Here is a 56785-nt window from a genome sequence, read left to right on the forward strand (position 1 = left end):
CCGAAGCGGTGGCTGCCAAGCCACCCGATTTACAGCAGTTTACGGACTTGATCCGCCCGCGCGGGCCTGGAGCACGCCGACCCGAAGGACCTGATCGCGTCGATGCGCAGCCACGGGGCCGAGGTGTTGCGGCTGCTTGGGGAGATCGAGGCGCTGGTCGGTGCGGTTGACGGCGAATGAAGGCGTGGCCAAAAGTCGACCTCGGCGCCCTCTTCCATGTAGAGAAGGGCAAGGTCGGCATCATGGCGGCTACACCCGGCAGCTTTCCACTTGTCACGACCGGCGAAGCGTTCGGCACTCACATTGAGCCGCATTTCTCGGGCGATGCCGTGTGCATTCCCTTGATCTCTGCGACTGGGCACGGTCATGCAAGTCTCAAGCGCTTGCACCACATTACGGGTGACTTCGCCGTTGGTTCGATCCTCTGCGCCTGCGTGAATCGAGAGCCCGAACGGGTCATGGGGCGCTTCGTCTACTACTACCTGAGCGCATGCAAAGACTCCGTGCTCATCCCGCTAATGCAGGGCACGGCCAACATGTCCATGAAGGTGGGCGATATTGCTGGTGTCGGGCTGCCGCTGCCACACCTTGATGAGCAGCGAGTCATCGTCGCCCGCCTCGACGCGCTCATCGAAAAGACGCGGGAGGTCGAAGCGCATCTGGATGCCGTCGAGCGCGACGTCGAGCACCTGCTGGCATTGCGCTTCCGCGACGTCATTGCCGATGCGCCGTTGCGGCCGATGGCAGACGTGGCCCCGCTGGTGCGACGGGAACAGACCATCGACCTGGATGGGATCTTTCCGCAACTCGGCATCCGCTCGTTCGGCAAGGGGACCTTCCACAAGCCGCCAATTTCGGGCAGTGAGGTCGGCACCAAGCGGCTGTATCGGATCGAGCCGGGCGACTTGTTGTTCTCCAACGTGTTCGCCTGGGAAGGTGCCATCGCAATCGCGCAGCCGACGGATGCCGGCCGCTTCGGGTCTCATCGTTTCATCACCTGCCGCGCGGTTCCTGGCCTGGTCACCGCCGAGTTCCTGCGCTACTACTTCCTAACGGACGACGGGATGCTGAAGATCGGCGAGGCATCGCCGGGCGGGGCTGGCCGTAACCGTACGTTGGGACTTGAGAAGCTGATGGCGATCCAAGTGCCCATGCCACCCTTGGCGGCGCAACAGACCTTCGACCGCCTGCAAGCCGACGTCGCCGCTTTGAAGGCCAAGCACGCTGCCATTCGTCAGGCCAATGCTGCGCTGTTGCCCGCAACGCTGGAGCGGCTCTTCGCCGGGAGTGCGTAGTGCAGTTCATCACCAACGGCCCGGACATTCCCAATGCGCTTTTGCAGGCGCACGAGGACGGCCGCGTGGTGTTCTTCTGCGATGCCGGTATCTCCTACCCCGCCGGTCTGCCGGGCTTCAAAGGCTTGGTGGACGAGATCTACCGGCGCAACGGCACCGCGCCGAGCGACATCGAGCGCGCGGCCCTGGCCCGGGGTCAGTACAACGCCACGCTCGAGCTGCTGGAGCGGCGCCTGCCGGGCCGGCGCCTTGCCGTGCGCGGTGCGCTGGCAGAGGCGCTGAAGCGCAGGCTGCGCCGCAAGGGCGCCACCGACACGCAGGCCGCGTTTCTGCGGATGGCGCGCGATCGTGATGGGGCGCTGCGGCTGGTCACCACCAACTTCGACCGGGTCTTTCACGTCGCGGCCAAACGCTCTGGACTGGCGTTCCACGCCCATGCCGCACCGATGTTGCCGATCCCGAAGAACAGCCGCTGGAACGGGCTGGTCCATCTGCACGGCCCGCTGCCACGGCGGAGGAGTGGCGCGCTGCGCTCGCGGGGCTTCCGCAGGAGGGCTTGCACGAGTCAGCGCTGGCGCAGGCACTCGAAGGGGCCGCTGATCAGCGAGAGGAGCACTGGAAGAACCGCATCCAGCCGTTCTGGCAGAACGTCTGGCCCAAGTCGCGCGATCTCGCCACGCCTGGCATCTCCGAATCTCTCGCGCGGCTGTGCATCGCGGCCGGCGCCGAGTTCCCGGCTGCCCTGAGCGCGGTCCTGGACTGGTTGCGACCCATTGAGCATCCGTACTACGTCATCCATCGGCTGCACGAGTCAGGGCTATGTGGCCGTTTTCCGATCCACGCCTCGCGAGTGTTGGCGGCGATCGTCAGCGATCAGCCTTGGGTCGCGCCCGAACTGGGGCAATGCCTGGATCTCATAGTGCAGGCGGACGCGAGCCTCGCCCAAGACCCGAGCTACCAGCGCCTCCGCGAGTGCGCCAGAAGGCGGGGAGGATGAGGACGAGTACCCGAGTCTGCGCCAACGCGCCTGCCGGGCGATGGGGTACCGGATCGAGCCCGACACCGTGCCGAATGAAAGCCTGCTTTGATGTCTCGATCCGGTCCTCACTTGGGCTTAAACGTGCGGAACACGCATACACCATCCGGGTTGAACTGCCCGCCCAGCTGTCGAGGCGCGCCGCGTCGGACCAGGGGCGGAAGCAGTCGCTCGGCTCCGGGATAAGCGTTTCAACGCCTGGCAACCCTGATCATGATCCCGACCGCGGGCATGATTGCCGATTCCCACGGCAACGACCCACCAGCCCGCACCGGCCCGACCCATTGCCAGGCATCGCAGTAAGACCGGGGGCGCGAAGTCGACCAGACACCAGCACCTTCTCAGGCCAGCGCAGCAGTCCGTCCTGGTCATTCGACGGCCTTGGCAGGCGCCTTGGCAGGCACGGTGGCGCTCGACGGCATACCCCGTGGGGAAAGAGCGAAAACTCGCCGCCTGGAGATGCCATGCGCCTTCCGCTTCCCCCTCGCCCGACGAAGGCATAAACTCGTCGTGACGCTGGCCAGGAGCGTGAGGCCGCGACAGCGGACGAGGGAGGTGCCCATGCAGAGGCTGCTGATCATTGCCGGATTGCTGCTGCTGATCGCCGGAGCGGCCTGGCCGTGGCTTTCGAGACTGCCGTTCGGGCGACTCCCCGGAGACCTGACGATCGAGCGCGAGAATTTCAGCTTCCACTTCCCGCTGACCACCTGCCTGATCGTCTCGCTGGTCCTGACCCTCGCGCTCTGGCTGATCAGGAAATAGCGCGGCCGAACGTGCACCCGCGCCAGGCGACGCAGCTCCCGTCCCGGAGATCAGTCCGAGAGCAGCACGTCCTCGCCGGCCTGGCTCGACAGCAACCGCGACAGCGCTCCGATCAGTTCGTCGCCACCGCGGGTATCACGCCACGCCTGGCCATCCCAGCGGTAATGGAATCCTCCCGATCGCGCAGCGACCCAGATTTCGCGCACCGCCTCGTTGCGCGTGACGATGATCTTGCTGCGGTCGGGCAGTTCGATTTCGAGCACGCGGTCGTCGATCAGTTCGAAGTCGAGATCGACGGCAGAGCGTTCGAGCCCTGCTTCGATCCGTCTCAGCACTGCCTCGGAAAGCTCGTTGAACTCGTGTTCGTTCATCCTGTGCTACCATCCCGTCATTTTGGAGGACCCCGACCTTGAGGCCGACCCTTGCCTGCGCCCTGCTGATCCTGTTGGTTCTTGGCGGCTGCGGCACCAAGGGCGCGCTGAGGCTCCCGCCGACACCGGCGCCCGTACCGCCCCCGCCAGCTGCGGAGAAACAGCCAGCCGCGGTTTCAGGGACTACCGCCGGCGATTCTAGCACCGCACGGGAGCCGGGCCGATGAGTGCGGTGTCGCTTCGCGATGGCGTGCTCCACGCCGAGCAGGTCTCCCTCGTCGAGATCGCCGCGCGCTTCGGCACCCCTTGCTGGGTTTACTCGCGCCAGGCGATCGAGTCGGCGCTCGACGAATTCCTGCGCGAGCTCGAGGGCTTCGATTCGCTCGTCTGTTACGCGGTCAAGGCCAACTCGAACCTCGCCGTGCTCAACGTCCTCGCGCGCCGCGGTGCCGGTTTCGACATCGTCTCGGCCGGAGAGCTCAGCCGGGCGCTGGCTGCCGGGGCCGATGCACAGCGCATCGTCTTTTCGGGTGTCGGCAAGACCGACGAGGAGATGGAACTCGCACTCGCCGCCGGGATCCTCTGCTTCAACGTCGAATCGGCCGCCGAACTGGAACGCCTGAACGCGGTCGCCGGCCGGATCGGCAAGACGGCGGCGATCAGCCTGCGCGTCAATCCCGACGTCGACGCGCGGACCCATCCCTACGTCTCGACGGGGCTGAAGGAGAACAAGTTCGGCGTCGCCTTCGACGAGGCCCGAGCCCTCTATCGACGGGCGAAGCAACTGGCACACCTCGAGATCAGCGGCATCGACTGCCACATCGGCTCACAGCTGCTCGACCCGGCCCCCTTCTCCGAAGCGCTCGACAAGGTCCTGCTGCTCGTCGACCAGCTCGGCGAGGACGGGATCGTCCTGCATCACATCGACCTCGGCGGCGGCCTCGGCATCCGCTATCGCGACGAGGAAGCGCCGAGCGTCAGCGAATACCTGCGCCCGATGCTCGAGAAACTCCGCGCCCGCGGACTGCGCATCGTCGTCGAGCCGGGACGACGGCTGGTCGGCAATGCCGGCCTGCTGCTCACCCGTGTCGAATGCCTCAAGCCGGGTGAGGTGAAGAACTTCGCGATCGTCGACGCGGCGATGAACGATCTCGCGCGGCCCGCGCTCTACGGATCATGGCACGACATCGTGCCGGTCGTTCCGCGGGCGGGGACTCCGCTCGTCTGGGACATCGTCGGGCCGGTCTGCGAATCGGGCGACTTCCTCGGCCGCGGGCGGGAAATCGCCCTCGAGACTGGTGATCTGCTGGCCATCCTCTCGGCCGGCGCGTACGGCATGTCGATGAGTTCCAACTACAACAGCCGCCCGCGCGCCGCCGAAGTGATGGTCGATGGTGCTTCGGCGCACCTCGTCCGGCGTCGCGAGAGCGTCGAGGAGCTCTACGCGCTCGAGCAGCCGCTGCCCTGAGGAATCAGCGCGCCGCCTCGCTCGCCGCGTAGCTCGTTCCGCGCAGGGAGAGCCAGGCGAGCGTCAGCAGCAGGAAGACGATCTGCGGGCTGTCGTTGGGGCTGTTCAAAGTCCCGACGGTGAGCACGCCTGCCCACGAAGCGAGCAGCGCGCCAGCGAACAGTTCGCCGCGCCACAACCGTCTGCCCGCCGCGAACAGCGAGCAGACGACGAGCAACGCGAAGCTCAGCAGACCCAGCCAGCCCTGTTCGAAGAAGACGTGCAGCCAGAGGTTCTCGATGTGCCAGGGCCAGTAATCGTCGACGGTTACCCACCAGTAGCGGCTCCCCTGCTCGAAGTCGCCGTTGCGGACGAGATCACGCCCGTCCTCGGTGACCAGCGCGACGTTGTCGATATCGATCACCCGCTGCTGATTGTGCAGCGACAGCTTCACGGACGGGCGCGCGAGCAGCGGTCCGTCGCCGAGTTCGCCCGAGTTGAAGCTGACCGCCAGCCGCTGCCACGAGTGAAGCGCAGGATCGGGCCGCAACTGGGGCTTCTGGCAATGCAGCGACTGGATCAGACGCTTCTCGCAGATCGAAACATAGACGCCCGCCTGCGGCTCCGGCCGGCTGGAGCGCAGGTCGAACGTCAGACGGTAGTTCGTCCGTGGTTCGAGGTCGACGAACTGGTCGAGATAGATCGCGCTTCCGGCACCGAGCCGGACGAATCCGTTGCCGTCTTCGCTCTCGAAACGGTAGGTGCCCGGTCGTTCGCCGACCGACGTGCGCCAGTAGAAGGTCTCCGGAAAGCGACCCAGACCCATGCCGAAGACGCTGGTCAGCCACGTGTCGTCGATCATCGCCAAGGCGTTCCGCCAGTAGCTCATGCGCACCGCGGTGTCGCCCTGCGCCTGGGCGAGCCTGGCCTGCACGTAGGACCCCGTGAACACCGGGATCGCCGCTGTACCAGCGACGACGAGCAGCAGCAGGGCCACCGCCAGAGGCACCCGGCGGCCGGTCGTCCGCCGGCGAAGGTGCCAGACGAAGGCGCCGACGATCAGCACGACGGTCAACACCAGCGCGACAAACCCGGCGCGCGAGTAGGTGACCATCAGCGCATAGACCGCCCCGCCGAAAAGGACGAGGCCGATCGAGCGGGCCAGCGGGTGGCGCAGCACGGCAACCGCGTAGGCGACGAAGGGCAGGCCCAGGACGAGGTAGGACTCGAGCAGCGAACCGCCGACGTGCAGCCCGGAGAACGGCCCGCTGACCCGGTACTGCTCGTGAAAGTCGAACAGGCCGACGAAGGCGCTGCGCTCGTACGCGACGTCGGCCACCGTCCAGGCCATGCCGGCAAGCATCCCGAAGGCAAGAAGGCGGCGCAGATCGGCCTCGGGTGGAATCGAGCGGGCCACGAGAAGTGGCATCGACAGCCCCCAGACGATCCCCCTGGCTACCCGCAACGCGTTGAAGTGACTGTAATAATTGGCAAACGCACCAGCCTCGGGGAAAGCCATCGGAAGGAGACCGACGACCAGACTGACCAGGCACGACAGGGCCACCGCACCGGCGAGCAGCGCGAAAGGCAGAGCGAAGGGAAGCGGCAGTCGCTCGCTCCGCGGACGGAGCAGGACCGCTGCCCAGACGACCAGCATCAGCAGGTCGAACTCGCTGAACATCAGCCAGCCGGTTCGCGAGCCCAGGTCGAACACCGGGACGGCCGCCGGCACGATCAGCAGAAGAGCCGGCGGATGAAGCCAGACGACGAGAGCGCAGGCGGCGAGCAGTAGACCGAGCAGCAGAGACGACAAGGGGTACGCGACGACACCCCATGTGGCGACGGCAATCAGCAGCAAAGCCCCAGTGGCGGCAAGCGCAGATGGCCGTCGCACGTCGTTCCGCGAATCCCGCGACCTGCTCCGCGCCACCCGGGGGGATCGCCCGGCGACCGGCTCGCCGACTGACCGCCCGGCGTGGATCCCCCGCCCGGGATCAGGAGCCGGCTCGGCCTCGCTCACCGGGGAGTCTCCGGTCAGCCCGCCGCTCAGGCGGCCGAGCAACCTGACGATCGCCCAGACGGCCAAAGCCGCGAGCAGCACGTTCGTCGGATCGGGATGACCGTCACCACGAAACAGCTTCGCGGTTTCGACGACGGCCGCGACGACTGCGGCGATGAATCCGGCTGCCGCCGAGCTGCCGCTTACCGCCCAGGCCAGGATCCCGATCGGCGCGTAGATGAAACAGACCGAAACCAGGCTCCTCAGGGCAACCGTCTCGGTCGTGAAGTAGTGGTAATAGAAGGGCAGGAAGTGAACTTCGCCGAGCCGCCGTTCCGCGAGGTCGATCCCTCCCCAGGTGCCGGTCAGCCAGCCATGAACTCCGGCCAGAGCAAGCAGATAGAGGACGGCCAGGAGGACCACGTGACGCGCGATCAAGCGCTGCGCATCGGGCAACCCCCACGCCGAGCGTGAGAGCGCCGCACCCGCGGCGACGCCGATCGCCCGGGTCAGCGCCGAAATGCCCTGACTCACCGCCGTATAGATGAAGATCTGGGCGACCTCGATCAGCAGGCCAAGCGCGAATCCGCTGACGAAGCCAGTCAGCGCCACCCTGGCGGCGGATCGCGTCTTCAGCCAGCGGCCGAGCAGCAGACCGAGCGGGACGACGGCGACCGTTTCGACGACCAGCATCAGCAGGCTCATCAGCAGGCCGCGACCACTTCCCGAAGCGATGAACCAGCCCCAGGCCCCGGAAGACAGCTTCTCATGGAGCTCGCTGGACGAAACGACGAAATCGTACGGGAAGCCGCAGAACGCCAGGTAGAGCACCGCATAGGCGATCAGCAGCCCGGGGACGAGCGCCGGCCTCGGCCGCATGAGGGAATCGACGAGCCCGCGCAGGTGCCGCGCGTAGAAGGCCGCCAGCGTCGAGCCGACGACGCTGCCGATTCCCTCGGCCATGATGTCGTTGATCGAAACCGTTCGCGGCGGAAAGAAGAGCTGGACGAACTCGACGCCGACTGCGATGACCATGCTGAAGGCGAGCGCACCGGCGATGCACCAGAACCGCGACGCCCGAGGGCGTCCAGCGCCGAGAACCGTCGCGGTAAGGAAGGCGAGCGGCAGATAGAGAACACCGTTGGCAATCCAGTCTGCCCGCTCGCCCAACCCCAGGTCGAGCATCCGGATCCGCTGGAAGTCGGCCCACGCGTCAGCCAGCGGCCGCGGGTGGAACTCCAATGGAACGAGGCTCCCGTAAATGACAAAGGCGGTATAGGCGAGCCAGGGTAGCCAGAGGGAGGACGAACCGTGGGCGGTTCGCGCCCGGGAAGCATCGATCGACATGCTGACTGCTCCTCGCGATTGGCTGGGCAAGGCGACCCGGCCGCACGGGGCGCCGTCACCTGGTCCGGACACAGAGCCGGGGGCACGCGGGTCGGACGACCAGCCGGCGCCTCCGCTCATCCGGTGGACATGTCGTCTGCCCGGCCGAGACTGGCTCGTCCTCGACGCCTGCCCGAAAACGGCCCTACGCGCATGCCGGATCGTCCGGACGGGCCGCGGGACACCAGCCGCTCGACGGGCCGGGTGTCGTCGCGGCGGCTTATCCTACCCGACGCCCGGAGATCCCGCAACGTCGCCGGCCAGGCGCAAACTCACCGGTTCCGGACCAACGCCGGCCTTTTCCCGTGACCCGCGCCGGGCGAGCTGATTTCCGGGGAAACTTGTCAGGAATTGGCTTGGGGACTATGATTTATTTCGGGCTTTGACGGTCCTCGGCCCGCAGACCGACCGGGGGCCGCGATGCCCGACGTTCAGGTCTTCCGGCACGATCGGTCACTGCGCCGGAAGAGATCGCAGCCAACGCTCCACCAGCGAGCAGGAAAAGGAGTACAAGAGGATGCCAAAGAAGAAAACCGCCAGCCCGGAAGCTGCTCCCGGGACGTCGACACCGCCCGCTGCGCCGGCCATCCGCAAGGCCGTCTATGGCTGGCTGCCGGACCTTCCCGACAGCCGGGACCAGGTCTACGGGGCCGTCCGGAAAATCCCGAAGAAGTTGCCGCCGTCGATCGACCTGCGCCCCGGATGCTCGCCCGTCGAAGACCAGAAGGAACTCGGCAGTTGCACGGCCAACGCTCTCGCCGGCGCTCTCGAGTTCCTGATGATCAAGGACAAGGCCCCGTTCGTCGACATGAGCCGCCTGTTCATCTACTACAACGAGAGAGTCATCGAGCACAGCGTGCAGACCGATTCCGGTGCCATGATCCGCGACGGCATCAAGACCCTGGCCAGACAGGGATCGTGCTCCGAGAAGCTCTGGCCATACGACGTTGCCAAGTTCGCCAGCAAACCGCTGAAGGCGTGCTACACGGAGGCGCTCAACTACCAGATCCTCTCCTACGCGAGGCTGACCACGCTCGATGAAATGCGCGCCTGCCTCGCCGACGGCTTTCCATTCGTCTTCGGCTTTGCCGTCTATGAAAGCTTCGAGACCCAGCAGGTCGCGCAAACCGGCGAGGTTGGCCTGCCGAAGAAGAACGAGCGGATGCTCGGCGGGCACGCCGTCCTCGCCGTCGGCTACGACGACCAGTCACGCCGCTTCATCGTCCGCAACTCGTGGGGCACGAACTGGGGCAAGGGCGGTTACTTCACGATGCCCTACGATTACCTCTCCAACCGGAATCTCGCCGACGACTTCTGGACGATTCGCCGCGGCGAACAGATGTAGGCTGCCGCGAGGCGCGAGCCGGACGGCGAGCCCGACCGCGGTACATGCCGCTGGCCGCGGTCGGGTTTGCCGCCGACCCAGTCAAGGACGGGGACGTCGATGGGCGGCGGCAACCCGTTGACCACCTGAACACCGAGCACGACCGGAATCATCGGCAGATCGGGGCCCAGTTCGAGCGTCGCAGCGAAGGCCAACAGGCGCGTGAACGTCCCGATGAACAACGCCGCGTCGTCCGCCGAACCGGCTCGTCGGCGCCGGGCCGGGTGACATCTGACACAGCCACGGTGCCCGCCGATGCCGTAGCATTCGCCCTGTGCCAGGAGCGCAGACGCCGCCGCTGGCGTGCTTCGGGTCCTCTTTCCAGACCCGGGCCGTCGCCGATGAGCCATCGCCAATCGACCGACAACGCCAGGAACGGCCGGCTTCGCGGCGAAGCTCCCGGTCGTTCCAACCGCCAATGCTGACAGAAAGCCGATGAAAGACAGACTCTCCGGAAAGCTCGACCTGACCCGGCTGTTCGATGGCGACCCTGCGTCGCTGCTGAGTTCGCTCGACTGGCGCGGCGAAGACGTGGCTAGAGAGGGCGAGCTGCTCTGCGCGCTCATCGGCTCGCCGCGGATCGCCGGCGACGACTTGCCAGAGACGGGCGGCCCGGTGGCCAGCGCCGGCCAGATCATCGAGATCTGGAGGATGCGCGGTCCCGACCTGACGGCGCGCCTTCACGGTTCGTACGCACTGGCGATCGTCGATGCACGGCGTGCCTGTGCCTACCTGGCCGTGGACCGCTTCGCCATCGAAACCCTCTGCTATCGCAGTGATGGACGAACGCTCTCCTTCTCCGATCGTGCCGACTGCGTGGACGGGCGAAGCGGGGAATTCGACCGGCAGGCGATCTTCGACTACCTGTACTTCCACATGATCCCGGCTCCGCGAACGGTCTTCCGCGAGGTGCGCCGCCTGCCGGCGGCGCACGCGGTGCTCGTCGATCGTCATGGCACCCACGAGCAACGCCACTGGCCGCTCGAATTCGTCGAAAGCCGGCGCCCGCGCTTCGCCGACGCGCGCGAGCAGTTTCGCGAGCTGATCCGCGACAGTGTCATTGAAGCGACCGCCGGCGACCAGCGGGTCGGCGCGTTCCTCTCGGGCGGGACGGACAGCTCGACCGTCGCCGGGATGCTCTGCCAGGTCAGCGGAACCGCCGCGCCGGCCTTCTCGATCGGCTTCGCGGCCGAGGGCTACGACGAAATGGCGTACGCCCGGCTGGCCGCGAAACATTTCGGTTGCCGGCACCACGAGTACTACGTCACTCCGGACGACCTGGTGACCAGCATTCCCGCTGTCGCCGCGCATCACGACCAGCCTTTCGGCAACTCGTCGGCACTGCCCGCCTACTACTGCGCGAAAATGGCCAGCGATGAAGGCTGTACCCGGATTCTTGCCGGAGACGGCGGCGACGAGCTGTTCGGCGGCAATTCGCGCTACGCGATGCAGCGCTTCTTCGACTTCTACCACGCCTTGCCGGCAGGGTTGCGACGGGTTATCGAGCCCGCCTGCGCCGACGGCAGTCCGATCCGGCGAATTCCGTTACTTCGTCAGGCGAGCGGTTACGTCCGCCACTCGCGGATCCCGATGCCCGATCGCCTGCAGAGCTACAACCTGCTGATGCAGCTCGCTCCGGCGAAGGTTCTCGAGCCCGAGTTCCTGGCCGCAGTCGATCAGATCGAGCCGGTCGAGCACATGCGCTCGACCTGGAACGTGTGTCAGGCCAGCAGCCTGATCAACCGGATGCTCGCCTACGACTGGCGGTACACGCTCGCCGACAGTGACCTGCCGAAGATCCGCGGGGCGGCGCAGATGGCCGGAATCCCGGTCGCCTACCCGCTACTCTCCGACCGGTTGACCGATTTCTCGATGTCCCTGCCTCCGGACTGGAAGCTGCGCCGCTTCAAGCTGCGCTGGTTCTTCAAGGAGGCGCTGCGCGGCTTCCTTCCCGAAGCGATCATCACCAAGCAGAAGAAAGGCTTCGGTCTGCCCTTCGGCGTGTGGACGGCGCGCACGCCGGCACTCCGCGAACTGGCTGCCGATTCGCTGAACCAGCTCGCCGGTCGCGGCATCGTCCGCGCGGACTTCGTCGCCACGCTGATCGACGAGCATCTGCGCGCACACCCCGGCTACTACGGCGAGATGATCTGGATCCTGACCATACTCGAGCAGTGGTTTCGCGCACAGGAGAGCGCGGCAACCCGGAACTGAGGACTTCGCCGGCCGCGCGACCGGTCACCGCGGGCTGCACCGCGTCTCGGCGCTCGGCGATGGCCAACGCCAGCTCGTTGCAGCGTATGATTGCCGGGCATCGGCAATCCCCGGGTCGGCCGGATTGCCCGCTCGGGAAGAGAGTCTTCTGCCACCCGAAAACTTGGCCTGGCCGCCGATCGAAGAGTACGGGGTCAAGGATGACTTCAGACGCCAGCCAGGTGCCGCTGCACCGAAACGAAATCAAGCCGGGGCGACCGGTACCCTGGAACGTCTACGACGCGCACGGCAATCTGGTTGTCAAGCGGGGCGGGGTCATCGACGGCGAGGCGCAGCTCGACGCGCTGTTCGGCAAGGGGCTTTTCCGCCCGCATACTTCGGGCGCAGCGAGTCCCGGATCCCGGCGTGACGGTCGCGAGATCGACGGTGGCGCGCACGAGGGCGCAGTCGAACGTACGGTGACTCTCGACGCGATCAAGCTGTCGATCGGCGACCCGTTTCAGATTCAGGCACAGATCGACGGAACCGACAACCGCTATTACGTGCGCCTGATCGGTTACCTCAAGGGCAGGAGCGTGCTGGTCACGGTCCCGGAGGTCGACGGACGGCTCTGTTTCGTCCGCGAAGGCCAAGCCTTTGTCGTGCGCTTCTTTGCCGGCAAGAACGCCTACGCGTTCACGGCGAACGTCCTGCGTTCTTCGAACGTGCCCTTCCCGCACATTCACCTGAGTTACCCAGCGCAGGTTCGCGGTCTGATGATCCGCACCGGCGAACGGGTGCCCGTCCAGATCATCTGCGCGATCGCCCTGCAGCAGGATAGCCGAACGGTCAGTGCCGCAGGACTGCTGACCAACCTCAGCGTCGGCGGCGCGATGATCTCGTCGAAGACGCGGCTCGGCGAGAAGGGTGAACTGCTGTCGATCAAGTTCCGAATCGAGATCCGCGAGGTCGAGGTCCTCGCGGCGATCGATGCAACGATCCGCTACGTGTCCCGGGACGAGTCGGGCGACTTCCTGCACGGTGTCCAGTTTGCCGGCCTGCCGAATGAGCTGGCGATTGCGCTGACTGCCTTCGTCTACCAGAAGCTCGCCGAAGCGGCGCACTGAGCGACTGACCATGCGCAGCGGCGTTTCCGCAGCTAGCTGAGGATCAGGTTGTCGCGATGGATGATTTCGGGCTCGTCGATGTAGCCGAGGATTCCCTCGATCTCCTGACTCGCGTGCCGGGCAATCCGCCGTGAATCGCTGCTCGCGTAGTTGACCAGGCCCCGTGCGATTTCCTGCCCATCCGCCGACGCACAGGCGACTGCCGAACCACGTTCGAAGTCGCCGTGGACGGCGACCACGCCGATCGGCAGCAGGCTGCTGCCCTGCCTTAGCGCGCGGATCGCTCCGCTGTCGAGGATCAGCTTGCCGTTGAGCTGCAGGTGATCGGCGAGCCACTGCTTGCGCGCGGTCAGTGGGGGCGTCTCGGAAATCAGCAGCGTGCCCAGCGCTTCGCCGCGCGCCAGGCGGACGATCACGTCGCGAACCCGCCCGCTGGCGATCACCGTGTGCGCGCCGCTGCGCGCCGCGCGCTTGGCGGCGATGACCTTGGTGATCATCCCTCCTCTGGCCAGCTCGCTGCCTGCACCACCGGCCATCGCCTCGAGCGTTTGCGCGCCGGCGCGCGCCTCGCTGATCAGCGTCGCTTCCGGATCCTTGCGCGGATCGGCGGTGAACAGACCCTGCTGATCGGTCAGGATGACCAGGCAATCGGCTTCGACGAGGTTGGCGACCAACGCACCGAGCGTGTCATTGTCGCCGAACTTGATTTCGTCGGTGACCACCGTGTCGTTCTCGTTGATGATCGGCACGACGCCGAGTTCGAGCAGCGTGCTCAACGTCGAGCGCGCGTTGAGATAGCGCTTGCGGTCGGCGAGGTCGTCGTGCGTCAGCAGGACCTGCGCCGTGTGCAGGTCGTAGCGGGCAAAGGCCCGCTCGTAGACCCGGACCAGACCCATCTGGCCAACGGCGGCAGCCGCCTGCAGTTCGTGAACGGCACGCGGGCGCTTGCGCCAGCCGAGGCGCTGCAGGCCGCAAGCGATCGCGCCTGAGGAGACCAGGATGATCTGCCGGCCCTCCTGCACGAGGCTGGCGATCTGCCGCGCCCACTCGTCGATCGCCGCGAGATCGAGACCTTCACCGTTGTTGGTGACCAACGCCGAGCCGACCTTGATGACCAGCCGGCGAGCAGCTGAGATCCGCGTCAGCTTCACGGTGCCGGCTCCCCTTCGCCAGGCTCGTCGGCAAACTCGTCGCTCGGCGCCGCGCTGCCCGGCACCGCCGGAGGAATCGCCGGGAGATCCCGGAGCGCGTCGAAGACGGCCCGGGCCAGATCCTGGCAGCCCTCGCCGGTCAACGCGCTGATCGCGAAGTGCCGCTCGGCCCGCACCGCGGCCTCGCTCGCCGCGAGAAAATCGGCGATCCGCCGCTCGCGCTGTTCGACGGGAATCAGGTCCACCTTGTTGATCACCAGCCAGCGCGGCCGCCGCGCGAGCTGCGGGTCATACTGCTCCAGCTCGCCAACCACCGTCTGCGCGTCTCGTTCGGGGTCGGCCGCCGGATCGGGTGGAGCGAGATCGACGAGCTGCAGCAGCAGACGGGTCCGCGCCAGATGCCTGAGGAAGCGAATGCCGAGCCCGGCACCGGCCGATGCCCCCTCGATCAGGCCCGGAATGTCGGCTATCACGAAGCTGCTCAGCGGGTCCACGCGAACGACACCGAGATGAGGCTCGGTGGTCGTGAACGGATAGTCGGCCACTTTCGGGCGGGCGGCAGACAGGGCGCGCAGAAGGCTGCTCTTGCCGGCATTGGGCAGGCCGAGCAGACCGACGTCGGCGAGCAGCCTGAGTTCGAACCGCAGCTCGCGCAGTTCGCCAGGCTCACCGCGGGTAAACTGGCGCGGGGTACGATTGACGCTCGACTTGAAATGCACGTTGCCGAGCCCGCCACGCCCACCGCGGGCGAGCAAGGCCTTCTGACCGTCCCGGTCGAGATCGGCGATGACGACTGCGCTGCTGGCGTCGGTGATCACTGTCCCCACCGGAACGCGCAGCCGCAGATCGGCACCGCGCTTGCCGTGGCAGTCGCTCGACCGGCCGTTCCCTCCACGAGTGGCGCGAAATCGGCGCACGTAACGGTACTCGACGAGGGTGTTGACGTTGCGGTCGGCAACCGCATAGACGCTGCCGCCGTTGCCGCCGTCTCCCCCGTCGGGTCCGCCCTTGGGTTCGTATTTCTCGCGCCTGAACGAGGCGATCCCGTTGCCGCCGTCACCCGCGGCAACCGAGATCCTGGCCTCGTCGATGAACTTCATGGCTGTATCTTCTGCTGGGAAACGAAAGCGAACAACAAAAAGCCCTACCGGAGGAGATAGGGCTTCGGGCAGTACCGGCGCGCCTGTGCGGCCAGCGCGTGGAGCTGGTCAGTCACCCAGCGGAACGATGCTGACCGTCCGTCGGTTCTGCGGTCCCTTGATCGCAAACTTCACGTGACCGTCGACCAGGGCAAACAGCGTGTGGTCGTTGCCGATACCCATGTTCTCGCCGGGATGATACGCGGTGCCGCGCTGCCGGACGATGATGTTGCCTGCGCGAACGAACTGACCGCCATAACGCTTGATGCCCAGGCGTTTGGCTTCGGAATCGCGACCGTTGCGTACGCTGCCACCCGCTTTCTTGTGTGCCATGACTTGCGACTCCTCAAAAATCAGTTCGCCGGAGCAGCTTCCGCGCCGTCGATGCCATCGACGCGAATCTCCGTGTAGTTCTGGCGGTGCCCCTGATGCTTCTGTGAATGCTTGCGACGACGCATCTTGAAAATCCGGATCTTGTCGTGACGACCGTGGGAAAGCACAGTGGCCCTGACCGATGCGCCGGCAACTACGGGGGTACCAATGCGCACGGCCTCGCCTTCACCGACCATCAGAACCTGGTCGAGGGTGATTTCCGCGCCAACTTCTGCCGGTATCTGTTCTATCTTGAGCTTTTCTCCGGAAGCAACGCGGTACTGCTTGCCCCCGGTCTTGATGACCGCGTACATGTTGGACTCCATTCGACTGGACAGCAAAGGACACGAGGAGATGAAAAACCGCGCATTATACGCGCCTGTTCCCCTCCGTCAAAGCTTTCGCGCGCAGGCGCGCAGGCCCGGGCAGGCCTAGAGCAGGTCCTCGACACGCAGCCGGACGATGCGCCCCTTGACCGCCGGCAGCGCCTCGATGCCGACAATCGCCGCGTCGATGTTCCGCTCGCGCGTCTTGTGGGTGAGCATGATGATGTCGGTCTGTTCCTCACCTTCGCCGGGCTCACGCTGGATCATCGCGACGATCGAGATGCCGTCGTCGGCGAGAATCCGCGTCACGTCGGCGAGCACACCGGGCCGGTCCTCGACGCGCATGCGCAGATAATAGCTGCTGACCACTTCCGAGATCGGCAGGATCACCAGGTCGACCATCGCGTCCGGCTGGAAGGCCAAGTGCGGGACGCGATGCTCGGGGTCGGCCGTGTGCATCCGGGTGACGTCGACCAGATCGGCGATCACCGCCGAAGCCGTCGGCTCGGCGCCGGCTCCCTTGCCATAGTAGAGCGTCGCGCCGACCGCGTCGCCCTTGACGAGAACGGCGTTCATCGCCCCCTCGACGTTGGCGATCAGCCTCTTCGCCGGAATCAGCGTCGGGTGCACGCGCAGCTCGACGCCTTCGGCGGTGCGCTTGGTGATCCCGAGCAGCTTGATCCGGTAGCCAAGTTGCTCGGCGTAGCGGATGTCGGCGGCGTCGAGCCGGCTGATCCCCTCGACGTAGGCCTGGTCGAAGTTCATCGAATTGCCGAAGGCGATCGCCGACATGATGCTCAGCTTGTGCGCGGCGTCGATCCCCTCGACGTCGAAGGTCGGATCGGCCTCCGCATAGCCGAGCCGCTGCGCCTCGCGCAGCACGTCCGCGAACGACAGCCCCTTGTCGCGCATTTCGGAGAGGATGAAGTTGGTCGTCCCGTTGATGATCCCGGCGATCCACTCGATACGGTTGGCGGTGAGTCCTTCGCGCAGCGCCTTGATGATCGGGATCCCGCCGGCGACGGCGGCCTCGAAAGCAACCATCACGCCCTGCTGCCGCGCCGCGGCGAAGATCTCGTTGCCGTGCCTGGCGAGCAGCGCCTTGTTCGCGGTGACGACGTGCTTGCCGTTGGCGATGGCCTGCAGGACGAGTTCGCGCGCCACGTCGCAGCCGCCGATGAGTTCGACGACGATGTCGACGTCGGGGTCGCCGACGACCGAGAATGCATCTCCGGTGACCCGGCAGCTTCCGCCGGTCAGCTGCCGCGTGCGCTCGACGTCGCGATCGGCGACGATGCTCACGTGAATGGGACGGCCCGCGCGCCGCGTGATTTCTTCGGCGTTGCGCCGGAGCACCGCGAAGGTGCCGCCGCCGACGGTGCCGATTCCGAGAAGTCCGACGTTGATGGCTTTCATGAGGCGCTCACTAGCAAAGTTGTGGGAACCGGCCGGCGATCGCGCGAGGCATCCGGGCTGCTTCGGCCGCACCGGATCAGGCGCGCACGCCGTGTCGCTTGCGGTAGCCGGCGAGGAAGCGCGCGATGCGCCCGATCGCCTCGCGCAGATCCTCTTCGTGAGGCAGGAAGACGAGCCGGAAGTGATCGGGCGCCGGCCAGTTGAAGCCACTGCCCTGGACCAGCAGCACGCGCTCCTCCTCGAGCAACTCGGCGATGAACTGCTGGTCGTCGTCGATCGGATAGAGCCGGCGATCGAGCCGCGGGAACATGTACAGCGCGGCCTTCGGCTTGACGCAACTGACCCCGGGAATCTCAGTGAGCAGTTCGTAGGCCACCTCGCGCTGGCGATGGATTCGCCCGCCCGGCGCGACGAGGTCATCGATGCTCTGGTAGCCGCCGAGCGCCGTCTGGATCGCGTGCTGGGCGGGGACGTTCGAACACAGGCGCATCGAGGCGAGGATGTCGAGCCCTTCGATGTAATCGCGCGCCTCGCGCACGCCACCGGAGACGACCATCCAGCCCGCCCGGTAGCCGCACGAGCGGTAGTTTTTCGACAGGCCGTTGAAGGTCACCGTCAGCACGTCGTCGGAGAGCGAGGCGATCGCCGTATGCTTCGCGCCGTCGAACAGAACCTTGTCGTAGACCTCGTCCGAGTAGATTATCAGGTCGTGTTCGCGGGCCAGGTCGACCATCTCGCGCAGCAGGCTCTCCGGGTACAGCGCTCCGGTCGGGTTGTTCGGATTGATGACCACCAGCGCCCGCGTCTTTGGGCCGATCTTCGCGCGCAGGTCGTCGAGATCGGGCAGCCAGTCGTTCGCCTCGTCGCACAGGTAGTGGCGCGGCGTGCCGCTCGACAAGCTCACCGCGGCCGTCCACAGCGGGTAGTCGGGCGCCGGAACGAGCACCTCGTCGCCGCTGTTGAGCAGCGCGTTCATGGCCATCACGATCAGCTCCGAAACCCCGTTGCCGATATAGATGTCCTCGAGCGCGACGCCCTTGATCTTCTTGTGCTGCGCGTAGTGCAGGATCGCCTTGCGCGCCGAGAAGATCCCCTTGGCGTCCGAGTAGCCGGCCGCGTGCGGCAGGTTGCGGATCATGTCCAGCTGTATTTCCTCGGGCGCGTCGAAGCCGAAGGCAGCGAGATTGCCGATGTTCAGCTTGACGATCTGGTGACCCTCGTCCTCCATCTGCCGTGCCTTCTGCAGCACGGCACCGCGAATGTCGTAACAGACGTTGTCGAGTTTGCTCGATTTGATGACCGGTTTCATGCCTGCCTAGAGTAGGCCGTCCTTCCTGAACATGTCCTTGATGCCGCGGACCGCCTGCCGCGTGCGTTCCTCGTTCTCGATCAGCGCGAAGCGGACGTGGTCGTCGCCGTACTCGCCGAAGCCGACTCCCGGCGAGACCGCGACCTTGGCGTCGCCGAGCAGCTTCTTGGAGAACTCGAGCGAGCCCATCGGCCGATAGGCCTCGGGAATCCGTGCCCAGATGTACATCGACGCCTTCGGCACCTCGACCAACCAGCCGGCCTCGTGCAACCCCTTGGCCAGGACGTTGCGCCGGCTCTGGTAGAGCAACCGGGCTTCCTCGACACACTGCTGCGGGCCGTCGAGGGCAATCACCGAGGCGACCTGGATCGGCGTGAAGGTCCCGTAATCATGGTAGCTCTTGATGCGCACCAGAGCGTTGCACAGTTCCTCGTTGCCGACCATGAAGCCGACGCGCCAGCCGGCCATGTTGTAGCTCTTCGACATCGTGAAGAACTCGACGGCGACTTCGCGCGCGCCGTCGACCTGCATGATCGACGGCGCCTGGTAGCCGTCGAAGACGATGTCCGCGTAGGCGAGGTCATGCACCACGAGGATGTCGTGCTCGCGCGCCAGCGCGACGATCCTCTCGAAGAACGCGAGGTCCACACAGCGCGCCGTCGGGTTGCTCGGGAAACCGAGAATCATCATCTTCGGCTTGGGAATCGACTCGCGGATCGCGCGCTGCACCTCCTCGATGAAATCGACGTCGGGAGTCATGCGCACCGAACGGATGTCGGCGCCGGCGATGATCGCACCGTAGATGTGGATCGGATACGACGGATTGGGCACCAGGACCGTGTCGCCGCGGTCGAGCGTGGCGAGCATCAGGTGCGCGAGCCCCTCCTTCGAACCGATGGTCACCACGGCCTCGGTGTCCGGATCGAAGACGACCCCGTAGCGACGCCGATACCAGTCGCAGATCGCCCGGCGCAGCCGCGGAATGCCCTTGGAGATCGAGTAGCCGTGTGTGTTCTCGCGCAGCGCCGCCTCGACCAGCTTGTCGGTGATGTGCTGCGGCGTCGGGCCGTCCGGGTTGCCCATGCTCATGTCGATGATGTCCTCGCCACGCCGGCGTGCGGCCATCTTCAGCTCACCGGTGATGCTGAAGACGTAGGGGGGCAGACGTTTGATGCGCGAAAACTCTCTCATGATCCGGTCCCGGAAGATCCTCTCCGGCAGCCGTCGATCGCCGCGGCAAGCCGCCGGGTACCGACCGTGCGCCGGGGAGCGATCGACAAAAAGGCTATAATGCTACTTTAAGGACCACTGGCCCGCAATTTCGATGAAGCTCCAGCTCGAACCAGGCGATGGGCAGAACACGTTCACCGGTTACGGAAAGGGCTACGTCAGCGTCAATGGTGTCCGCCACCGCGGCAACCTGCTCGTCCTGCCGGAACGGCTCTGGCCCGACTGGACGAGCGCCAGCTTCGCCACGCTCTGTCTCGCGGACATCGAGCTGCTCGCAGCGCTCGAAGCCGAGGTCGTTCTGCTCGGTACCGGCAACCAGCTCCGCTTCCCCCGCCCCGAGCTGCTCCGGCCGTTCGTCGAGGCGCGCAAGGGCCTCGAGGTCATGGACGTCCGCGCCGCCTGCCGCACCTACAACATCCTCAAGGGCGAGGGACGCAGGGTCGCCGCGGGCCTGCTGATCGAATGACGGGTGGCAAGGCGCGTGGGCCAGCAGGCCGAGAGGCGCGGCGCCAGGGCCTGGGAGGGTTCCCTCCTTGGCCTCGTGGAACGAACGACGAAACATGGCAGATGGATAGGCGGGAAGTGAGCAGCCGGGCAACACCGCGGGTCGGTCGGGCAGCAAATTCATTCACCCCCTCTGACGGCGGTCGGCCGGCCCGTTGACCTGCTCCCTCCAGGCCACTCGCCGGCGATGAAGCGCATCGGCCTGAAGATCGACGTCGAGACCTTTCGCGGCACTCGCTTGGGCGTCCCGAAGCTGATCGAAGGGCTGCAGCGGCACGCGGCGAGGGCGACGTTCTTCTTCTCGCTCGGTCCCGACTGCGCCGGCCGGGAGCAGACGCGGCTCTCGCCCGGCCGCTTTCACGATCGTCTGACCCGTCTCTACGGTCTCGTGCTGCCCGCACCGGACATCGGCCGGCGCTGCGCTGCGATCATCCGCGAGGTCCGTGACGCCGGCTTCGAGGTCGGTGTCCTGGCGTGGAATCGCGTCCGCTGGGAGAAGAACGTCCTCGCAGCCAGCAACGCCTGGGTCGAAAGCGAGATGGGCCGCGCTGTGGAGCGCTTCCGGGAACTCCTCGGTTCGCCGCCGATGGCGCACGCCGCAGCGGGCTGGCGAATGAATCGCCACGCGCTGCGACTCACCCAGCGTCTTGGCTACGCCTACGCCAGCGACTGTCGCGGCAACGGCCCGTTCGTCCCGGTCATCGATGGCGAAATCGTCCTCTGCCCGCAGGTTCCAACGACGCTGCCGACCATAGACGAACTGCTCGCCGGCGCGGCCACGACGCCCGACGAAGCCGTCGAACTTGTGCTGGCCGAATCCGCGAGAGGCGCCGGCGACGCCGTGTTCACACTGCGCGCGGAGAGCGAGGGCATGCGCTGGCCGGACAGCTTCGGGCGCCTGATCGGCGAATGGCAGAGCCGCGGCCACGAAGTCGTCGCGCTGCGCGAACTGATCGCTTCGCGCGACCTCTCTTGCCTGCCGAGACATGCGCTCTTGCTCGGCCAGGTCCCCGGACGCAGCGGCCCACGCCTCATCCAGGGCGCGGGCTTTCCCGGACCGCCATGAAAAAAAGGGCGGCTCGACGCCGCCCTCTTGCTTCGGCCGGCCCCGCCGGCGTCAGTCGCGGTCGCCGCTGAAGGCCATCAGCAGGTTCAGCAGGCTGACGAAGACGTTGTAGACGTCGAGGTAAACCGCCAGCGTCGCGGAGATGTAGTTGTCTTCACCGCCGGTGACGATCCGGCTCACGTCGTACAGGATGTACGCCGAGAAGATCATCGTGGCCAGCGCCGAAATGGTCAGCGCGAGCGCCGGAATCTGGAAGAAGATGTTCGCGAGCGCGGCAAGCAGGATGACGATCATGCCGACGAAGAGGAACTTGCCCATGAAGCTGAAGTCCTTCTTCGTCACCGTAGCCACCCCGGCGAGCGTGAAGAAGATCACCCCCGTGCCGCCGGCGGCCATGGCGATCAGCGACCCACCGTTGCTGAAGCCGAGTGCGACCTGCAGGATGCGCGAGAGCATCAGGCCCATGAAGAAAGTAAACCCGAGCAACAGCACGACGCCCATGCCGCTGTTCTTGGTCCGCTCGATTCCCCACATGAACGCGAAGGCGATTCCGAGGAACAGCAGGAAAGACATCAGCGGGCTGCCGGCGAAGAACGAGAACTGCAGCTGCACGCCGACCAGCGCTCCGAGCACCGTCGGAACCATCGTCAGCGCGAGGAGCATGAAGGTGTTGCGCAGGACCCGGTTCTGCTGCAGGGCAAGTTCGCCGCTCGCCTGACCGGTCATCTGATACTGGGGAAGCATGGTTTTCCTCCTTGAGAAAGTGCTTACGGACCTAAGACTAGCCAACGCCGACGAAAGTTGCAATGCCCCCTGCGCACTGCCCATCGACCGGACCGTCCGGGGCGGCACTCGGCAACGAGCGGCGACAGCGGCCGGGCCCACCATCACCGCGCCGCCGCAGCGCAGAAGCATCGCCTGCGGCGTGGTATCATCCCGAGCTGGCCGAACCGGGCTGGCGGCCGCGCGGAGCGCACGAAGCGTGGCAGAGTGGTCGATTGCACGGGTCTCGAAATTCGTCCGAGGCAGTGCGTCGGAGGTGTGGCAGAGTGGTCGATTGCACTGGTCTTGAAAACCAGCAACGGGCAACCGTTCGTGAGTTCGAATCTCACCGCCTCCGCCACGTAGCGTGGCTAACATCTTGTCCAAAAAATGGTCTTGATCGCTTACCACCCATCATGTTTTGGCCACCTGAAGGAGCTCGGGCAGGGGCAGTCAGCAGTGTAGTGGTCAAGTATTTTCGGACACCGGGATAGGTTGTTTTTCTGCCATGTGCCGTTCATAGGCATTCGGCGGCAGGTAACCGAGTTTTGAGTGCAAGCGGACGCTGTTGTAGAAGCCGACGATGTAGTCGGTCACATCGCGAGTAGCCTCTGCGTGGTTGGCATAGTGGTTTGGCCAGACGCGCTCGATCTTGAGATTGAGGAAGATGCGCTCGATGACGGCGTTGTCCCAGCAGTTGGCCTTGCGGCGCATGCTGGCGTGCAAACGATGCCGTGCAAGCAAGGTGCGGTGGACGTCGCTAGCGTACTGGCTGCCGCGATCCGAATGCACCACCAAGCCCGCCGGCGGTTGCCGCTGGGTAATAGCCATCTGCAAAGCCGTACAGACCAGTTCGGCAGGCATGCTCGGCGCCATTGCCCAGCCGACGATCTTGCGCGAGAACAAGTCCATCACGGCGGCCAGGTACAACCAGCCGCTCGCCGTGCGGATGTAGGTGATGTCGGAGACCCAGGCGCAATTCGCGCTGGCCGGTTCGAACTGCCGGTTGAGCAGGTTGTCGGCGATCGGCAGGGCATGGCGGCTATCGGTGGTGTGGACGAACTTGCGCTTCCAGACCGGCCGTAGGCCATTGATTCGCATCAGCGATCGGACACGGTAGCGGCCGATCAGCCGCCCTTGTTGAAGCAGGGCCTGCTGCAAGCGCCGGCTGCCATAGCTTCGCCCGGAGGCCGCGAAAGCGGCTTGTAGATGAACCGTTGCCGCGCAAACCATGGCCGGCTTTCTTGCCCGCGCTGCAGCAGCGTAATACCCCGAGCGACTGACGCCCAGGACGCGGCACAGCGGCGCTACGCCGGTGGTGGCCTTCTCTGCCAACTGATCGATGCACCGTTGGATCATCGCAGTTCTCGGGCAAAGAAGGCCGACGCTTTTTTGCAACAGGTCGTTGTCCTGGCGCAGCTGCCGAACCTCTCCTTCCAATTGGCGTATGCGCTGCTGCTCGGCCGTCAGCGGCTTGCCGATGCCGCCCTGGCCAGTCTGCTCTGCAGCAAACTGCGCCAGCCAGCGACGGACCGCCGTCTCCCCGAGGTTCATGTCTCGGCATACCTGCGCCACACTCAGCCCTTGGTCTTTGATCAGTTGAACCACCTGCAGCTTGAAGCTCGGGTCAGGAGTATTGCGTTGTTGACTCATCAATTGCTCCTCCAAAGGTGCATCATCCACCTATCGAGGTGTCCAGGAAAATTAGACCACTTCACTGCTGCGATCTCGCCGGCCCGCTCGCGGGGCGACATCGATTCGGGTAGAGTGGGTTCCTGGGTCATCACCGGTGGGCAGGAGCATCGGCGAGAACGACAACGATGATGGGCCGAGGGGATCACCCGGCGGGTAGCGTTCTGGAGTAGGCGTGAGGACTGGAGCGAAGACCGCGGTCGGGATCGCCGGCTCGTCATCGCCTGGCCTCGGTACTTTCCCGCGACTGCCCGGGATGCGCGGCGGACTGGACTCGGGGGATCATCATGGAGACCGTGATACCTCGTTGGGAGTGGCGGACGTTCGGCGCTGGCTTCAGCGGAGCGGGGAATCCTTTCGCCACACTTGAGCCCGGCGGTATCCAGGAGAGCGACGAGCTTTACCTGCTCTCGCCCCTCTCGGACGTCAACGTCAAGGTTCGTGACCGGCTCATGGATATCAAGAGGCTCGAACAGGTCAATTCTGACCGGTTGGAGCAGTGGAAGCCGGTGATGAGGGAGGCCTTTCCCCTGGCCGCCGCCGAGGCGGGTCGTGTCCTGGCGATCCTCGGTATGGTCCCTCCGGCACTGGCGCGGGCGGACTACACGATCGACCAGTTCGTGGCCGAGCTGTTGCGCCCCGATGGCCGCCTTCGCGCGGTGGAGGTCCACAAGACGCGGACCCGCTACAAGGTTGAAGGGTGCCTGGCCGAGCTGGCCGACGTCGTGGCGGAAGGCAGGACGACCTGCACGATCGCCATCGAATCCGAGAACCCTTCCCGCGTGATCGCGGCGCTGCGCACGCTGGGGCTCGACCGGCACAAGAACGTCAACTATCCGAGGGGCCTGAAGAGTCTGGTCGGAATGATCGGCTGAACGAGACCGAGAGCGGCTTGTGCGACACCATTGCTTCCACGACAAGCTGTCGCCCGCCGGGGCCGACCGCAAGACCTGCCGGATTGGCTGTATCGAGAATCCGGTCCGACCGAGAACGGCAGGTCCTGCAAATCGACATCGGGCCAGTCTGCTCAGATGATCTTGTTCAACGGGTACTCGACAATTCCCTCGGCACCGAGCTTGATCAGTTCCGGAACGATGCTTCGCACCTTCCTTTCCGGGAGGATGGTCTCGATCGAAACCCAGTCGGAATTGTGCAGATGGGCAACCGTCGGATTGTTGAGGCTGGGGAGGATCTCGGTGATCGCCGCAACACGGTCTCCCGGGGCGTTCATCTTCAGGCCCACCATCCCTTCCGCGCGCAGCGTCGATTGCAGCAGGGTAGCGATCTGCTCGATCTTGACCCGCTTCCACGGATCTTCCCAGGCCTTCCTGTTGGCGATCATCACCGGCAGCGACTCCATCAGCTCGCAGACGATGCGCAGGCCATTGGCACGAATCGTCGAACCCGTCTCGGTGACCTCGACGATCGCGTCGCACAGCCCCTCGACCACCTTGGCCTCGGTCGCGCCCCATGAGAATTCCACGCTGACCGGAATGTTGCGCTCGGCGAAGTAACGCCTGGTGAAGCCCACGAGTTCCGTCGAAATGGTGCCGCCGCGGAGATCCTCCGGTGAGCGAACCCTGGAATCATCATTGACCACCAGGACCCAGCGCACCGTGCCGCGGGAAACCTTGGAATAGACCATCTCGCAGACTTCCACGACATCCGAGTCGCTCTCCCGGACCCAGTCCCTGCCGGCAATACCGACGTCGATGGTGCCTCGTTCGACATACCTGCCCATTTCCTGGGGACGGATCAGGCTGCATTTCATCTCTTCGTCGTCGACGTTTGGAAAGTAGCTGCGCGATGCGCTGGTGATCCGCCAGCCGGCCTTGCGGAACAGCTCGACGGTGGCCTCCTCCAGGCTGCCCTTGGGGATGCCGACCTTCAGCAGATTGCCCGTCACGGCTTGCTTCATTTCTTGTACACCTGAGCCGGGTCGAACAGGGGATTGGAGTGCTCCACCCAGGCGCCGTCTTCCCATTTCACGAAGAAGCAGCTGCGGTTGCCGGTATGGCAGGCCGCGGGGCCATTCTGCCTGACCTTGATGACCACCGTGTCGGCATCGCAGTCCGTGAACACCTCGACAACGTCCTGGGTGTTGCCGGACTCCTCGCCCTTCATCCAGTATTTGTTGCGCGAGCGACTGAAGAACCAGGTCTTGCCGGACTCCAGGGTCAGATTCAACGTCCTTTCGTCCATGAAGGCGACCATCAACACCTCACCGCTCTCGGCATCCTGAATCACGGCAGGGATCAGCCCGCCCATTTTTTCGAAATCAATCTTGATCATGAACCATGCGTTCCTTGTGCGTTGAATGTTGACCGATGCAACCGCTTCGAGCGGGATTGGCGCCTGACGGCGCGCCGGGCCGGCGCGGACCCGTCAGTTTAGTCTCTCCGGTGCGCCGGGAACAGCCGCGATTTCAGCATCGAAGACCGTGCGCCGAGCTCGGTCCAGCGGCACATCGACTTCCTGCGACCCATCGGGATCGCGCAGGATCTCCAGATAGGTATCGAAGAAATCGGCGTCCGAGAAGGTCGTCTTCTGCAGATGGTCCGAGGCATCGAGCGCCTTCATGATTCCCCGGCAGATCGTCATCGGCATCGCCGAGACGACCAGCACCGGCGTGCCGCGCGTGCTCTTGTTGATCGCGGTGATGATCGCGACACCGGTATGCCGCTCCCGGCCCAACTCGATGGCCGGCAGCACCAGGTCGCAGTCGTCGCGGGCGATCGCCGCCTCGGCGTCATCGCGGGTGAACCACTGGTCGACCCGGATCCCCGGCCTGGCCCAGAGAATCCACTCGGGGAGCTGGTTGCTGGTGGGCCGATCGTCCTCGATGACCGCGACCTTGAACAGGCTTCGCACTCCGTTAAGGTTGGCTCAACCACCTTCGATTCCTCGGGAGCTGGCTCTCCGGTTTCGGGTTCGCCGGCGCGGCGATGCCGTTGTCCGTTCCTGCTCTGGTACCGACGGCCGACGGTCGAACGGCGACGAGCAGCCTCGCGGCGAGCATCCCTCCGCCAGACCAACCCGGCGCGCTGAAGCGTCATGCCGCAACTGGACGCCCGCACCCGCCGTCGCCCTCAGCCGCGAGCGCAAGCCGGAGACCATCCTCAAACGCCTCAAAGCGTGCCAGGGGCAGCGTGATTTCCCGTGACGACGAGCTTGACCTCGATCTGGCATTCGGCTGTGGATGTGGCATCGGGAGAGAAGCCGTCGACACGGCAATCCCGTAGCGACCAGAGGAAGGGTTGGTTGGTGATCATGCAGCAGGTTCTTCCGCCTTGGCAGGAGCGGCTGGCTATAATTTGGATCAAAGGTCGGGGGCAGAAACGACCGCACAATGCCAGGACCCCTCTCGAGAGTCGCTGGGACCGGCTGCCTTGGACCTTACCAATGATCGCTTCAAACCCGTGAACAGCCTTCGGTCATTGAGCTTCGCTGCCCGCTGGCGAATCGGCGCGCTTCTCCTGTGGCTGGTTCTCGCCTGCCTCTTGCCGGGGATACTGGGCGTCGCGGTCCTCTTCGCGCGGGAATACCGGAACGGACGTGCCCAACTCGAACGGGACCTGATGGCCACGGCACGTGCGATGGCTCAAGCCGTCGATAGCCAGTTGCTCAGGGCCCGAACCGTCGGGGAGGTGCTGGCCACCTCGGGCGCCCTGAACCGGAAAGATCTGGAGGGCTTCCACCGACGCGCGCGAGAGGTCATCGCAACGACGAAAGTGGGCATGAACGTGGTGCTCAGCGACGAGACCGGCCAGCAGATCGTCAATACGCTGCGGGAGTACGGCGAGCCTCTGCCGCGGCATGGCCATCCGGGAATAGTCCGCCGTGTCTTCGAGACCGCACAGCCGGTGGTCTCGGAAATCTACATCGGTGGAGTACTGCGCAAGCCAGTGGTGAGCATCGACGTGCCGGTGATCTTCGACGCAAAGGTGGCCTATGTCCTGAGCGTCGGTCTGTCGCCGTATGACTTCAACGCCATCCTCGTCGCACAGAACTTCCCCGCGGGTTGGGTTTCGACAATCTTCGACCAGACGGGCACCATCGTTGCGCGGACTCCGGCTCCTGAAGACTTCGTTGGCCAGAAAGGAACGGCCGAGTACATCCAGCGCATCAGCGAATTCCCGGAAGGCGTCATGGAAACAGTCACACGAGACGGGATTCCGATGCTGTCGGCCTGGAGCCGGTCGTCGGTCACTGGCTGGAGCATTGGCATCGGCATTCCCCGACGAATTCTCGAACATGACCTGATGCATACCATGGTATGGCTGGCCTCGGGTCTGGTGACTTTGCTCGGAGTCGGGCTCAGTCTGGCGTGGATCGCAGGGCGGACCATCGCCGCTTCCGTGCGCGCGCTGACCGAGCCAGCCGTAGCCTTGGGCAAGGGGCAGACGGTGCCCATTCCCGATGTCGGGATCGAGGAATCGGCCGAAGTCGCTTGCGCACTCCGTCAGGCTGGAGAATTGTTGGCAGAACGCTCTGCCGCCTTGGTCGCCGCCAATCGGGAGCTTGAGCAGCTCGCTCGGGTGGACACGCTCACCGGTCTGCAAAACCGCCAGTCTGCCAACGAGCGGTTGCGCATGGAGTTCCTGCGCTTGAAGCGGTCGGGTCATCCTTATGCCGTTCTGTTCATGGATGTCGACTGGTTCAAGGCAGTCAACGACACCTATGGCCACGAAGCCGGTGACCAGGTCCTGCGGCATATGGCGACTGTGCTGACGAGCGCCTTGCGCGAGACGGACTTCGTTGCTCGTTACGGCGGGGAAGAATTCCTGGCGCTCCTCTCGGAGACGAGCGCCGACGGCGCATTGCGAATCGCGGAGGTCGTTCGGCGGACCGTTGCAGACCAACCTTTCCCCGTGGTTGGACAAGTCACTGTGAGCATCGGTGTGGCAATCGCGCTGGGCGAGGACCAGGATGAGGAAGCAGCGGTGCGCCGCGCCGATACGGCCCTCTATCAGGCCAAGGAAGATGGCCGCAACGCGGTCCGATCCCGCTAGCCTACTGGCCGAATGGACTAATGACCAATTGCATGGATCAACGACGGTGTTTCGTAGCCGTTCGCCCTCGACCTCCCGCTTGCGCCAGGCTCGCCCGATGAGCAACGCCGCTTGAGCGGGCGAAGCGACGTTGCCACTGCCGGCGGGTCGGCTGCCGGGTACTCCGGTGTCGCGAACCGGCGATGTATGGGGCCTTGGGACCGCATCGTGTGCTCTCTGGCGATGCGAGCGACACCGGGTCAGACCCTTCAAGAGCTTGCCGCCGAGCGCGGCATCAGATCAGTAATCGTAGCGGCCCTGGAGAAACCCGATTCGCTCGCGCCTGGTTCTGGCTACAGAATTCGTCGACGAAGAGGTCGGCGAGATCGCCCTTCCTGCGCTCTCCGATGGCCGGATTGTCCGCGGCGAACTCGGTCGCCGCGTCGACATCGGCGGCCACGTCGTCGTGGAGCCTCTGGTCAGCCCGGGCGAACCATCGGGTCTCCTGAGCGGATAACTCGTCCCCGCCGAGACCTGCGCACGGAAGGGGTCGCCTCTGCGCGAGGCTCGGTCAGCGACGCCAGCGATTCGGCAGAAGCTCACCGGCAGATCGGGATCGTCGACTGCAGCACGACCGACCCTGGCCCAGTACTCGACCTGACCGGCGATCGTGCGATGCTTGGTCACCGATTCGGCGCGGGCCTGGTCGTAGCACTTCTGATCGAGGCCAATGGATGTCGAGGCGGTCATGGCAGCGCTCCCAACGTAGTCCGCTGACCGAACCCCGACAGACTTTTAGAATTGCAGTCAAATCGCGGACTTCGCCCCGACGGGGTCCACCAAGCCGGGCGGCTCATGCGGGCGGATTGTGGGAGGGTGGTGCAGGTCGACTTCCCCGCACCGGACGAGGACATGCTCGAGGGCCTCGGCGTCAGCCTCGGGTACGCGATCCGCCATTCGACGTGGCGTGTCTGGTTGGCAACCGGGGATCGAGTGACTGTCGAAAGTCAGGGTCACCGGGTTCGCGAGGTGTGGCCAGTCGCGGACGGCTCGGAATTCCGCGCGACCCTCACCCGGATCACTTGACCCAGCCGTTCCAGAGCATGCGGTCGATCGCCGCTCCCGCCGCGGCTCGGTCGAAGCGGGCGGGGTCGAAGTCGAGTCCAGCCCAGGTCCGGAGGTCCTCGGTCTCCTTGCCGTAAGGGTCGTGCTCCCAGCGCTCCAGGAACTCCTGGTAGGCACCGATACCCCCGGCATCTTCAGGCGGGCAGGCGCGTTCTCCACCCGCGATCCCGGCGATAAGTCCCTCGCCATAGCGATCGTCACCCTGCCTCACTTGCTCGACGCTCAGGCGATGCTCCCAGCTATCGCCAAAGTCGTAGAGATAGGTGAAGGTGCTGCCGGTGCCGAGCAGGCGATTGAGACGGACGTTCTTCTCGATGGCGGTGGGTCGGTCGGGGTTGTCGTACTCCGGATCCGGCACGCCGATGCTCTGTTCGCCGACCCGAAACTCGTGCAGGTGTGCGTCGTGCCAGCCCATGGCCGCCTGAATGACGTGGTGGAGCGTGGCGAAGCTCGCGTGATCACTGATCACGATCCGGCGCCAGATCAGCGGCTTGCTATCGACGAGTTCGATCTTCACGATGAAGAGCCTCGCGGAGGTCTTCTTGCGCGTGGTGGCCACGGTAGATCCCTTCTTGGGTGTTGGTCGCCATTCTACGCGACCTTGGCCGATGCCCCAATCGATCCGCGAAGTGATCCTGCAGGCGCTGATGACCACGCTTGCACCGGTCGCCGCGGCGCACGGTGCGCGCTTGCTCCGTTCGACGGACCCTCCGGTCCCCGGCAGTAGGTCAAGCTCGTCGAGTCCCACCACCGCGACGCGGCCGGGGTGTCCCGCGAGCGGGTGATCGCCACCCTCGGGCGCATCGAAGCCGTGCGCACCGGCGGCGCCGACTCGCTGGTCATCGGCCTGCTGCGCGCGGCCGGCCGACTCCCGAAGAGGGCATCGGCGAGGTCGGCTTTGCCTCGGCGCTGTCCGGCGGCGACACGTGGTTGCTCACCGCACTGTGGCAGGAGCTGGGATTCGCCGACGCCTTTCGTCGGCTGCTGCGCAACCGCCGGCAGTTCGATGCCGAAAAGCTGCTCCGGGTGATGGTCTTCAACCGGCTCTGTGACCCGGAATCCAAACTCGGCATCCTGCGCTGGCTCGAGGGGACCCGGGTTCCCGAGGTCAGCAGCGAGTCGGTGACCCACCAGCAGTTCCTGCGCACGATGGACACCCTGGCCGAGCACGCCGACCGGCTGGACCAGGCCCTGGCCGGCCTGTTGCGGCCATTGCTCGATCAGGAACTGGCGATCGTCTTCTACGACCTGACGACGATCCGCAGCGAAGGGGGAAGCGAGCAGTCGGCGGACCTGCGCCACAACACGGTCGCCTGCGCGATGAGCGGATCGCGGCGCTCGAAGCGGATGCGCCGCGCTGGGCCGGGGAGCTCGATGCCCAGGAGGCGGGCCAGCCGGCTCGCGGCAGAACGCCCTCGGACTCTGTGGAACGATGGCGCGTTTCTACCGCGCGGTCGCCGATGTGCATCTGGCGCACATCGTCAAGGTCGACCTGTCGTCGGAGGGTAACCGACAAGCCTGCGGCGTTCCCCCGACCCGCCTACGGAGCCTGACGATGCAACGGAGAGCGCAGCGCGTTCGGGGCGAAGAGCGCCTTCCAGCAGCGCGGCGTGATTTCGGAGACGCGGTCTGCTGGGTGCTGGCCGACGCGTTGCAGGACATCGACCAGGCAGTCGTAGCGCTTCATCCCGTGCAGCCGACGGGTGACGATCGGGCTCTGCCGGATTCCGACGTGCCGGGCACCGAGGCCGGTCCAGCAGAACATCCAGTTCTTTCGACCCATGGGGATCGCACGCAGGGCCCGTTCGAGGTGATCCGTGTCGATCGGCACGTCCGGGTCGGTGAGGAACACCTCCAGGCCGAGGCGGCGATCGCGGGCGCAAGCCAGAGCCCTGGTCAGCGGATTGCTCGGGAGCAGTCCCTGCGCCGCGCAGCGTTCATCGATCCAGGCGAAGAAGCGCTCGACGATCGGCTTGGCCTGCGCCAGCCGACGATCCTGAATTCCTCTGTCGGGCCTTGACCGGCATGGGCAAAGGATAGAACTGGCAAAGGGTTACGGCCGATCTTCATGACTGCGACGCAGTGCCCTCGGGGTGGCTTCAAGGCGTCCGGAAAAGCCTGTGTTCATAGCGAGTCAGTCGCGATCGAGCCGGACCCCTAGCGTCCGGCACGAACTTGGCGGTATGCTCGCCTTCCTTCGCCTGCTGCGCTCGCCAGCCTCGATCAACGAAAAAGAACGGGAGATCACCTTGCCTGCATTGCTGCCGCAACCCGACCCGGACGGTCTGCTCGAATACTCGGTCGTGTATACGGACCGTTCGCTGAATCACATGTCGCAGCGCTTGCAGGGCGTGATGCGCGACATCTCGCGGATTCTCCGCTCGGTATACAACGGGACGACGGCGATCGTCGTTCCCGGCAGCGGTTCGTTCGGCATGGAGGCCGTCGCCCGGCAGTTCGCTACCGATCGCAAGTGCCTGATCATCCGCAACGGCTGGTTCAGTTACCGGTGGAGCCAGATTCTCGAGATGGGACGGATCGCGTCGGAGACGATCGTCCTCAAGGCGCAGCGGATCGGCGACGAGCGGCATGCGCCGTTCGCGCCGCCGGCGATCGACGAGGTCGTCGCGCAGATTCACGCGGCGAAACCGGACGTCGTCTTCGCACCGCACGTCGAGACCGCTTCGGGAATGATCCTCCCGCCGGACTACCTGCGCGCGCTCGGCGAGGCGGTGCGCGCCGTCGACGGCCTGTTCGTGCTCGACTGCGTGGCTTCGGGCGCGATCTGGGTGGACATGGTCGCCCATGACGTCGATGTGCTGATCAGCGCCCCGCAGAAGGGCTGGACCGGGCTGCCGTGCTGCGCGCTGGTCGTGCTCGGCGAGCGTGCGCGCGAGCGGATCGAGGCGACGACGAGCACGAGTTTCTCGTGCGACCTCAAGAAGTGGATGCAGATCATGGAAGCCTACGAGCGAGGCGGCCACGCCTACCACGCGACGATGCCCACCGACACGCTGGCCGCGCTGCGCGACGTGATGCGCGAGACCGAGAACTACGGTTTCGAGCGCGTGCGCCAGGAGCAGCAGGAAGTCGGTCTGCGGGTGCGCGCGCTGCTCACCGGCAAGGGTTTTCCGAGCGTCGCCGCCGAGGGTTTCCAGGCGCCGGGAGTCGTCGTCAGCTACACCGACGACCCCGAGATCCAGTCGGCCCGCAAGTTCGCCACGATCGGCGTCCAGACGGCCGCCGGCGTGCCGCTGCAGTGCGACGAGCCGGAGGATTTCAGCACCTTCCGGATCGGCCTGTTCGGCCTCGAGAAGCTGCACAACCCAGATCGCACGGTGCGCAATCTCGCCGACGCGCTGGCGCGCCTGCCGGCTTCCGAGGAGGCAGGCTGACGCTGACTTCGCCACGCTGGAACTGCTGCGCCAGAACCACCCGGCGTGACGGCTGCTGCGCTCGGATCATGCGTCGCTGCTGGCGAGCTTCCTGTAGCGCGTGTTCGTCGCTCCAGACCGGCGGCTGATCAGTCAGGCACACCTCGCCGAAGCGCTCGAAGACGAACTCTACGCGCTGCGCGCGCATCTGCCGCAGGTCGAGTCGTTCCGGATGGACCGCGCGACGCTGCTCGCCGGACAGGCGCAATGGGGCGAGGAAGAGAAGCCCGTGCAGCGCGAACTGACTCGCCTGACCGATGACGAGCGTGCGTCGTACGACGATCTGCGCGACAATCGGCTCGCCAGGCATCTGCGCCTCGAGCAGGAGAGGATCGGCTTCGGCCGGGTCGAGCAGGCGCTGGCCGATCTGCTGGCCTGAGCGGGCGGCGCCGGCGAAGTGCCCGAACTGGTCTGATCATGCGCTGCCCTTCACGCCTCCAGGGAATCCACGATGACCGCTCCCTCGTCTTTCGATGACCGCGCGCAAAGCTGGGACGCCGATCCGGCGAAACACGAACGGGCGGAGGCAGTCGCCGCGGCACTGCGCAGGCGGATTCCGCTGTCGAGCGCCTGGCAGGCGCTCGAGTACGGCTGCGGGACCGGGCTGTTGAGTTTCGCCCTGCACGCCGATCTGGGCCGGATCACGCTGGCCGACAACTCGCCGGGGATGCTCGCCGTGCTCGACCGCAAGATCGCCGCGGCCGGGCTGACGCACCTGCATCCGGTCGACGTCGATCTGCTGACCGCTCCGCTTCCCGCAGAGCGCTACGAGCTGATCTACAGCCTGATGACGCTTCATCATGTCGCCGACGTCGCCCGGCTGCTGCGCATCTTCCACGAACTGCTGCGGCCCGGCGGCTGGCTGGCGATCAGCGATCTGGACGCTGAGGACGGGTCGTTTCACGGTTCCGGCTTCACCGGTCACAACGGTTTCGACCGCGGCGCACTTCGGGCGCAACTGACCGAGGCCGGCTTTTGCGGCGTCGATTTCTGCACCGCCTACGTGATCAGGAAGACGACTGACCAGGGTTCGCGGGACTACCCGCTGTTCCTGGCGGTGGCGACCCGGCCAGGCTGACCGCGGGCATTCCCGATGGCTCCTTCGGCGAAGCCGCTGCCGGAGGTCGGTCGGGCCTGCGCCGAAGGCACGCGATGCACCAGACGGCCATTCCGCCGTGGATCACGGCGACCGGCCACAGGCCAATGGCCGAGACGTGCGAGACGAGAGCGGTCGTCAGAACCAGCCCGACGGCGGACGCGTTGTAGAGGAGCATGGCGACCGCCAGGCCTCGGGCCGCCGGAGACCCGGCGTCACGACGCGCAAACCAGCACGCAAGACCGATCGCTGTGAGCGCGGATCCCGGGAGGCGGGCGAGGGCCATCCCGCCCGGACCGTCCAGCGTCGTGCCGAAGAACGCCCCGACCTGAAACAACGGCGCGACGAAGAATGCCAGTCCGGCCGGGATCTCCAGGAGGGCGGAGACAATGAAGAACCTTCTCATCGGCACAGCTCCCGGGCCGCCGGATTCACTGCGCGATGGCGGCAGCACGTTCCGCTGCCGCGATTCGCCGCTGGTCGGCGGGGGTCAACTTCGCCGGCTGTGAATCGACCACCAGCTTCCTGATCGTGCCCGTGAAGCGGTTGGGCGCGGCGTAGGCTTGGCTCACCGGAGAACCCGAGTCTTCGCCAACGTCGAACGTCTCGTCCGTCGAGTACTTGCCAACCCAGGCGGTGGCCTCGAGACGCCCTTGGCCGACCTTCGTGTCGTTTACGAAGAGCGAGACCGTCGCGCCCTTACCCAGGCCGCGGCCGTCGTAGAGGAATTCCACACGGACGACGTTCGCGCCAGGCTCCAGCGGTTGCTGGCCGGCCACGATCGTGTGGCGCACAGAGTAGTAGTTGTACTCGTAGACCGGTAGCCGGTCCTTGACGTAAAGCGAGAAGCCAAGCGCCGCTCCGCCGGTCGCCGCCACGACGCCTTCCGCTCCGCCCCTGGGAATGTCGAGGTAGGCGGTGATCGTGTGCGACCTGTTCTGCGTCGGCGCGGCCGAGCTGTCGGCGATGCGCGCGCCCTGGTAGTAGGTGAATGTGGTTCGGCCCGCGATCAGGCTGGGACGCATCGCCGGGTTCATGCGTTCGGCAATCCTGTCGTCCAGTGGCAGCACCTGGTACTTCCGGGCCTCAACCCAGAACGCCTCCTGCAGTTCCTCGAGCTTGTCGGGATACTTGGCGGCCACGTCGCTGTACTGGCTGTAGTCGCTTCTCAGGTCGTAGAGTTCCCAGGTGTCTTCTTCGAATCCCCGCGAGCCCCCGGCGCCCGTGATCCAGGGAAGCCGGCCGTGGCGGACGCTGGCCATCCACCCGTCCTTGTACAGCGCCCGGTTCCCGAGCAGCTCGAAGTATTGCAGCTTGCGGGTACCTTCGGCGCCCGCGTCGTCGAAGCTGTAGACCATGCTCACGCCTTCGATCGCTTTCTGCGCGACGCCATTGACCATCGTCGGTTCCGGGATCCCCACGGCCTGCAGGATGGTCGGCACGACGTCGATCACGTGGTGGAACTGCCAGCGGATGCCGCCCGCGTCCTTGATCCGGTCAGGCCACGCGATCACCAGCGGGTTGCGGATGCCGCCGAAGTGCGAGGCCACCTGCTTGCCCCACTGGAACGGCGTGTTCGTCGCCCAGGCCCAGCCGACCGGAAAGTGGTTGTACGCCTTCGGGCCGCCGATCTCGTCGAGGTGCCGGACGTTCCAGGCCGTCTCCTCCGGGATGCCGCCAATCGCCGCCAGTTCGTTGAACGCACCGAGCAGCGTCCCTTCCATCGAGGAGCCATTGTCGCCGATCATGCAGAAGATCAGCGTGTTGTTCAGCTGCCCGGTCTGGTCCAGGGCGTCGAGGATTCGGCCAATCTCGTAGTCGGTCTGCGCGGCGAAGCCGGCAAACGCCTCCATCAGCCGCGCCGCCACCTTCTTCTGATCGAGCGTCAGGGAGTCGTACGCCGGTATCGCCTTGGGTCTCGGCGTGAGCTTCGTGTCCGCCGGGATCACTCCCAGCTTGAGCTGCCGCTGGTAGGTCTCCTCGCGGTACTTGTCCCAGCCTTGGTCGAACTGCCCCTTGAACTTGTCGATCCACTTCTTGGGAACGTGATGCGGAGCGTGCATCGCGCCGGGAGCGAAATAGATGAAGAGCGGCCGGTCGGGAGTGACCGACTTCTGCCGGTAGATCAGCTTGACGGCCTCGTCCGCGAGCGCGTCGTTGAGCGTGTAATGTCCCTCGCGTCCCTTGGGAACCTCCATCGCAATGCGCTCGTTGTTCCGGAACAGGCCGGGGGCCCACTGGTTCGCCTCGCCGCCGACGAAGCCGAAGAAGTGATCGAAGCCCTGCAGGATCGGCCACCGGTCGTACGGTCCGGCGATGCTCGTCTCCCAGTCGGGCACGTTGTGGTTCTTGCCATACCACGCGGTGCTGTAGCCGTTCTGCCGGAGCACCTCTGCAACGAGCGCCGTGCTCTTCGGGATCTGGCCGGTGTATCCCGGGTAACCGGTGCCCATCTCGGTGATTACGCCGGCGCCTGCCGAGTGGTGGTTGCGCCCCGTGAGCAACGCGGCTCGGGTCGGCGAGCAGAGCGCCGTGGTGTGGAACCTCGTGTAGCGCAGGCCCATCTTCGCCAGCCTGTCCACGCTCGGAGTCGGGATCTGCCCGCCGAAGGTGCCCCACGCGCCGTAGCCGACGTCGTCGATCACGATCAGCAGAACGTTGGGGGCGCCGGCCGGGGCTGCCGGGACGGCGATGACGTCCGGCTGTGAGTCCTTGTAGGTCTGCCCGATCCTCGCTTTGGAGGGTGGCTCCGGTCTCGGCAGGACGGTCTGCGGCACGTCCTGGGCCAGCACGCCGACGGCCAGCATGGCGGCCGCGGCAATCCCTGCGTACCCGGCGAGCAATGCTCCAATACCGCGACGCCTGCTTTCTTTCAGTGGCATGAGGCCGTCCCCTTTCTTGCGCTACTGGATATTCGCTGGCGCTCGCTCTGGTATTGCCGCACCATCCTGGCAATGTACGGCAAGTGCGCATGCCGGTCCGGATGCTCCCCCGGTTCTTCGATGCGCCATGCGCATCGATCGAGGCGACGCGGGCCACAGCGCTTGAAGGTTGGCCAAGAACTGTTTGCCCTGTCCGAAATTGTCGTCGAAATGGTCGCCCTTGGTCCCGAGCTCGAATGTTGAATGGCGTGACGCGGCTTTCCGGCGATTCTGCAATCAGCGGCGGCGCGCGGTGACGACGCCCGGAACGTCGTGGAGCAGCCCGAGCGTCCGCTCGAGCTGGGGAATGCTGCCGACTTCGGCGGTGAAGCGCATGTCGGCGTTTCCCTGACGCGACTGCGTATTGACCGCGATGACGTTGATCCTTTCGCGGGCCAGGACATCGGAAACGTCGCGCAGCAGACCTTGCCGGTCGTGCGCGTCGATGACGATATCGACCGCGAAGACGCCTTCGCTGCCGCCGCCCCAGCTGGTTTCGATGACCCTTTCCGGATGCATCGCGCGCATGTTGGCGAAGTTCCGGCAGCGCGCGCGATGGACCGAAACACCCTTGCCGCGAGTCACGAAGCCGACGATCGGGTCGGGCGGGGCCGGCTTGCAGCATCCCGCGAGCTGGGTCAGCAGGCGATCGACGCCGACGATCAGGATGCCTTTCTCGGCAACCGAGCTTTCGCGCTGTCGCCGGACGAGCACTTCGTCGGCTTCCCGCTCGTCGGCCGGCGGCTCGCCACCACGAATGGCGGCCTGCAGTTGGCGCAGATTGATGTTTGCGCGCGCGACGGCGACGAACAGATCGTCGCTGCGCGCCAGGCCGAGGCGGGCGGCCAGTTCGTCGAGATTGAATCCCGTCTGACCGAGACGCTGCAGCTCGCGCTGGACCAGCGCCCGGCCCTCGGCCAGCGTCTCCTCGAGCGCGAGACTGGCGAACCAGTGCCGCACCTTGAGACGCGCGCGATGCGTAAACAGATAACCCAGCGACGAATTGAGCCAGTCGCGCGACGGCCCGCCGTGCTTGGCCAGGATGATCTCGACGCGCTGGCCGGTCGCCAGCGGCGTGTTCAGCGGAACCAGCGCGCCATCCACCTTGGCGCCGCGGCAGCGGTGTCCGATGTCCGTGTGCACGCGATAGGCGAAATCGACCGGTGTCGCGCCCCGCGGCAGGTCGATCACCCGCCCCTGCGGGGTCAGCACATAGACCGTCTCGTCGAAAGCGGCCTGCTTGTAATGCCGGACCCAGTCGGAGGAGTCGGACACTTCATCGCGCCAGCTCAGCAGTTGACGCAGCCAGGCGATCTTCTCGTCGTAGCGGTCTTCGGCCGTCGCCGCGCCGCCCTCCTTGTAGCGCCAGTGCGCGGCGACCCCGAGTTCGGCGTGGCTGTGCATCTCGCGGGTGCGAATCTGCACCTCGAGCGCGCGACCGTCCGGGCAGTGCACGGCGGTGTGCAGCGAACGGTAGTCGTTGCCTTTCGGATTCGAGATGTAGTCGTCGAACTCGCGGGGAATCGGCGACCAGATGTGGTGGACGACGCCGAGCGCGGTGTAGCAGTCCCTGACCTCGTCGACGATGACGCGCAGCGCGCGCACGTCGTAGACCTCCGAGAAAGCCACGTCCTTGCGGCGCATCTTGTTCCAGATGCTGTAGATGTGCTTCGCGCGGCCGGTGATTTCGGCGTTGGCGACCCCGGCGGCGGCGAGTTCCTGGCGCAGCAGGGCGCTCGCCTCGGTGATGAACTGCTCGCGCTCGGTGCGCTTCTCGTCGAGATGCCGGGCAATTTCCTTGTAAGTCTCGGGATGCAGGAAGCGGAACGAGAGGTCCTCGAGCTCCCATTTGAGCTCCCAGACGCCGAGGCGGTTGGCCAGCGGCGAGTACAGCGCGAGCGTCTCGCGGGCCACCGGAACGCGCAGCTCGTCGGGCTCGGCAGCGAAATGGCGCAGCGTCTGCGTGCGCGAGGCGAGACGCAGCAGAACGACGCGGATGTCCTCGACGATCGCCAGGAGCATCTTGCGCAGGACTTCGACCTGCGCCTTCATCTCGCCCGAGTTCTTGTCGCTGCTCTCCGCAGAAACGGCGACAAAGCCGCGCGTGATCGGGCGCATCCGGTTGAGCCGCGAAACGCCATCGACGAGGCGGGCCACGCTGGCGCCAAAGTCCCGCTCGATCCGGCTCAGACCATTCTCGTGCAGCGCGGGGACGGCGAAGAGCAGCGCGGCGATCCGCGAATCGGCGTCGAGCTTCAGGCCGCAGACGATCAGCGCGACGCCGAGCGCGTGCGCCCAGACCTCCTCACCGCTGCCCAGAGTGCGGTCCTCGTAGACGGATCGGGCGAAATCCACCGCCTCGGCGAGTCGCTCGACTTCGGCAGGAGAAAGCCCTTCGCCGAGCGCCTGCAAGGACCGATCGGGATCGCGATGCGTGGCCAGCGAATGGACGACCGAAACCATTGGCGCATTATAAAGTGTCGCCCGGGGCATCAGGCATAATGCGGTTTTCCGACCGTCCCCGATGATCCTCGCGCAGTTGCACAACCCTTACCTGCTCCTCGTCCTGACCACGCTCTTCTGGTCCGGCAACATGGTCATCGGGCGAGCGGTCCGCGATCAGGTTCCCCCGCTGACTCTCGCCTTCTGGCGCTGGGCGATCGCCCTCGCCCTGGTCCTGCCGCTGGCCCTGCCTCACCTGCGCGAACAGTGGCCGTTGATCCGGCGCAACTGGAAGGCAGTGGCCCTCCTCGGCCTGCTCGGCGTCGGCGGCTACAACACGCTGGCCTACGTCGCCCTGCGCTACACTCCGGCGACCAACGCCCTGCTGCTCAACTCGTTCATTCCGGTCGCCACGATCGCCCTCTCATGGATCTTCCTCGGCAAGCGCCTGCTCGGCGTCGCGTGGGTCGGCGTCGTGCTCTCGCTGGCCGGGGTGACGACGATCGTCTGCCAGGGCAGCCTCGACACGCTGACGCAACTGAGCCTCAATATCGGCGATCTGTGGATGCTCGCTGCGGTGTTCACCTGGGCGGTGTATACGATCGGTCTGCAGTGGCGCCCGGACGGAGTGCATCCGATGCTCATGCTCGCTGCTTTCATTGGCGTCGGACTGGTTGCGCTGGCTCCGGCTTACGCCTGGGAACTGGCCAGCGGAAAGACGATAGCCGTCTCGGCCGGATCACTCGCTGCGATCGCCTACACCGGAGTCTTTCCCGGATTCCTCGGCTACGTCTTCTATAACCGCGCGGTCGGCGAAGTCGGGGCGAGCAAGGCGAGCCTGTTCATCCACCTGATGCCGGTCTTCGGCACGCTTCTCGCGGCGATCTTTCTCGGCGAGATCCCGCACGCCTACCACTACCTGGGTATCGCGCTGATCTTCTCGGGCATCTACCTGACCACGGCGACACTGCCGGGGGTGAACAAGCGATGATCGGCAGGCTGCTCGACTGGTTGCGCGGCAAGCCGGAAGCGGAACCGATTCCGGATTCTCTCTGGGAGCCGGTGGTCGCGGCGCTGCCCTTCCTCGCCGCGCTCGACGGGAACGAGCAGGCCCGGCTGCGCGCGCTCGCCGGGACCTTCCTGGCCGAAAAGGAGTTCGCCGCAACCGGCGGACTCGAGCTGTCGGACGAAATCTGCGTCGCGATCGCCGCGCAGGGCTGCCTGCCGATCCTCAACCTCGGGCTCGACTGCTACCGGAACTGGGTCGGGATCATCGTCTATGCCGACGAGTTCGTGATCCCGCGCAGCATCGAGGACGAATCCGGCGTCGTCCACGAGTACCAGGAGGTGGCCTCGGGCGAGGCCTGGGACGGCGGGCCGCTGCTCATCTCGTGGCGCGACGCGCAGATGGCCGGCGAGGGCTACAACGTGGTCATCCACGAGTTCGCGCACAAGCTCGACATGCTCAACGGTGACGCCGACGGCATCCCGCCGCTGCCCGCGGGAGCGCCGCGCAAGGCCTGGGAGGATGCGCTGCACGCGGCCTACGAGCATTTCTGCGCAAGCGTCGATATGGCCGAGGCGACCGATCAGGAAACGCTCTTCGATCCCTACGCGGCGGAGAATCCCGGCGAATTCTTTGCGGTGATGAGCGAAGCGTTCTTCGAGGAGCCCGATCTCCTGCTTGCCGAATATCCTGATTTCTATGCTCAGCTGAGCGCCTTCTACCGTCAGGATCCGGCCAGGCGGATCCAGCTCGCCGATGGCTGACCCGATGTCCGGAGCCCGCTTCGGGCACCTTGCGAGTCAGGCCGGCTGATGGCCTCGCGGCTACGTGTCCGTCTGCTCGTCGGCCTGCTCGTCGCCGGCGGAATCGGCGGAGCGATCTGGTGGGCGAGCCGCCCGAAGCCGGTCAGTGTCGTCGTCCGGGAGATCGACCAGGGCCTCGTCGAGTCGACGATCGCCAACACCCGGGCGGGAACCGTCGAAGCCTGCCTGCGCACCCGCCTGTCGACGATCAGCGGCGGGCGAATCGAGGTCCTCGCGGTCCGCGAAGGCGACCGCGTCGAGAAGGGCCAGTTGCTGATGAAGCTGTGGAACGACGACCAGCAGGCGCAGACCGCCTGGGTCGAGGCCCAGGTCGCGACGGCGCGGCAGCGGGTCGGCGAGGCCTGCGTCGTCGCGGCCAATGCCGAGCGCGAAGCAGAGCGCCAGTCGGCACTGCGCGCCCGCGGTTTCGTGTCTACCGCGCGAGAGGACAGCGCGCGCAGCGAGGCGCTGGCCCGGCGCGCCGGCTGCGACGCGGCGCGGGCCGACCTCGCGCAGGCCGAGGCGCGCGTCACGCTGACCCGCGTCGAGCAGGGCCGGACGATCCTCCACGCACCCTTCTCGGGGACCGTCGCCAAGATCGTCGGCGAGGTCGGCGAGTATTCGACACCGTCTCCTCCCGGGGTGCCGACGCCCCCGGCGATCGACCTGATCGACGACTCGTGTCTGTACGTCAAGGCGCCGATGGACGAGGTCGACGCGCCGAAGATCGTCCCGGGGCAGGAAGTGCGGATCAGCCTCGACGCGTTTCCGCGCCAGTCCTTCGCCGGCAGGGTCAAGCGTGTCGCGCCTTATGTCCTGGCCGTCGAGAAGCAGGCGCGGACGGTCGACATCGAGGCGACCTTCGCCGACCCGCAGGCGCCCGGCAAGCTGCTCGTCGGCTACAGCGCCGACGTCGAGGTGATTCTCGCCACCCGCGATCAGGTGATCCGCGTTCCGACTTCGGCGCTGCTCGAAGGCCAGCGCGTCCTCGTCGCGGCAACCGACGGCCGGCTCGAGGAGCGGGTGGTGAAGACCGGCATCGCCAACTGGGAATTCACCGAGGTCGTCGACGGACTGAGCCCCGGCGAGAAGGTCGTCACTTCGCTCGAGCGGGCCGGCGTCCGCGCCGGCGCGCGCTACGCGGTGGACACGAAAGCTCCGGCGCCGGCTGCCGGCCGATGAACACGGCGCAGATCGAGCTCACCGGAATCGAGAAACTCTTCCGGCTCGGCGACAGCACGGTGCTCGCCTTGCGCGACATCGACCTCTGCGTCGCGGCCGGCGAGTACATTGCCGTGATGGGCCCTTCGGGTTCGGGGAAGTCGACGCTGCTGCACATCCTGGGCCTGCTCGACCGGCCCGATTCCGGGAGCTACCATCTCGAAGGCCGCGACGTGACCACCCTCTCGGCGGTCGAACAGGCGCGCGTCCGCAGCGAGCGCATCGGCTTCGTCTTTCAGAGCTTCCACCTCGTGCCACGGCTGACCGCTGCCGAGAACATCGCCCTGCCGATGATTCTCGCCGGCATCGCGCCAGCGCAGCGTGCGCAACGCGTGGCCCGGGCACTGCGCGACTACGGACTCGACAACCGCGCCGACCACCGGCCCGATCAGCTCTCGGGAGGCCAGCGACAGCGCGTGGCGATCGCCCGGGCGACGATCATGGAACCGGCGGTGATCCTCGCCGACGAGCCGACCGGCAACCTCGACCGGGCGACCGGCGAGGAAGTGATGCGGCTGCTCGAGAGCCTCAACGAACGGGGTGTGACGCTGATCGTCGTGACCCACGACGGCGTGCTTGGATCGCGCGCGCGCCGGCAACTGCTGATCGAGGACGGAATGCTCCGCGCCGACCGGCGCCGTCCCGCCGAGCCATGCGCCGGCCCGACCTGATCCGCTTTGCGCGCGATGCCGCGGCGGGCAACCCGCTGCGCACCTTCCTGCTGGTCCTGGCGATGGCCATCGGCGTCGGCGCCGTCGTCGTGCTCACCGCACTCGGCGACGGCGCGCGCCGCTACGTTCTCGACGAGTTCTCGTCGATCGGCAGCAACCTGGTCATCGTCCTCCCGGGTCGCTCGCAGACCGGCGGCTTCAACCCGGCCAACGCGATCACCAGCACACCCCGCGACCTGACCATCGACGACGCGCAGGCGCTGCTGCGAGCCAGCGCCGTCCACCGGGCGGCGCCGCTCGCCGTCGGCACGTCCGAAATCAGCCACGCCGGCCGGCTTCGCGAAGTGACCGTGGCCGGAACGACGGCCGAGTTCATCGAGGTACGCCGCCTGTCGCTGGCTCAGGGACGCTTCCTGTCGCCCGGCGACTGGCGCCGCGCTGCGCCCGAAGCGGTGATCGGCGCGAAAATCCGCGACGAGATGTTCGGCCAGCAGCCGGCGCTCGGCCAGTTGGTGCGCGTCGGTGACCGCCGCGTCCGGATCGTCGGAGTCCTCGCCGCGAGCGGCCAGGGCCTCGGCATGAACACCGATGAACTCGTTCTCGTGCCCGTCGCGCTCGCCCAGACGATGTTCAACAGCAACACGCTGTTCCGGATTCTCGTCGAGGCGACGAGCCGCGAGGCGATCGAGCCGGCCAGCGCGCAGGTCGGCGAGATCATCCGCCTGCGCCACGAAGGCGAGCAGGACGTGACGATCATCACCCAGGACGCCGTGCTCGCGACCTTCGATCGGGTGCTCGGGACCCTGACCCTCGCCGTCGCCGGAATTGCCGCGATCAGCCTCGCGGTGGCGGGAATCCTGGTGATGAACGTGATGCTCGTCTCGGTCACCCAGAGGACATCCGAGGTGGGTCTGCTCAAGGCACTCGGGGCGAGTGACGCGACGATCCGTAATGCCTTCCTCTGCGAAGCAGCGATCCTCTCGGTCGCCGGCGCGCTGCTCGGCTTCCTCGTCGGTCACGCCGGCGCCGCGCTGATCCGCCTGTTCTACCCGGCGTTCCCGGCTTATCCACCCGACTGGGCGGTGCTCGCCGCTCTCGCTACGGCACTCGCCACGGGCACGCTGTTCGGCGTCCTGCCCGCGCGGAGGGCCGCGCGCCTCGACGCGGTTCTCGCGCTGTCGCGACGCTGACCTGGAGGTCGACACGGTGATCCGTCTTCGCGACTCGTTCCAGCTCGCGCTGCGCGCGATCACCGCGGAGCAGCTGCGCAGCGTCCTGACGCTGCTCGGCATCGCCGTCGGCATCGCCGCGGTGATCCTGCTGACCTCGATCGGCGAAGGCGTGCATCGCTTCGTTCTCGCCGAGTTCACCCAGTTCGGCACCCATGTGATCAGCGTCGCGCCGGGGAGGACCAGGACTTCGGGGCACACGCCTGCCGGAATCCCGACCTCGGTTCGCCCGCTGACGCTCGAAGACGCCCGCGCGCTCGAGCATCTGCCGCACGTCACCGGAATCAGCGCGACCGTCTGGGGCAACAGCGAGGTCAGCGCCAACGGCCGGGTCCGTCGGACGACGGTCAATGGCGTCGGCGCGCGGATGCTCGAAGTATTCAGCCTGCGCGTCGGCAGCGGCCAGTTCCTGCCCGCCGACGAAGCCGGCAACGCTCGGGCGCTCGTCGTTCTCGGAGCGAAGCTCAAGGACGAGCTGTTCGGCAGCGCGAACCCGCTCGGCGCGCGCGTCCGCGTCGGTGGCCTGCAGTTCCGGGTGATCGGCGTGCTCGAAGCCAAGGGACAGTTTCTCGGCATCGACCTCGACGACACCGCGTACATCCCCACCGCCCGCGCCCTCGAACTCTACAACCGCGACGGAGTGATGAAGATCGACCTGTCCTACGAGGAAGGAGTCCCCGTCGAGCGGGTCACCGCACTGGTCGGCGCCGTGCTCAAGGCGCGCCACGGGCGCGAGGATTTCACGATCACGACTCAGGAGGACATGCTGCGCACGCTTTCGAACATCCTCGAAGTCCTGACCGTCGCCGTCGGTGCGCTCGGCGGAATCTCGCTGCTCGTCGGCGGGGTCGGCATCGTCACGATCATGACCATCGCGATTGCCGAGCGGACCAGCGAAATCGGCCTGCTCGTCGCGCTCGGTGCGCCGCAGCGGACGATCCTCGGCCTCTTCCTCGGGGAAGCGGTCGCGCTGTCGGCGATCGGCGGGCTGGTCGGCCTGGCGATCGGCACCGGCCTCGCCTGGTTGACGAGGTTGCTGCTGCCCGCGCTGCCGGTGCACACGCCGCTGAGCTTCGTCCTCCTCGCCGAGGGCATTGCCGTCGCCATCGGCCTGCTGGCCGGCGTCCTCCCGGCCCGACGCGCCGCACGGCTCGATCCGGTGGAGGCCCTGCGCGCCGAGTGAATGGCCTGCCGATCCCTGCCGCGCTTCGCGGCCCGTCCTGAGCAAGCACCGGGCGGTGTGGCCGCTGGGCTGGTGCGCGACCGCAGCCGGAACCTGCAAGCCGGTCGCTGTAGACGCCTCGGTCGCTCTCGGCCATTGACCCACCGTGCTCCGAGGCGTCCTGCCCGACTGCTTTCTATACTGGAGGTGTTCGGCCATGTCCGAGCCCGATCGTCCGGGGACTACCGCTTGGGCCATCGCCGCCCCTCACGATCGGTGCGTCGTCCTTGCGCAAGATCTCTATTGGAGGCAGGGTGCGCGGCGCCGGTTCTTTGATCATTCATCTCGTCGACGGAGGAATACCGAAGTGAAACATGCAATGCTTTCAGTTCTCGCTGGGCTCTGCTGGCCTCTGGTTTCGGCAGCCGAACCGGTGAACATCGAGTCGGTCGCCATGACCACCACCGCCGGCAATCAGCATCTGGTGATCCGGGGAACCGGCCTCAAGGGCACAGCGGCAAGCGTCGTCACCCTTGGAGCCACGACGCTGACCATCCTGAGCGCGCAAGAGGACAAGATAGTCGCGCTTTGTCCAGGCACCCCGGCCCGGTGCTACGACGACAACACAAACAAGCTCTCCGTCGCCACCTACCAGCGGAATTTGCCTCAACCCGACAAGCCCATCCTCGTGTCCAGCGAGACCTGGGGCTACGGCGGACCGCCGCGAAAGGGCGACCGCGGCGAGACGGGTGCACAGGGAGCACCAGGAGAGCGAGGCATTCAGGGGCAACAAGGCGTCCCCGGGAAGGACGGGGACAAGGGCGACAGGGGCGACAAGGGCGACAAGGGAGACAAGGGCGACAAGGGTGACACGGGGACGAAGGGAGACACGGGGGCGAGGGGAGCGAAGGGGGACAAGGGCGAAAAGGGCGAAAAGGGAGACCCAGGGCCAGCAGTGAAGACCGTCGCATCCTGTGCCAAAGGCACCGCAAACGGGCCGGGGCAGTGCTCATGCACCGGCAAGACCGTAGCACGAGCCACCTCCGTCGAATGCAGCGCGGTCTCTGAGTCGGGTCAGTGTACCGCGCATGGGGACTGGGTCGCTGCCAAGGGCGGAGAGGTCGATTCACAATGTTGCGTCTGCGCGCCTTGAGCCGCGGAGGATGCGGGCGCGGGTGAGTACGGTCAGCAGGACGGCTGCGATGCCGCGTGGACCGGAGCGGGCGCAAAGCCGGTCGGCATTGCCGAACCGGCAACGCGGTCAGCGGATTCTGGTGGGGTCGGCGGAAGCCACCGATGAGTCGGCAAGTCACCAGGCCCGGCACGCCTTCACCAAGGCTGGCCTGCGGCCGGAGCCCGAGTCGGCGAACCCCGTTCTCACGGCCCAGGACGACGGGATCGCGTGAGCCGTCACGAGAAGAGCTCTCGTGGTCCGCGCGGCACTTCGCAGGGCGAGTGAGCGCCGGAGTCCGTCCTGCCCCATTGCGCCACCTGGATCGCGGGCGCAGTCGCCATCCAAAGAGCTGCACGCCCCACGAGTCTGTCGACAAATTTTACAGTAGCCTGCCCGGACTGCCTGCCCCGGAAGATTGGCGCTGGATAATCAAGATGTTGGACGATATGGCACATGCTTTGCTTCAGAGTTGCCAAAACAACAAGACCGGAGGGTTCTGCCCCGTTTCGGGAGGTGAAGCAGACGGTCAGGCCGAACGCACCAAGCGTTCGGCCGATTTTTTTGCCGGCCGGCCGCTACCGGGGAACGCCCGTCTGGCGCAGGCCGTCGGCACGCTTCAGCCCGCAGAGGCAAGTGCGACTTCGGGGAGGCTCGACGAATTTTCTGTCTCCGCCGATGGTCCAATCGACGACTCCCCTTCTCGGCAGAGTGCGTGCCGCTGCCTCGAACACGATGTGCACGCTGGCGGTCGACCCGGCCCGCAAGGCGCGGTGCGCAGGAGTAAGGCATGTTTGCGGTTTACGGACTCGGGGGTCCGGTCTTTCGCGGCACCTTCGAGCAGCTCAGCCAGGTCCCCGAGGTAACCCGGGGCCTCGCCGTCCGCCCGGTCGCCGCGCGCGAGGAGGTCCGTGTCGCGGTCAGCGCACCGGCGGCCCAGGCACTTGCCGCGTACCGTGAAGTTCTCGGCGTCGAAGCCGACCGGGGTCCGCTCTACCACGCGTATCAGATCATGCAACGCCCGGTGATCCCGGTGTTCAGCGACGAAGCGGTCGAACGCGCCTGGCGCATACTGCTCGAACGGCGAATCCATCAGGCCCCGGTCCTCGACCGCGGGCATCGCCTCGTCGGCATGGTCAGCGAGCGCGACCTGCTGACCGTGCTCAACGTCGATCACGGGCGGCTCCGCGACGTGCTGGCCCGCCAGGTGGGCGACGTGATGACCACCCCGGTGGTCACCGCCGACCCGATCACCGACATCCGCAGAATCGCCCAGGTCATGCTCGAGCACGCGGTTGACGGCGTGCCGATCGTCAACGACACTGATGCCCTGGTCGGCTTCGTCTCACGCAGCGACATCCTGCGGGCGGTCGTCGTCGATCCGCCGCTGAGCCTCTGGCGCTGAGGACGGCATCTACGGCCGCGCGTCGCTCGCCCTTTCCGCAGAGAGGAGACCCATGGACGACCTGTCGATCCGCATCTACCACAACAGGCGCTGCTCGAAGAGCCGCGCGGCCTGTCAGCTGATCGCCGACGCCGGCGTCCCGGCCGAGGTGATCGACTATCTCCAGCACCCGCCGGACCGGGAAGAACTCCGCAAGCTGCTCGGCAAGCTCGGCATGAGCCCGGCGCAGATCGTCCGCCGCGGCGAGGTGGTGTTCAGGGAACACTACGCCGGCCGTTCGCTGACCGACGAAGAGTGGCTCGACGCCCTCGTCGCCCACCCGATCCTGATCGAGCGCCCGATCGTCGTGCGCGGCAATCGGGCGGTCGTCGGAAGACCACCCGAGAAGGTCCTCGAACTCCTCGATGCGCCAGCATGACCGGTCTTCGGGCGGCTCGACTGGCCGGTCGACCGACCGGGTTCACCGGCTGACGAAAATCCAGGCCGGCGGTAGCCACGATTTGCCGTGACGGCGACGAGCGCTGGAGGATTCCGACGATGAGCAGACGAATCGCATTGGCCGGATTCCTGGCGATCGTCGTGGCGGCCGTCGCCGCGGCCTGGATCTGGTTCCCGTGGGTCTTCTCGGCGAACTACACGATCCGCGTGGCGACCGGTCCCCTCGGCGGCGACGCGCACAAGTTCGTCGCCGCGTTCAAGCGCGAACTGTCCGAACAGCGCCCCCGCGTTCGCCTGCTGCTCGAGGAGACGGCGAACCTGCAGGAGAGCGGGGAGGCACTCGAGAACGGCAAGGTCGATCTCGCCGTCGTCAGGAGTGACCACCCGGCCGCGGCCAACGGCGGGACGATCCTGGTCATCCGGCCGGTTTCGGTGCTGATCATGGTCGCCGCCCAGTCTTCGGTCAAATCGGTCAGCGAACTGTCCGGCAAGAAGCTCGCCCTGCTCGAGGGGACGCCGGCGAACGACCCGCTGCTGCGCACGGTGATCGACGCGTATGGCCTCAGGGCCAGCGACTTGGTCAGCACTCCGCTGGCCGACGTCGGCGCCGCTCTCCAGGCGAAGCGGGTCGCCGCCGTGCTGGCCATGGGATCGACCGGTCCCGGCCCCGTCGCCGACGCCGTCAAGGCGATCGTCAGGGCGACACGCAAGCCGCCGACCTTCCTCGACATCGACGAAGCGAAAGCGATCACCGCGCGCAGTCCGGTGTATGAGGAGACCGAAATCCCCGCAGGCGGCTTCCTGGCCACGCCGGCCGTCCCCGACGACAGCGTGAGCACGGTCTCGGTCAGCGTTCGCCTGGTCGCCAGAAACTCGATGCTCGACTACGTCGCCGGCGAGATGACCCGGCTGCTGATGGTCACTCGTGCCAAGCTCGCGGCGACGGTGCCGGGAGTTGGCGGGATGAGCGCACCGGATACGGACAAGAAGCAGGGCGTGCTGCCGGTCCATCCCGGGACGGCGGCCTACCTCGACGGAACCCAGGAAAGCCTTTTCGATCAGGCGATGACCCAGCTGTTCAACTTCTCGATCATCGGCGGGATCCTCGGTTCGCTTGGCGTCTGGCTGAGCAGCCAGTGGCGGCGCCACCGGCCCGACGAGACGCAGAGAAAGCTCCAGCGTCTGCCGGCCATGCTCGTCGAAGCGAAGACGGTTCCCGCCGATCGCCTCGACGACCTCGAAGAGGAGCTCGACGCGTTGTCGGCATGGTTCCTCGAGCGCTTCGCCCGCGAGCAGATCGATCCGGACCGGATCGGCGGCCTGTCGACGACGATCAGCGAGGTCCGCCAGGCCATACGCCGCCGGCGCACCCGCCCCTGAACGAACCCCGACCGGCGGATCCGCGGCAGCGTGACGGCGGCGCGATCCTCCTGGCCAGGAGCGGTCGGTCAGCGCCGATGGGAACCGCCAGCCGCCCAGGAATCCCTGAGCGTCACGGTGCGGTTGAAGACCGGTGCGCCGACACGTGAATCGACCCGGTCGACGACGAAGTAGCCGTGCCGCTCGAACTGGAAACCCGCTTCCGGCTGCGCGTCTTTCAGCGCCGGCTCGAGCCAGCCGTCGACGACACGCACGCTGTCAGGGTTGATGTCGTCGCGGAAATCGCGCTCGACTCCATCCGCATCGCCCTCGCGCCTGCCTCCCGGAGAGGGAACCGAGAACAGCCGGTCGTACAGCCGGACCTGTGCCCGATACGCGTGGTCCGCGGCCACCCAGTGCAGGTTGCCCTTGACCTTGTGAGCATCGGCGCCTGGCGTTCCGCTCTTCGAGTCCGGCAGATACTCGCAATGCACGACGCTGACCCGGCCACTCGGGTCATGTTCGCAGCCGGTGCAGCGGACGACGTAGGCGTGGCGCAGGCGAACCAGGTTGCCTGGGTAAAGGCGATGGTAACCCTTGCTCGGCCGCTCCATGAAGTCGTCACGCTCGATCCACAGTTCGCGGCCGAAGGGCATCTCGCGCCGGCCCATTTCCGGCTTCAGCGGGTGGTTGGCGGCCAGGCAGGATTCGCCGTGCCCCGCCGGATAGTTGTCGATGACCAGTTTCAGTGGATCGAGGACGGCCATCCGGCGCGGTGTCGTCTCGTTGAGCACCTCGCGCATGCAGTCCTCGAGCAGCGAATAGTCGATCAGAGAGTCGGACCGTGAAACCCCGACGCGTTCGGCGAACAACCGGAAGCCTTCCGGCGGGTAGCCCCGCCGTCGTGCGCCGACCAGCGTCGGCAGCCGCGGATCGTCCCAGCCGGTCACATGCCCTTCGTCGACCAACTGGATCAGCTTGCGCTTCGAGAGCACGATGTACGTCAGGTTGAGGCGCGAGAACTCGATCTGCTGCGGCAGCGGGCGCTGCAGAAGGCCACCCTCGGCGAGGCGTTCGAGCAGCCAGTCGTAGAACGGACGCTGGTCGGCGAACTCGAGCGTGCAGATCGAGTGGCTGATGTTCTCGAGAGCATCCTCGATCGGATGCGCGTAGGTGTACATCGGGTACACGCACCAGCGGTCGCCGGTGTTGTGGTGGCTGGCGTGGCGAATCCGGTAGATCGCCGGATCGCGCAGGTTGATGTTGGCCGAAGCCATGTCGATCTTCGCCCGCAACACATGTGCCCCGTCGGGGAACTCGCCACGCTGCATCCGCCGAAAGAGGTCCATGTTCTCGTCGACGCTGCGCTCGCGAAACGGCGAATCGACCCCCGGTTCGGTCAGCGTCCCGCGCCTGGCACGCATCTCCTCGGCGCTCTGGCTATCGACGTAGGCGTGGCCGCTGGCGATCAGGTACTCGGCGAACTCGACCATCCAGCCGAAGTAGTTGGACGCGTAATAGAGGTTGCACTCGGCTTGCGCATCGGCCCCGGCGGCCGGAGCCTCCCACGAGAAACCGAGCCAGCGGACCGCGTCGATGATCGAATCGACGTACTCCTGCTCTTCCTTCTCGGGGTTGGTGTCGTCGAAGCGCAGATGGCAGCGACCGCCGTAGTCCTCGGCCAGCCCGAAATTCAGGCAGATCGACTTGGCGTGACCAAAATGCAGATAGCCGTTCGGCTCGGGGGGAAAGCGCGTACGAATCCTCGCCGGATCGAGCGGGCCGGCGAGTTGCTGCGCGCCCGGCCCCGGACGACCCGACCAGTGCCGCAGCGCGTGCTTGCCGGCCGCGAGATCGGCCTCGATGATGTTGCGGATGAAATGGGTGCTGGCGATGGCCGCGGAGGCTGCGGAGTGGCTGGCTGGCTCGTGGTTCACGGTGCGGTCCTTGATTCGGGAAGCTCGCATTTTAACCGCCCGAGGGCGAGAAGCCGCGCCACCGGCCCCCGGCGACCCGCGAACACGACTCCCTGAAACCTGTTGGCCAGCGCTCAGCTCTCGCGGTCGACCGACCGCCTGGCCAGCCGATGCGCCTGGCTTTCGAAAGCGCCGACCATCGTCGCGGCCATCGGCAGCATCATCGTTTCGACGAACGGAATCAGGAAAAGCGACCGCGCCAGACAGTTGAACGCGAAATCGACCCGGCAGTGGTCCTCACCGTGCGGCACGAACGTCCACCGGATGTCGAACCGGCAGAATGAGCGATCGTTCGAAACCACGCTGATCTCCTGCGGCCGGACGAGTTCGGTGCGCGTCTGGAAGCGATGGGCGAACAGCCCGAGGGCGAGCGTCTGCACCGTTTCATAGCCACTCGCATCGCGGCGGACGATTCGCGCGTCGCGCATCAGGGGCACGAAATCCGGATAGCTTTCGACGTCGGCGACGACGTCGAACAGGCTCTCCGGCGGCAGTGCGACGATGCGGCTCTCGCGATGGCTGGCCATGGGCTTCGGCCTCCCTTTCGTACGCTGGTCGATCGCTCGCCGATCGGCAATACTTCTCCCGCGCCTGCGGCGCCGGCCCGGGCAGTGCCGCTACGGCTCTCCGGAACACCTGCTGGCGACGATCATAACAAGCTCGAGTGCCGCGCGATAGGTCGCCGGCGCCACCGGCAATCGCGGGCGCCGCGCGGCGACCGGAAGGTGCCTTAGAATTCGCGTCGGAATCCGTTGCTGTCGAGGCCCGATCGTGAGAGTCGTCGTCCAGCGCGTCGCATCGGCGCGCGTCGAAGTTGCCGGAGAGGTCGTCGGATCCATCGGCGCGGGTCTGCTCGTGCTCGCCGGCTTCGAGGTCGGCGACGCCGACCCGGACCTGACGTGGATGGCTGGCAAGCTGGCCAGACTACGCATCTTCCCCGATCCGGCCGGACTGATGAACCGCAGCGTCCTGGACACCGGCGGCGAAGTGCTCGCGGTCAGCCAGTTCACCCTGTTCGCCTCGACCCGCAAGGGAAACCGCCCATCGTGGAGCCGGGCAGCTCCGCCCGAAGTCGCGCAGCCTCTCTTCGCCGCCTTCGTCACCCGGCTCGAGCGGGTCCTCGAGCGCCGCGTGCAGACCGGAGTCTTTGGCGCCGAGATGCAGGTCCACCTGATCAACGATGGCCCGGTGACCATCGGCATCGATTCCCGACAGCCTGAATGATCGACCGGCCATCGCCCGAAGCGACGGCCAGCGAGTCGCCACGGCCCGTCGACTGGACGGCCGGCGGCGAGCCGCAGGAAGCGGAATCGCAACCCGCTCCCCTGTGCCCAGGCCACTCCGCCGGCCCCGGAACGCACGCCGAAGCGCTTGCCGGGCGGCATTTCTGCTATCATTCCCCCCTTTTTGCACAATCCTTCCGAAGGCACTGACATGGTTGTTATTCGCCTGGCCCGCGGGGGTGCGAGGAAGCGCCCCTTCTACAACATGGTGGTTACCGATTCACGCGCTCGCCGCGACGGCCGGTTCATCGAGCGCATCGGCTATTACAACCCGCTGGCCACCGACAAGGAGGTCGGGCTGCATGTCGCGAGCGACCGCCTCAGCTACTGGCTGCAGCAGGGCGCGCAGACTTCGCTGACCGTTTCGCGTCTGATCCGCCAGGCCGCGAGCAAGGCCACAGCCTGACTCCGGCTGGCCGGCACGCGCTCGATCTGCCGACAGGGAGGCCGATGACTTGCCGGCTCGCGCAGAAGAGATCATCGTCCTCGGCCGAATCGTCTCGGCCAGAGGCCTGCAGGGCGAAGTTCGCGTCTTCCCGTACGCCGACGACCCGGACGACTGGGCACGACTGAGCCACTGGTGGCTCGGCCGGGAAGGTGACACCCCGGACCGCTGGCAGCCGACCAGGCTGCTGCACTGCCGCAGCCGGCAGGACCTGCTGATCGCGCGCCTCGAATGCGCGGGCGATCGTGACGCTGCCGAGAGTCTCGGCGGTCTGCTGGTCGGCGCGCCGCGTGGCCAGTTGCCGCCGACCGGAAGAGACGAGTATTACTGGGCCGATCTGATCGGCCTCGAAGTGGTGAACACGAAAGCCGAGTCGCTGGGCCATGTCGCCGGCCTGATCGACACTCCGGCCAACCCGGTGCTCAGGGTTGCCCGAACGGATGGCGACGAAGGCCTGTTGCCCTTCGTCTCCGCGGTCGTGCTCGAGGTCGACCTTGGGCAGGGACGGGTGACGGTCGACTGGGAGTCCGACTGGTGACCGGTGAAAGGGCAGCGGCCCCGGCGGCTTCCTGCCTGGTGGTCGACGTGGTGACGCTTTTTCCGGAAATGTTCGCCGCGCTGACCGGGTCGGGAATCAGCGGCCGGGCACTTGCCGCCGGCCGCTGGGCCGTGCAGCTGTGGAATCCGCGCGATTTCACGAGCGACCGGCACCGCACCGTAGACGACCGGCCGTACGGTGGCGGGCCCGGGATGGTCCTCATGGCCGAGCCGCTGGAATCGGCGACGAGGGCGGCCAGGGCACGGCAGCAGGGGCTCGGCGCGGCCAGCCGGGTGATCTGCCTGTCGCCACAGGGCAGCCTGCTGACGCATCAGCGCGTGCTGCGCCTGGCGCAGGGTGCAGAAGCGCTGATTCTCGTCTGCGGACGCTACGAGGGAATCGACGAGCGCTTCGTTGGACGCTGCGTCGACGAGGAGATTTCGATCGGCGACTTCGTCGTCTCGGGCGGCGAGATCCCGGCGATGGCGCTGATCGATGCCGTCGTCCGGCAACTGCCCGGCGTGCTCAACGACGCCGAGTCGGCGGAACAGGATTCGTTTGTCGCGGGCCTGCTCGACTGCCCGCATTACACCCGGCCCGAGTGGTATCAGGGCTGGCGGGTGCCGGAAGTGCTGCTTTCCGGTCACCACGACGAGATACGGCGCTGGCGCCTGCAACAGGCGCTGGGCCGAACGTGGCAGCGGCGACCCGAGTTGCTCGCGGAACGCCGACTGTCGAAAGCGGAGACGCAACTCCTGGCGCAGTTTCAGGAGCAATGCGCTCATCAGAAGAAGATGTGATTCTCGTGAATGGAGTTCAGAAGATGAATCTGATCGAGCAACTCGAGCAGGAAGAGATCGCCCGTCTGGGCAAGGTCGTACCGAAGTTTTCACCGGGCGACACGGTCGTCGTCCAGGTCAAGGTCAAGGAAGGTTCGCGCGAGCGCCTGCAGGCCTACGAAGGCGTGGTCATCGCCAAGCGCAATCGTGGTCTGAATTCGAGCTTCATCGTGCGCAAGGTGTCGTCGGGTGAAGGCGTCGAGCGGACCTTCCAGACCTACTCGCCGCTGGTCGCGTCGATCGAGGTCAAGCGCCGCGGTGACGTTCGCCGCGCCAAGCTCTACTACCTCCGGCAACGTTCGGGCAAGTCGGCGCGGATCAAGGAAAAGCTCGTCCGCAAGACGCGCAGCACCGGCACATCGGCCTGACCCGAAAACCGGCTCGGCAGGCCGGACCCCTGCGGTGCGGCCTGCCCGGCGGAATCAGCAGCCGTCTGCCGCGGTGCGCCGGTCGCACTCGATCAGCGCGTAGGCCGAGTGGTTGTGGATCGACTCGAAGTTCTCCGATTCGACGACGTAGGCGTCGATCCTCGGCTCGGCATTGAGACGCGCAGCCACGTCGCGGACCATGTCCTCGACGAACTTCGGGTTGTCATAAGCCCGCTCGGTGACGTACTTCTCGTCCGGGCGCTTGAGCAGGCCGTAGAGTTCGCATGAAGCCTGCGCCTCGACGCATTCGACGAGTTCCTCGATCCACAGGTGCTCGTTGATGCGCACGGTCACCGTCACGTGCGAGCGCTGGTTGTGCGCGCCGCGCTCGGAAATTTCCTTCGAGCAGGGGCACAGACTGGTCACCGGGACGACCACCCGGATCGTCGATTCGATCTGCCCGTTGCTGATCTCTCCGGTCAGCGTCACCTCGTAGTCCATCAGACTTTGCACGCCGGAGACCGGCGCAGCCTTGTTGATGAAGTACGGGAAGCTCATCTCGATGTGCCCGGTCTCGGCCTCGAGACGGTCGACCATCTCGCGCAGCATTGCCGGGAAATTCTCGACCGATATCTCGCGCTCGTGGCTGTTCAGGATCTCGACGAAGCGCGACATGTGCGTGCCCTTGAAGTTGTGCGGCAGGCCGACGTACATGTTGAACATCGCGATCGTGTGCTGGACGCCCCCGCTCTTGTCGAGGACCCTGATCGGGTGGCGAATCGCCTTGATCCCCACCTTGTTGATGGCAATCCGCCGCGTGTCGGCCGAGCCCTGGACGTCGGCCATCACCGCGGGCGATCGAGGGGATTCGGGGGCGTTCATGACGGCTCCTCGC

50 protein-coding genes, 1 tRNA gene and 6 pseudogenes (1 of these 57 cut by a window edge) are annotated in these 56785 nt (G+C 66.3%); 32 read left to right on the forward strand and 25 right to left on the reverse strand.

Going from position 1 to position 56785, the window contains the following annotated elements; genetic code table 11:
* Nucleotides 1-176 precede the first annotated feature (176 nt).
* The 3 genes and pseudogenes from NFW05_RS16700 to NFW05_RS16710 all read left to right on the forward strand — a co-directional run bounded on the left by NFW05_RS16700 (nt 177) and on the right by NFW05_RS16710 (nt 3093).
* Nucleotides 177-1295, forward strand: coding sequence for a restriction endonuclease subunit S (locus NFW05_RS16700; protein WP_295309609.1), 1119 nt, complete (start codon nt 177-179; stop codon nt 1293-1295).
* Nucleotides 1295-1807 (forward strand): annotated as a pseudogene (locus NFW05_RS16705) (hypothetical protein); the annotation flags it as partial. The gene NFW05_RS16700 and the pseudogene NFW05_RS16705, both read left to right, overlap by 1 nt.
* 1085 nt (nt 1808-2892) lie before the next feature.
* Complete coding sequence (locus NFW05_RS16710; protein WP_295309611.1) at nt 2893-3093, forward strand: DUF2905 domain-containing protein; 201 nt, start codon at nt 2893-2895, stop codon at nt 3091-3093.
* Nucleotides 3094-3143: 50 nt separating this feature from the next.
* Here the strand turns inward: NFW05_RS16710 and cyaY are convergent, their stop codons facing one another.
* A complete protein-coding gene (cyaY, locus tag NFW05_RS16715) occupies nt 3144-3464 on the reverse strand; it encodes an iron donor protein CyaY (protein WP_295309613.1) in 321 nt (106 codons plus the stop codon).
* A gap of 223 nt (nt 3465-3687) precedes the next feature.
* Here cyaY and lysA point away from each other — a divergent pair, with 223 nt between their 5' ends.
* A complete protein-coding gene (gene lysA, locus NFW05_RS16720) occupies nt 3688-4932 on the forward strand; it encodes a diaminopimelate decarboxylase (protein WP_295309615.1) in 1245 nt (414 codons plus the stop codon).
* A gap of 4 nt (nt 4933-4936) precedes the next feature.
* Here lysA and NFW05_RS16725 read toward each other — a convergent pair whose 3' ends face one another.
* Nucleotides 4937-8257, reverse strand: a complete 3321-nt coding sequence (locus NFW05_RS16725; protein WP_295309617.1) for a VanZ family protein — start codon at nt 8255-8257, stop codon at nt 4937-4939.
* Between the two features lie 556 nt (nt 8258-8813).
* On the opposite strand from NFW05_RS16725, the gene NFW05_RS16730 reads away from it, so the two are divergent.
* The 3 genes from NFW05_RS16730 to NFW05_RS16740 all read left to right on the forward strand — a co-directional run bounded on the left by NFW05_RS16730 (nt 8814) and on the right by NFW05_RS16740 (nt 13000).
* Nucleotides 8814-9641 (forward strand): C1 family peptidase, encoded by an 828-nt coding sequence (locus NFW05_RS16730; protein ID WP_295309619.1) that lies wholly within the window; start codon nt 8814-8816, stop codon nt 9639-9641.
* Between the two features lie 474 nt (nt 9642-10115).
* A complete protein-coding gene (locus NFW05_RS16735) occupies nt 10116-11894 on the forward strand; it encodes an asparagine synthetase B (RefSeq protein WP_295309622.1) in 1779 nt (592 codons plus the stop codon).
* 200 nt (nt 11895-12094) lie between these two features.
* Entirely contained in the window at nt 12095-13000 is a 906-nt protein-coding gene (locus NFW05_RS16740; RefSeq protein ID WP_295309625.1) for a flagellar brake protein, read from the forward strand.
* A gap of 32 nt (nt 13001-13032) precedes the next feature.
* On the opposite strand, the gene proB is transcribed toward NFW05_RS16740, so the two are convergent.
* The 7 genes from proB to alaC form a co-directional block, all read right to left on the reverse strand.
* A complete protein-coding gene (proB, locus tag NFW05_RS16745; RefSeq protein WP_295309629.1) occupies nt 13033-14151 on the reverse strand; it encodes a glutamate 5-kinase in 1119 nt (372 codons plus the stop codon).
* Nucleotides 14148-15251: an Obg family GTPase CgtA gene (gene cgtA / locus NFW05_RS16750; protein ID WP_295309632.1), complete on the reverse strand. Its 1104-nt coding sequence runs from the start codon at nt 15249-15251 to the stop codon at nt 14148-14150. Before cgtA ends, proB begins: the two co-directional genes overlap by 4 nt.
* A gap of 108 nt (nt 15252-15359) precedes the next feature.
* Entirely contained in the window at nt 15360-15623 is a 264-nt protein-coding gene (gene rpmA, locus NFW05_RS16755) for a 50S ribosomal protein L27 (protein ID WP_295309635.1), read from the reverse strand.
* Nucleotides 15624-15643: 20 nt separating this feature from the next.
* Nucleotides 15644-15976: a 50S ribosomal protein L21 gene (gene rplU / locus NFW05_RS16760; protein ID WP_295309637.1), complete on the reverse strand. Its 333-nt coding sequence runs from the start codon at nt 15974-15976 to the stop codon at nt 15644-15646.
* Between the two features lie 117 nt (nt 15977-16093).
* A complete protein-coding gene (locus NFW05_RS16765; RefSeq protein ID WP_295309640.1) occupies nt 16094-17404 on the reverse strand; it encodes a homoserine dehydrogenase in 1311 nt (436 codons plus the stop codon).
* A 76-nt stretch (nt 17405-17480) separates the two neighbouring features.
* Nucleotides 17481-18713 (reverse strand): pyridoxal phosphate-dependent aminotransferase, encoded by a 1233-nt coding sequence (locus NFW05_RS16770; RefSeq protein WP_295309643.1) that lies wholly within the window; start codon nt 18711-18713, stop codon nt 17481-17483.
* A 6-nt stretch (nt 18714-18719) separates the two neighbouring features.
* Nucleotides 18720-19904 (reverse strand): alanine transaminase, encoded by a 1185-nt coding sequence (alaC, locus tag NFW05_RS16775; RefSeq protein ID WP_295309646.1) that lies wholly within the window; start codon nt 19902-19904, stop codon nt 18720-18722.
* A 133-nt stretch (nt 19905-20037) separates the two neighbouring features.
* Here alaC and NFW05_RS16780 point away from each other — a divergent pair, with 133 nt between their 5' ends.
* Nucleotides 20038-20409, forward strand: a complete 372-nt coding sequence (locus NFW05_RS16780; protein WP_295309649.1) for an Mth938-like domain-containing protein — start codon at nt 20038-20040, stop codon at nt 20407-20409.
* A gap of 225 nt (nt 20410-20634) precedes the next feature.
* Nucleotides 20635-21513 (forward strand): polysaccharide deacetylase family protein, encoded by an 879-nt coding sequence (locus NFW05_RS16785; RefSeq protein ID WP_295309652.1) that lies wholly within the window; start codon nt 20635-20637, stop codon nt 21511-21513.
* Nucleotides 21514-21564: 51 nt separating this feature from the next.
* On the opposite strand, the gene NFW05_RS16790 is transcribed toward NFW05_RS16785, so the two are convergent.
* Nucleotides 21565-22257: a Bax inhibitor-1/YccA family protein gene (locus NFW05_RS16790; RefSeq protein WP_295309655.1), complete on the reverse strand. Its 693-nt coding sequence runs from the start codon at nt 22255-22257 to the stop codon at nt 21565-21567.
* A gap of 291 nt (nt 22258-22548) precedes the next feature.
* On the opposite strand from NFW05_RS16790, the gene NFW05_RS16795 reads away from it, so the two are divergent.
* Nucleotides 22549-22636 (forward strand) — tRNA-Ser (locus NFW05_RS16795).
* 107 nt (nt 22637-22743) lie between these two features.
* Here the strand turns inward: NFW05_RS16795 and NFW05_RS16800 are convergent.
* Nucleotides 22744-23928 (reverse strand): IS3 family transposase, encoded by a 1185-nt coding sequence (locus tag NFW05_RS16800; protein WP_295309658.1) that lies wholly within the window; start codon nt 23926-23928, stop codon nt 22744-22746.
* Between the two features lie 326 nt (nt 23929-24254).
* Here NFW05_RS16800 and NFW05_RS16805 point away from each other — a divergent pair, with 326 nt between their 5' ends.
* Nucleotides 24255-24842 carry a hypothetical protein gene (locus NFW05_RS16805; protein ID WP_295309661.1) on the forward strand — a complete coding sequence of 196 codons (588 nt, stop codon included), beginning with the start codon at nt 24255-24257 and terminating at the stop codon, nt 24840-24842.
* A 152-nt stretch (nt 24843-24994) separates the two neighbouring features.
* Here the strand turns inward: NFW05_RS16805 and hisG are convergent, their stop codons facing one another.
* The 4 genes and pseudogenes from hisG to NFW05_RS16825 form a co-directional block, all read right to left on the reverse strand.
* Nucleotides 24995-25885 carry an ATP phosphoribosyltransferase gene (gene hisG, locus NFW05_RS16810; protein ID WP_295309664.1) on the reverse strand — a complete coding sequence of 297 codons (891 nt, stop codon included), beginning with the start codon at nt 25883-25885 and terminating at the stop codon, nt 24995-24997.
* Nucleotides 25882-26259 (reverse strand): phosphoribosyl-AMP cyclohydrolase, encoded by a 378-nt coding sequence (gene hisI / locus NFW05_RS16815; RefSeq protein WP_295309667.1) that lies wholly within the window; start codon nt 26257-26259, stop codon nt 25882-25884. Before hisI ends, hisG begins: the two co-directional genes overlap by 4 nt.
* Before the next feature lie 201 nt (nt 26260-26460).
* Nucleotides 26461-26829, reverse strand: a pseudogene (locus tag NFW05_RS16820) (response regulator); the annotation flags it as partial.
* 266 nt (nt 26830-27095) lie between these two features.
* Nucleotides 27096-27239, reverse strand: a complete 144-nt coding sequence (locus NFW05_RS16825; RefSeq protein WP_295309670.1) for a hypothetical protein — start codon at nt 27237-27239, stop codon at nt 27096-27098.
* A gap of 165 nt (nt 27240-27404) precedes the next feature.
* On the opposite strand from NFW05_RS16825, the gene NFW05_RS16830 reads away from it, so the two are divergent.
* Nucleotides 27405-28979 (forward strand): GGDEF domain-containing protein, encoded by a 1575-nt coding sequence (locus NFW05_RS16830; protein ID WP_295309673.1) that lies wholly within the window; start codon nt 27405-27407, stop codon nt 28977-28979.
* Nucleotides 28980-29253: 274 nt separating this feature from the next.
* On the opposite strand, the pseudogene NFW05_RS16835 reads toward NFW05_RS16830, so the two are convergent.
* Nucleotides 29254-29451, reverse strand: a pseudogene (locus tag NFW05_RS16835) (type II toxin-antitoxin system RelE/ParE family toxin); the annotation flags it as partial.
* Nucleotides 29438-29708 (reverse strand): annotated as a pseudogene (locus NFW05_RS16840) (hypothetical protein). The pseudogenes NFW05_RS16835 and NFW05_RS16840, both read right to left, overlap by 14 nt.
* A 126-nt stretch (nt 29709-29834) precedes the next feature.
* Here NFW05_RS16840 and NFW05_RS16845 point away from each other — a divergent pair.
* Entirely contained in the window at nt 29835-30044 is a 210-nt protein-coding gene (locus NFW05_RS16845) for a hypothetical protein (protein ID WP_295309675.1), read from the forward strand.
* On the opposite strand, the gene NFW05_RS16850 is transcribed toward NFW05_RS16845, so the two are convergent.
* Nucleotides 30037-30642, reverse strand: a complete 606-nt coding sequence (locus NFW05_RS16850) for a plasmid pRiA4b ORF-3 family protein (protein ID WP_295309678.1) — start codon at nt 30640-30642, stop codon at nt 30037-30039. The two genes, NFW05_RS16845 and NFW05_RS16850, sit on opposite strands and share 8 nt — an antisense overlap.
* A gap of 150 nt (nt 30643-30792) precedes the next feature.
* Here NFW05_RS16850 and NFW05_RS16855 point away from each other — a divergent pair.
* A pseudogene (locus NFW05_RS16855) lies at nt 30793-31382 on the forward strand (IS1634 family transposase); the annotation flags it as partial.
* Between the two features lie 241 nt (nt 31383-31623).
* On the opposite strand, the pseudogene NFW05_RS16860 reads toward NFW05_RS16855, so the two are convergent.
* Nucleotides 31624-32073 (reverse strand): annotated as a pseudogene (locus NFW05_RS16860) (transposase); the annotation flags it as partial.
* Between the two features lie 259 nt (nt 32074-32332).
* Here NFW05_RS16860 and NFW05_RS16865 point away from each other — a divergent pair.
* From NFW05_RS16865 to NFW05_RS16875, 3 genes are all read left to right on the forward strand, one after another.
* Nucleotides 32333-33478 carry an alanine--glyoxylate aminotransferase family protein gene (locus tag NFW05_RS16865; protein ID WP_295309736.1) on the forward strand — a complete coding sequence of 382 codons (1146 nt, stop codon included), beginning with the start codon at nt 32333-32335 and terminating at the stop codon, nt 33476-33478.
* A 100-nt stretch (nt 33479-33578) separates the two neighbouring features.
* Nucleotides 33579-33896 (forward strand): Wadjet anti-phage system protein JetD domain-containing protein, encoded by a 318-nt coding sequence (locus NFW05_RS16870; RefSeq protein WP_366918272.1) that lies wholly within the window; start codon nt 33579-33581, stop codon nt 33894-33896.
* 72 nt (nt 33897-33968) lie between these two features.
* Nucleotides 33969-34595 carry a class I SAM-dependent methyltransferase gene (locus NFW05_RS16875; RefSeq protein ID WP_295309681.1) on the forward strand — a complete coding sequence of 209 codons (627 nt, stop codon included), beginning with the start codon at nt 33969-33971 and terminating at the stop codon, nt 34593-34595.
* A gap of 449 nt (nt 34596-35044) precedes the next feature.
* Here the strand turns inward: NFW05_RS16875 and NFW05_RS16880 are convergent, their stop codons facing one another.
* Nucleotides 35045-37495, reverse strand: a complete 2451-nt coding sequence (locus NFW05_RS16880; RefSeq protein WP_295309683.1) for a sulfatase-like hydrolase/transferase — start codon at nt 37493-37495, stop codon at nt 35045-35047.
* Nucleotides 37496-37771: 276 nt separating this feature from the next.
* On the reverse strand, nt 37772-39997 hold the full coding sequence (locus tag NFW05_RS16885) for a bifunctional (p)ppGpp synthetase/guanosine-3',5'-bis(diphosphate) 3'-pyrophosphohydrolase (RefSeq protein ID WP_295309739.1): 2226 nt from the start codon (nt 39995-39997) through the stop codon (nt 37772-37774).
* A gap of 61 nt (nt 39998-40058) precedes the next feature.
* Here NFW05_RS16885 and NFW05_RS16890 point away from each other — a divergent pair, with 61 nt between their 5' ends.
* The 10 genes from NFW05_RS16890 to NFW05_RS16935 all read left to right on the forward strand — a co-directional run bounded on the left by NFW05_RS16890 (nt 40059) and on the right by NFW05_RS16935 (nt 50462).
* Complete coding sequence (locus NFW05_RS16890; protein WP_295309685.1) at nt 40059-40967, forward strand: DMT family transporter; 909 nt, start codon at nt 40059-40061, stop codon at nt 40965-40967.
* Nucleotides 40964-41746, forward strand: coding sequence for a M90 family metallopeptidase (locus NFW05_RS16895; protein WP_295309688.1), 783 nt, complete (start codon nt 40964-40966; stop codon nt 41744-41746). Before NFW05_RS16890 ends, NFW05_RS16895 begins: the two co-directional genes overlap by 4 nt.
* A gap of 48 nt (nt 41747-41794) precedes the next feature.
* Nucleotides 41795-42967, forward strand: a complete 1173-nt coding sequence (locus NFW05_RS16900; RefSeq protein ID WP_295309690.1) for an efflux RND transporter periplasmic adaptor subunit — start codon at nt 41795-41797, stop codon at nt 42965-42967.
* Nucleotides 42964-43677, forward strand: a complete 714-nt coding sequence (locus NFW05_RS16905; protein ID WP_295309693.1) for an ABC transporter ATP-binding protein — start codon at nt 42964-42966, stop codon at nt 43675-43677. Before NFW05_RS16900 ends, NFW05_RS16905 begins: the two co-directional genes overlap by 4 nt.
* The gene (locus tag NFW05_RS16910; protein ID WP_295309695.1) at nt 43659-44867 is read left to right on the forward strand and encodes an ABC transporter permease; all 1209 of its coding nucleotides are present in this window, start codon (nt 43659-43661) and stop codon (nt 44865-44867) included. Before NFW05_RS16905 ends, NFW05_RS16910 begins: the two co-directional genes overlap by 19 nt.
* 19 nt (nt 44868-44886) lie before the next feature.
* Complete coding sequence (locus NFW05_RS16915) at nt 44887-46089, forward strand: ABC transporter permease (RefSeq protein ID WP_295309741.1); 1203 nt, start codon at nt 44887-44889, stop codon at nt 46087-46089.
* A 358-nt stretch (nt 46090-46447) separates the two neighbouring features.
* On the forward strand, nt 46448-47221 hold the full coding sequence (locus NFW05_RS16920; protein WP_295309698.1) for an IPT/TIG domain-containing protein: 774 nt from the start codon (nt 46448-46450) through the stop codon (nt 47219-47221).
* An 808-nt stretch (nt 47222-48029) separates the two neighbouring features.
* The gene (locus NFW05_RS16925; protein ID WP_295309701.1) at nt 48030-48644 is read left to right on the forward strand and encodes a CBS domain-containing protein; all 615 of its coding nucleotides are present in this window, start codon (nt 48030-48032) and stop codon (nt 48642-48644) included.
* Between the two features lie 52 nt (nt 48645-48696).
* Entirely contained in the window at nt 48697-49062 is a 366-nt protein-coding gene (gene arsC / locus NFW05_RS16930) for an arsenate reductase (glutaredoxin) (protein WP_295309703.1), read from the forward strand.
* A gap of 119 nt (nt 49063-49181) precedes the next feature.
* Entirely contained in the window at nt 49182-50462 is a 1281-nt protein-coding gene (locus NFW05_RS16935; RefSeq protein ID WP_295309706.1) for a TAXI family TRAP transporter solute-binding subunit, read from the forward strand.
* Nucleotides 50463-50530: 68 nt separating this feature from the next.
* On the opposite strand, the gene NFW05_RS16940 is transcribed toward NFW05_RS16935, so the two are convergent.
* Both NFW05_RS16940 and NFW05_RS16945 read right to left on the reverse strand, forming a co-directional pair.
* Nucleotides 50531-52378 (reverse strand): glutamine--tRNA ligase/YqeY domain fusion protein, encoded by a 1848-nt coding sequence (locus NFW05_RS16940; protein ID WP_295309708.1) that lies wholly within the window; start codon nt 52376-52378, stop codon nt 50531-50533.
* A 113-nt stretch (nt 52379-52491) separates the two neighbouring features.
* Nucleotides 52492-52944 carry a type II toxin-antitoxin system RatA family toxin gene (locus NFW05_RS16945; RefSeq protein ID WP_295309710.1) on the reverse strand — a complete coding sequence of 151 codons (453 nt, stop codon included), beginning with the start codon at nt 52942-52944 and terminating at the stop codon, nt 52492-52494.
* A 244-nt stretch (nt 52945-53188) separates the two neighbouring features.
* Here NFW05_RS16945 and dtd point away from each other — a divergent pair, with 244 nt between their 5' ends.
* From dtd to rplS, 5 genes are all read left to right on the forward strand, one after another.
* Entirely contained in the window at nt 53189-53641 is a 453-nt protein-coding gene (dtd, locus tag NFW05_RS16950; RefSeq protein WP_295309713.1) for a D-aminoacyl-tRNA deacylase, read from the forward strand.
* A 210-nt stretch (nt 53642-53851) separates the two neighbouring features.
* Nucleotides 53852-54106, forward strand: coding sequence for a 30S ribosomal protein S16 (gene rpsP, locus NFW05_RS16955; RefSeq protein WP_295309716.1), 255 nt, complete (start codon nt 53852-53854; stop codon nt 54104-54106).
* Between the two features lie 49 nt (nt 54107-54155).
* Entirely contained in the window at nt 54156-54683 is a 528-nt protein-coding gene (gene rimM, locus NFW05_RS16960) for a ribosome maturation factor RimM (protein ID WP_295309718.1), read from the forward strand.
* Nucleotides 54680-55483: a tRNA (guanosine(37)-N1)-methyltransferase TrmD gene (trmD, locus tag NFW05_RS16965; RefSeq protein ID WP_295309721.1), complete on the forward strand. Its 804-nt coding sequence runs from the start codon at nt 54680-54682 to the stop codon at nt 55481-55483. Before rimM ends, trmD begins: the two co-directional genes overlap by 4 nt.
* 23 nt (nt 55484-55506) lie before the next feature.
* Nucleotides 55507-55890 (forward strand): 50S ribosomal protein L19, encoded by a 384-nt coding sequence (gene rplS, locus NFW05_RS16970; RefSeq protein WP_295309722.1) that lies wholly within the window; start codon nt 55507-55509, stop codon nt 55888-55890.
* A gap of 54 nt (nt 55891-55944) precedes the next feature.
* Here rplS and folE2 read toward each other — a convergent pair whose 3' ends face one another.
* Complete coding sequence (gene folE2 / locus NFW05_RS16975; RefSeq protein WP_295309725.1) at nt 55945-56772, reverse strand: GTP cyclohydrolase FolE2; 828 nt, start codon at nt 56770-56772, stop codon at nt 55945-55947.
* On the reverse strand, nt 56769-56785 hold the 3' portion of the coding sequence (gene dxs, locus NFW05_RS16980; RefSeq protein ID WP_295309728.1) for a 1-deoxy-D-xylulose-5-phosphate synthase. Its footprint extends 1897 nt past the window's final position; only the last 17 of its 1914 coding nucleotides appear in the window; its start codon lies off the right edge, out of view; the stop codon is at nt 56769-56771. The genes folE2 and dxs overlap by 4 nt, the downstream gene beginning before the upstream one ends.

This window comes from Accumulibacter sp. (assembly GCF_023806625.1).
GTDB lineage: Bacteria > Pseudomonadota > Gammaproteobacteria > Burkholderiales > Rhodocyclaceae > Accumulibacter.

Coding starts and splice junctions, on each gene's coding strand:
- NFW05_RS16700 (WP_295309609.1), top strand. CDS start 177: ATGAAGGCGTGGCCAAAAGTCGACCTCGGCGCCCTCTTCCATGTAGAG.
- NFW05_RS16710 (WP_295309611.1), top strand. CDS start 2,893: ATGCAGAGGCTGCTGATCATTGCCGGATTGCTGCTGCTGATCGCCGGA.
- cyaY (WP_295309613.1), bottom strand. CDS start 3,464: ATGAACGAACACGAGTTCAACGAGCTTTCCGAGGCAGTGCTGAGACGG.
- lysA (WP_295309615.1), top strand. CDS start 3,688: ATGAGTGCGGTGTCGCTTCGCGATGGCGTGCTCCACGCCGAGCAGGTC.
- NFW05_RS16725 (WP_295309617.1), bottom strand. CDS start 8,257: ATGTCGATCGATGCTTCCCGGGCGCGAACCGCCCACGGTTCGTCCTCC.
- NFW05_RS16730 (WP_295309619.1), top strand. CDS start 8,814: ATGCCAAAGAAGAAAACCGCCAGCCCGGAAGCTGCTCCCGGGACGTCG.
- NFW05_RS16735 (WP_295309622.1), top strand. CDS start 10,116: ATGAAAGACAGACTCTCCGGAAAGCTCGACCTGACCCGGCTGTTCGAT.
- NFW05_RS16740 (WP_295309625.1), top strand. CDS start 12,095: ATGACTTCAGACGCCAGCCAGGTGCCGCTGCACCGAAACGAAATCAAG.
- cgtA (WP_295309632.1), bottom strand. CDS start 15,251: ATGAAGTTCATCGACGAGGCCAGGATCTCGGTTGCCGCGGGTGACGGC.
- rpmA (WP_295309635.1), bottom strand. CDS start 15,623: ATGGCACACAAGAAAGCGGGTGGCAGCGTACGCAACGGTCGCGATTCC.
- rplU (WP_295309637.1), bottom strand. CDS start 15,976: ATGTACGCGGTCATCAAGACCGGGGGCAAGCAGTACCGCGTTGCTTCC.
- NFW05_RS16765 (WP_295309640.1), bottom strand. CDS start 17,404: ATGAAAGCCATCAACGTCGGACTTCTCGGAATCGGCACCGTCGGCGGC.
- NFW05_RS16770 (WP_295309643.1), bottom strand. CDS start 18,713: ATGAAACCGGTCATCAAATCGAGCAAACTCGACAACGTCTGTTACGAC.
- alaC (WP_295309646.1), bottom strand. CDS start 19,904: ATGAGAGAGTTTTCGCGCATCAAACGTCTGCCCCCCTACGTCTTCAGC.
- NFW05_RS16780 (WP_295309649.1), top strand. CDS start 20,038: ATGAAGCTCCAGCTCGAACCAGGCGATGGGCAGAACACGTTCACCGGT.
- NFW05_RS16785 (WP_295309652.1), top strand. CDS start 20,635: ATGAAGCGCATCGGCCTGAAGATCGACGTCGAGACCTTTCGCGGCACT.
- NFW05_RS16790 (WP_295309655.1), bottom strand. CDS start 22,257: ATGCTTCCCCAGTATCAGATGACCGGTCAGGCGAGCGGCGAACTTGCC.
- NFW05_RS16800 (WP_295309658.1), bottom strand. CDS start 23,928: ATGAGTCAACAACGCAATACTCCTGACCCGAGCTTCAAGCTGCAGGTG.
- NFW05_RS16805 (WP_295309661.1), top strand. CDS start 24,255: ATGGAGACCGTGATACCTCGTTGGGAGTGGCGGACGTTCGGCGCTGGC.
- hisG (WP_295309664.1), bottom strand. CDS start 25,885: ATGAAGCAAGCCGTGACGGGCAATCTGCTGAAGGTCGGCATCCCCAAG.
- hisI (WP_295309667.1), bottom strand. CDS start 26,259: ATGATCAAGATTGATTTCGAAAAAATGGGCGGGCTGATCCCTGCCGTG.
- NFW05_RS16825 (WP_295309670.1), bottom strand. CDS start 27,239: ATGATCACCAACCAACCCTTCCTCTGGTCGCTACGGGATTGCCGTGTC.
- NFW05_RS16875 (WP_295309681.1), top strand. CDS start 33,969: ATGACCGCTCCCTCGTCTTTCGATGACCGCGCGCAAAGCTGGGACGCC.
- NFW05_RS16880 (WP_295309683.1), bottom strand. CDS start 37,495: ATGCCACTGAAAGAAAGCAGGCGTCGCGGTATTGGAGCATTGCTCGCC.
- NFW05_RS16885 (WP_295309739.1), bottom strand. CDS start 39,997: ATGGTTTCGGTCGTCCATTCGCTGGCCACGCATCGCGATCCCGATCGG.
- NFW05_RS16890 (WP_295309685.1), top strand. CDS start 40,059: ATGATCCTCGCGCAGTTGCACAACCCTTACCTGCTCCTCGTCCTGACC.
- NFW05_RS16895 (WP_295309688.1), top strand. CDS start 40,964: ATGATCGGCAGGCTGCTCGACTGGTTGCGCGGCAAGCCGGAAGCGGAA.
- NFW05_RS16900 (WP_295309690.1), top strand. CDS start 41,795: ATGGCCTCGCGGCTACGTGTCCGTCTGCTCGTCGGCCTGCTCGTCGCC.
- NFW05_RS16905 (WP_295309693.1), top strand. CDS start 42,964: ATGAACACGGCGCAGATCGAGCTCACCGGAATCGAGAAACTCTTCCGG.
- NFW05_RS16910 (WP_295309695.1), top strand. CDS start 43,659: ATGCGCCGGCCCGACCTGATCCGCTTTGCGCGCGATGCCGCGGCGGGC.
- NFW05_RS16920 (WP_295309698.1), top strand. CDS start 46,448: ATGCTTTCAGTTCTCGCTGGGCTCTGCTGGCCTCTGGTTTCGGCAGCC.
- NFW05_RS16925 (WP_295309701.1), top strand. CDS start 48,030: ATGTTTGCGGTTTACGGACTCGGGGGTCCGGTCTTTCGCGGCACCTTC.
- arsC (WP_295309703.1), top strand. CDS start 48,697: ATGGACGACCTGTCGATCCGCATCTACCACAACAGGCGCTGCTCGAAG.
- NFW05_RS16935 (WP_295309706.1), top strand. CDS start 49,182: ATGAGCAGACGAATCGCATTGGCCGGATTCCTGGCGATCGTCGTGGCG.
- NFW05_RS16945 (WP_295309710.1), bottom strand. CDS start 52,944: ATGGCCAGCCATCGCGAGAGCCGCATCGTCGCACTGCCGCCGGAGAGC.
- rpsP (WP_295309716.1), top strand. CDS start 53,852: ATGGTTGTTATTCGCCTGGCCCGCGGGGGTGCGAGGAAGCGCCCCTTC.
- rplS (WP_295309722.1), top strand. CDS start 55,507: ATGAATCTGATCGAGCAACTCGAGCAGGAAGAGATCGCCCGTCTGGGC.
- folE2 (WP_295309725.1), bottom strand. CDS start 56,772: ATGAACGCCCCCGAATCCCCTCGATCGCCCGCGGTGATGGCCGACGTC.